Below are 45,999 nucleotides of genomic sequence, written 5' to 3'. Positions count from 1 at the left end.
TCTAAGAAAGAAAATTGCCGCATAAAGGCAATTTTGCACCCAAAATAAAAAAACTTAAAACAAAACAAAATCTAGAAAAATAAAAAAACCGTCTCAATTTAAGTTATGAGACGGCTTCTCTTTTAAATATAAAGTTAATGCTTAGAATGCAGTATTCAATGAAAGTGAGAATCCAGTGCTTTCGGGCACAAAACGACAAACACCACCTACACAAACTAAACCACCGCGTTGGCGTCCGTAACTGAAGGCAATTCGCGTACTTTTTTTACGAAAAGCTGTCCCGAAATTATAGTAGTGCTTTTGTTGTAACTCATCGTCGCTACCGTAGTTATATAAATCCATTACATAGAAGGAAAGCTGCTGATTTACGTTGTATTCGACCGTTGCTGAAGCCCAGTTTTTACGATCGCCATCGGCCCACATATGTTCTAAAAGTACTCGAGTCGACTGCTTAGTCGTAAAACGATAAGTCCCTTCTGCAGCAACGATGTTTGTTCGAACCAAACCTTCCGTCTCTTCAATTAACTTCTTGTTGTAATACTGATTAATGTAGCCAAAAATCCCTTGAAATTTATTGTTAAACTTTTTACTGATTTCGATGTTGTAATCTGAAAAATACTTCTTTCCAAATCCCAGAATGTTAGTATCGTAATCTTTTGGAGGTAAGATAAAAAAATCGCCAGCTAACGCATGCCAGTTCGACATATTTAGAGCAACTTTTGTTCCATATTTACCTCCCAGCAGACTGCCTTTTGAAAATTCGTAGAATAGGTCAATTTGCCCACCAATTTCACCAGCTTTTACCAAAGTTTGGTCCGATAAAATCACATTTGGTTGCGATTGATACACATAAATATTGGCTAAGTTGAAATGGTGCTGCTTCGTTAAACTCGGAATGAAATTTAAAATCCGATCGTTAAATACATTTCCCTTAGCAGCTCGTTCGCTAAAAAAAGAAAAGTTCTCTAGTCTTCTAAAAGTACCGTCGATGCCAAAACCTTTCGAAGCATAACCAAGATTCAACAAGGCAGCCGTTCCTTGTTTTACGAATAAGTTTTGAACCTGTCCACTCGCTTCAACAACGCCATCGGGCGACTTATAATTATATTCTAAACCACCGTAAAACTTTCCAAAGTTAAAATTAGAACGAACACCATAGCCGTTTGTAGTTCTATTAAAATTCGGATTTTCAAAACCCGTTAATTCATCTCTGCCAATGTAAGTTAATCCAAAAGAAAGTCCGGAAGATTCCCATTTCAACAAATCATCGACGGACCATTCTAAATCACCACCAAAAACGGTTCCTTCCGACAATTCAAAACCTGTTCTTTGCCTGCCGTAAATACCTTTTATGGCGAGGGAGTTTACCGGTCTAACCACTACTCGACCCCCCATCAACGCATTATTAATTCCAAGAGCTCGATCTTCCCAAGAGCGGTACAAAAGTCCGCTACCAAACTGCTCATAAAAATAACCTAGCGTTGCGTCAACGAATTTATTTTTGTATTGAACAAAATACGTTGCAACATTTGTTTGGTTGTATTTGGGGTTGAAGTTTAAAAGCGCTTCATTTTCGTATCCTTCTGCTTGAATTCCTGCAGTAAAATTTTTGTATTGATAATTCAATAAAAAATAGTTGTTCGAACGTAACGGATTTTCAGGCTGCGTGACATTTAATTGCTTGTCGTTGATGTAAAATTGCGCATTCGATTCAAACCCACCAGAAATTTTGTGATTAGACTGGCCAACTGCAGCGGCTACAGTGCATACCGCTGCTAAAAAATTACAATATTTAGACACAGTTTAAAGCGTTTTTAGTTTTTCAAATAGCTCCGATTCCGAGCCTGGAACATAGCCATTCTGGATATGAACAATTTGATTGTTTTTCACAACAACTGTGTACGGAATATTTACAATCGTTAAGTTTCTTTTTAAATCCTGATTTGTATCAAGCAATACTTTATAATTCCAACCTTTGCCTTGCACTAAGGGTTTTACTCTTTTTACGGTCCGAGAATCGTCGGTGGAAACTGCAACTACCTCAAAATTCAAATCCGATTTGTAATCATCTTGAATTTCAGAAATGGCATCAAGCTCATTAATACAAGGAGCACACCAAGTTGCCCAAAATGAAAGAATGTAAAATTTATCTTTCTCTGAAAAATCTTTTGTGAGATTGAACTCGGAACTTTCGGTGGTTTTTAATGTTAAATCGGGTAGCTTTTGTTGCGCGTTTGCGAATAATGAAACAAACAGGAGCGCAAATGTTATTTTATTCATCTTTGGTTGGTTATTTGTGGCAAATAAAGAAATATTCTACCAAATCACAACAAAATTTACTTTATTTGCGTAACTAAAATTTTTATCATGAAACGCGTTTCTCTTTTTGTGCTTACGCTACTCAGCACTAGTTTATTCATCGCTTGTAGCGAAACTAATGTTATTGAAAAGCCAATAGTTATCGACGAAACGCCCGATGCTGAACCTGTCTCCGGACAATTCACCAAAAATGTGCTCATTGAAGACTACACCGGAACTTGGTGTGGCAACTGCACACGCGTGTCTTACGGTATCAAACAAGTGTTCGAACAAACCAACCGAGCGGTTGCTGTTGCTATTCACTACGGAAATGATCCATATCACTTTGATGGAATCGATCCCTTGAAAAATTTAATCTCTCCAGATTTTGATCTAGAACTACCCGTTAGCCGATTAAATCGTTTGACGGTATGGTCGTTTCCAGAACCGCAAAATGTGCAACAAGCAGTAAACTTAACAAGCGTGAACTGCGGACTTGGACTCAAAATGAATGCATCTAGAACTGCAACTGGATACAATTTACAAGTTGACGTAAAATTCGTTCAAAACTACGAGGGTCTAAAACTTGTGGTTTATTTGTTGGAAGACGATCTAATTTATTTCCAGAGAAACTACACCCAATTTTATAATGCTGTAAATCCGATTCCAAATTTTGAACACGATCATGTGCTGCGTGCTAGTGTAACAAATATCCTTGGAGATGCTATGGGAAGCAACACCCGATTTGGAGAAACTTTTAGCAAAACTTTTGATATTGCTCTTCCTGCCGATATCGAGAATCCGGAGAAGGTCAACTTCGTTGCATTTGTTGTAGGTGCCGATAATCGCGTGATCAACGTACGCCACTGCAACTTGAACGAAACGCAAGATTTTCAAGAGAATCCATAAAAAAAGAGGGAAGTCGCATAGTACTACTCCCCTCCTACTAACCAATAACCAAAACAATTATGAAAAAACACTATGCTAGCATAGGGATATTGGTCTGTCTTATCATTATATCATTTGCGATTCCAACGCTTCATAATTATTTAATATAAAGTACGGACTTAAAGAAAGGTTTGTTACTTTAACATCAGTTAATTCTTTTATAATTTCGATAGACTATCTTTGTACAAACAAACAACTGATGTCTTTTTTCTCTTCTGATTTCACTCTTGGAATACTCGGTGGCGGACAATTAGGTAAAATGCTACTGACCGAAACCCGCAAATTCGATATTAAAACAGCCGTTCTCGATCCCGACGCCTCAGCGCCCGGGCGACTAGCAACCAACTCTTTTTCGGTTGGAAACTTAATGGATTTTCAAACTGTTGTCGACTTTGGAAGGAAAGCCGATGTGATTACCGTCGAAATTGAGGCCGTAAATACAGAGGCTTTGGCTGCGCTTGAAGCAGAAGGAAAAAAAGTATACCCGCCATCGGCAGCCTTAAAAATCATTCAAAATAAATGTCTGCAAAAAGCACATTATGCTGCTAACAACATTCCTACTTCGCCGTTTACCAATTACGAGTCGCTCAAGGATTTAATGCTCGATGTGGTTTCGGGAACGTTGCGTTTGCCATTTGTATGGAAGAGTGCCGAAGCAGGATACGACGGATTTGGTGTTCAAGTGGTTCGCGAAATAAAAGATTTAGATACACTCAAAGAAGGTGCTTGTCTGGCAGAAGCCTTAGTTGATTTTCAGAATGAAATAGCGGTCATTGTTGCCCGAAACGCTAAGGGAGAAGCTGTAACTTATCCAGTGGTAGAAATGGAGTTTCATCCAACGGCTAATCAAGTTGAATTTGTGTTGTGTCCGGCTCGCATAAACGACCAAATTGCTCAGCATGCGCGAGAATTGGCGCTGCGTGTGGCAGATAGTTTTAAAATTGTTGGTTTGCTGGCCGTTGAACTATTTCTTACAAAAACCGGCGAAGTACTAGTTAACGAGGTGGCACCTAGACCACATAATTCTGGACATTATTCCATAGAAGCCTCTGTTTGCTCGCAGTTCGAAAATCATTTGCGTGCCGTTCTCAATTTACCCTTGGGCGACACGTCAAGCAAAATGGCAGCCGTGATGGTCAATCTTGTTGGAGCCGCCGGATTTCATGGTCAGGTGGAATACGAAAACATCGAAGACATTCTAAAAATTCCTGGCGTAACGCCACATATATATGGCAAACGTGAAACAAGACCGTTCCGAAAAATGGGACACGTGACGATTGTGCATCAAGATATTGAAAAAGCACGCGAAAATGCGGCAATGGTAAAATCAGCAATCTTAGTAAAAAGTACCTAATGAAAACCGCTACTTGGAATATTCGTCTGCTACTGCTTTTTACCGTAGTTCCGATTTTATGCGTTGCACAATCCGAAAAAGCCGACATGTCGGGTTTTATTCAACTCAACAATTTTAAATTTCTGGATTTGCTCGAGGACAACCCGACTATTGAGAAACGATACGTACTCGAAAATGGAGAAACCTACGACCAAAAATTCTTGGATTCTGTTAAGACTTTACCTGAAAACGAAAAATTCGTGCAGCGATTCTTTACCAACAAAGAGAAAACGTTAGTCTACATTCAACTCGCAAAATACACTGCCAAAGACCAAGAAAGAGTCAATGATGAATTTCAGGATAAGATAAAACAAGCCAAAAAGAACAAGAATAAACTTATCGGTGAAAATCTTTCTGAGCTCGTTTTCTCCGACATTACCGGCAATACATATAAAATTGCCGACTTAAAAGGAAAGATCATTTTGATGAATTTCTGGTTTACAAAATGCGGTTCGTGCATTAAAGAAATTCCGGATTTACATAAAATGCAAGAGAAGTTTGAAGGCAAAGACGTTTTGTTTTTTGCAGTTACTTACAACGAAGCGGCGAGAATTCAGAATTTTTTAAAGAAAGTTCCTTTTAACTTTACGCACATTACCGACAGCCAAGCAATCATCGATCAGCTCGGTGTCACGTTCTTTCCGACGAATATTCTAATCGACAAGCAAGGTGAGGTCGTTTTTTTTAGCGATTTCGATGCTTTTATTGGCGGAAAAGAACTTCAAAACATTACCAAACTTATTACTAAGAATTTAAAAAAAGAACTATGACAGACGTAGCGATTGTAATGGGAAGTAAGAGTGATTTACCCGTAATGCAAGCTGCCGCAGATATCTTGGACCAGTTTGGCGTTACGTATGAAATCGATATTGTTTCAGCGCATCGAACGCCCGAAAAACTGTTTGATTTTAGCACAAATGCGCACAAACGCGGTGTCAAAGTAATCATTGCTGGTGCAGGCGGTGCAGCACATTTGCCAGGAATGATCGCTGCTATGAGTCCGCTTCCTGTAATTGGTGTTCCGGTTAAATCTTCAAATTCGATCGACGGTTGGGACTCCGTATTGTCTATTCTACAAATGCCCGGAGGTGTTCCTGTTGCAACGGTAGCACTTAACGGCGGAAAAAATGCAGGTATACTCGCAGCACAAATTATTGGCTCGGCTAATGAAAACATTCAAAGAAAAGTAATAGAATACAAAGTGAGTTTGCGCGAAGAAGTTGAAAAAGCTTCGCAAGCTCTAAAAAAATAAGGACCATCATTGCTGACAGTCCTTAAAACTTGCGTTCTTACTTTGGTTTGGGGCCACAAAGCAAGAACAAAACTTGTTGTGAAAAAAATTAAAATCTGTCACAAATATAAAATTAAAACTTGAACAAAAATACACAGTTGTGTATTTTGTCGTTAAAATACTACAAAATATCTATGTTTTTACATTCATTCGATACACCACACGAGTCCATTCCATTTTCAAAAATCGATCACAACTTGTTTGAATCGTACTTTGACAGCTGTATTGACGCGGCATGGACTGATATACAACGTGTTATAGACAATCCGGAAATTACAAATTTTGAGAACGTGATTCGTGCTCTAGAATTCAGCGGACAAGCACTCGAGCGTTTGAGTGCGTGCTTTTTTAACCTCAACAGTGCCGAAACCTCAGAAACGATTCAAAAAACAGCACAAAAAGTGTCGCCCAAGCTTGCAAAGTTTGGAAATGACGTGGCTTTGAATCCGGTACTTTTCGAAAAGGTTAAATACGTCTTTGAAAATACGGCTGCAAATTCTCTTACCTCTGAGGAACAAATGCTTTTGGAAAAACGCTATAAGAGCTTTGTGCGAAACGGTGCTTTACTTTCCGACAGCGAAAAAGAGCGCTTACGCGAAATCGATGAGCAATTGTCGGCCTTAAAACTCAAATTTGGCGAGAACATCTTAGCTGAAAACAATGCGTACCAATTAGTGGTTACCGATAAAGAACGCTTGCGCGGACTGCCAGAACTGGCACTACAGCAAGCACAAAACTTGGCGCAACAAAAAGGAATAGATGGCTACGTTTTTACACTCGATTTTCCGAGTTATCTACCTTTTGTCACTTACGTGGAAGATCGAGAATTGCGACAAGAAATCGCTATTGCAGCCGGGAAAAAAGCCTTCCAACAAAACGAATTCAACAATGAAAAAAACGTGCAGCAAATTGTCGCTTTACGTCACGAGCGAGCACGCTTACTCGGATACGAATCGCATGCGGCCTTTGTATTAGAAGAACGCATGGCTCAAAATCCCGACCAAGTAAAGCAGTTTCTGAATACGATTTACGACAAAGCCATGGAAAAAGCACGTCGGGAATTTATTGATTTACAGAATTTTGCGCAAGAATCTGACTCGTTGTTGCAGCTTCAAAAATGGGACGGAACTTTTTACAGCGAAAAGCTCAAGCAACGTCTTTTTGCGATCGACGATGAGGCTTTAAAACCCTATTTTCCGCTGAATCAAGTTCTGGAAGGTGCCTTTTCGATTTCGGAAAAATTGTATGGAATTACTTTTAAAGAAAACGATACGATTGAAAAATACCATCCGGATGTAAAAGTGTACGAAGTGTTTTATGAGAGTGGCGAATTTTGTGCGCTCTTGTACACCGATTTTCATCCACGAGCTGGAAAACGTCAGGGCGCATGGATGACTTCTTTTAAGTCGCAATGGAAAACCAACAACGAAAACAGCCGACCACATATTTCGATTGTTTGCAATTTTAGCGAAGGAACTGCCGATACGCCGGCTTTGCTCACGTTCAACGAAACCACTACCTTATTTCACGAATTCGGACATGCGCTTCACGGTATGTTAGCCGACACCGTTTACCCGTCGCTTTCCGGAACATCCGTGTATTGGGATTTTGTGGAATTGCCGAGTCAGATTTTTGAAAACTGGTGTTACGAAACCGAAGCGCTACAAACTTTTGCCAAGCACTGGCAAACGGGCGAAGTTATCCCAGAACATTTCATCAGGAGCATTAAAGCAGCGGCCAATTTTCAAGAAGGTATGGCAACCGTTAGACAGTTGAGTTTCGGATTTTTGGATATGGCGTACCACCACGACAGCCGCGGAACTGTTGATGCCGTGAAACCCTTTGAAGCCGCAGTCTTTGAAAAAACGGCGCTTTACCCCGATGTGGCCGAAAATTGTATGAGTGTTTCGTTCAGTCATATTTTTAACGGCGGCTATTCGTCGGGTTATTACAGCTACAAGTGGGCCGAAGTTTTAGATGCGGACGCCTTTGGTATTTTTAAAGAACACGGCATTTTAAATCGCACAATTGGCGAGCGCTTTAAAAACGAAATATTATCTAAAGGCGGCACCGTGCATCCGATGGAGCTGTACAAAGCTTTCGCTGGAAGAGAACCTCGCGTTGAAGCGCTGTTAGAACGTGCCGGTCTTTTAAACTAACCTTACAATGAGTAAAGCTGTAATTCGCGTTGTTTTGATTTCGTTATTGTCGAACGGCGTGTTGGCAGTAATTAAATTTTTAGCAGGCGTTTACGGCGATAGTTACGCACTTTTGGCTGATGCAACCGAATCGGCGGCCGACTTTTTTGCGTCGTTTGTCTTGTATTTCGGATTTATTTACAGCCACAAGCCTGCCGACAAAAATCATCCGTACGGGCACGGTCGGTTAGAGCCGCTGGTTACATTTATTGTCGTTGCTTTTTTAATTTGTTCGGCATCGCTGATTGTTTATAAAAGTATCGTACACATAATTACGCCGCACAAAACACCGGCACCATTTACGCTACTTGTCTTGGGAGTTTTGATTATTTGGAAAGAAATTTTGTTTCGAATTGTGATGAATCGGGCCAAGAAATCGAATAATACAGCGCTCAAGGCAGAAGCCTGGCATCATCGAAGCGATGCGTTAACTTCGGTTGCGGCATTTATTGGCATTTCGATTGCGCTTTTTTTTGGAAAAGGCTACGAGTCGGCCGATGATTGGGCAGCACTTCTCGCCTCTTTTGTTATTTTTTACAACGCTTGGCACATATTTCGACCTGCGTTGGGCGAAATGATGGACGAGCAAATACACGAAGACTTATCGGAACGCATTCGCATTGAATCGGTAAAGGTTGCAGGAATTATAGCAACAGAAAAGCTGCACATTCGCAAGAGCGGCGCCCGATATTACATCGATTTACATGCGATGGTTAAGGGAGAACTCACCGTAATTGAAAGTCATAAAATTGGACATGATTTGGAAGATCATTTGCTGCGAGAGATTCCGGAGATTGCAGAAGTGCTCGTTCATATCGAACCGGATTCGGTAACGTTGCCCGCGTGAGGGATAGAAACGAAAAGCTTTGTTTGCGGTGGCGTTTAAGCCGCAAACAAACTTGTAGTGTATAGCCCGACGGCGCCAAAAGACTTTTATTCAAAGAACGATCGTTTGCGCCGGCACGCCCAAATTAAAATAACGCAATCCATTTTAAGATTAGATAAAACAGCGGAACGGCTTCGACGAAAACATCGGCAAAGCGGCGATTTCCGGGCTTTGTTTGAATAATAACGAAAAACAGATACGCCGTTAACAGGATGGCGAGTAAACCATCTTCGAGCAGGAATGCTAGTATTGGCGAGCAAACAGCAAGGATTAATTTTAAAAATCGAGGTGCGAACAGTTGCGGAATACTGCGCGTATTGCGGATATCGGTGGGCAAATCGGCTATTTCGAACAATAAAATTTGCAGGCAAAACAAGCTGAAACGCAAAAAAAGATACGGTAAATCGACGGTTGTGTTCGCCAATAAAAGTGGAATAAGTACAGTTGTGAGCGTCCAGACCAGCGCTACAATCCCCACTTTTGAAAACGGATTATTTCGCCATCCGAAATTTGGGTTCCAGTTGTACGTTACCGAAAACACGATTGCCATAAAGAGTGCAATAGTTGAAGAAACGTTTGCTGCAGTGCACAAGAAAAGGCAAATAGTCATTCCCGAAACAGCGGCTATTAGCACGTTTACCGTTTGCGTTTTAATGAACTGATAAGCGGGTATCACACAGATAGTGAGACAACTAAGCGCAAGAATTTGCGAACTTAACTGAAAATGTATTTGTGTGATAAGAAAATTGGCGGCAAAAGCCAGCGCAGTAAGGCTGTTTAAGCTGATGAGTTGTGAACAGATCGATTTTTGCATGCGGTTGCTGGCCTGCGCTTCAAGCTGTTTATAAATTATCAAATTAGTTGATAACAATACTTAATAGCATGTTAGAATGCGCAATAAATTCAGGTGTAAAATAGTATTTTTGCAGCTATAAAATGAATCCCTAAATGAATACTTCTCAATTTGCTTTACGTCATATCGGACCTCGTGAGGAAGAGGTTTCGCAAATGTTGGAAACAATTGGTGTTGAAAGTGTAGATCAATTGATTTACGAAACCGTGCCAAGTGATATTCTACTAAAAACACCCTTGAATTTGCCGCCAGCGATGAGCGAATTTGAGTATTTAGATCACATAACCGAACTGGGAAAACAGAATAAAATTTTCGAATCGTACCTTGGTTTGGGATATCATCAGTGCGTTGTTCCGGCGGTAATTCAGCGTAACATTTTTGAAAATCCGGGCTGGTACACGGCTTACACGCCTTATCAGGCAGAAATTGCACAAGGCCGATTGGAAGCGATTTTGAATTTTCAAACGGTTGCCATAGAATTATCAGGTATGGAAATTGCCAACGCATCGTTGCTAGATGAAGCAACTGCTGGTGCAGAAGCGATGGCGTTGTTGTTCGATGTTCGGAGTCGCGAGCAGAAGAAAAATAACGTGTGTAAATTGTTTGTGAGCGAAGAGATTTTGCCGCAAACTTTATCGGTTTTACAAACACGTGCCACGCCTATTGGTGTTGAAATTGTGGTTGGAAATCACGAAACTTTTGATTTTTCAGACGAATTTTACGCTGCCATTTTACAGTATCCGGGTAAACACGGACAAATTTTCGATTACGCCGATTTTTGTAATAAAGCCAAAGAGAAAGACATCAAAGTAGCAGTTGCGGCTGATATTTTATCGTTAGTGGTGCTTACACCTCCGGGAGAATGGGGTGCTGATGTTGTTTTTGGAACTACGCAACGTTTCGGAATTCCGTTGGGCTATGGAGGTCCGCACGCAGCGTACTTTGCCACTAAAGAAGAGTACAAGCGCAGCATGCCGGGCAGAATTATTGGAGTAACCCAAGACACCAACGGCAACCGCGCCTTACGTATGGCTTTGCAAACCCGCGAGCAACACATTAAACGCGACAAAGCCACCAGTAACATTTGTACAGCTCAGGTATTGTTGGCTGTAATGGCGGGTATGTATGCGGTTTATCACGGACCGAAAGGATTGGCTTTTATTGCTAATCGCGTACATCAATCGGCCGTAACCATCGTAAATGCCTTGAATAAACTGGGCGTTTACCAAACAAATGATGCGTATTTCGACACCATTGTTGTAAAAGCCGCTGCAGACGTTGTTCGCCCGATAGCCGAGTCGAAGAAATGTAATTTCTTGTACATCGATGCGCAAACGATTGGTATTTCGGTAAACGAAACGACTTCCATAAAATCGATCAATAAAATTATTTCCATCTTCGCAGAAGCAGTTGGCAAAGAAGCTTTTGAAGTTTCGTCGTTAGATTCTGAAAGCGCACTACCACAGTCGCTGGCACGAACATCGAAATTTTTGACCTACGACGTATTTAACAGCTACCATTCGGAAAGTGCCTTAATGCGTTACATCAAAAAATTAGAGCGCAAAGATTTGGCTTTGAATCATTCGATGATTTCCTTGGGTTCATGTACCATGAAATTGAATGCTGCTGCAGAAATGTTGCCGCTTTCGATGGCGAAATGGAACAACATTCACCCGTTTGCTCCGGTAGAACAAGCGCAAGGATATCAGACTATGCTCAAGCGTTTGGAAGAGCAATTGAATGTAGTGACCGGATTTGCAGGAACTACTTTGCAACCCAACTCAGGTGCGCAAGGCGAATATGCCGGTTTGATGGTCATTCGTGCTTATCACCACTCGCGAGGCGATTTCCACAGAAATGTATGTTTGATTCCCGCTTCGGCACACGGAACCAACCCTGCTTCGGCGGCGATGGCTGGAATGAAAATTGTGGTTACTAAAACGATGGACAACGGAAACATCGATGTAGCCGATTTGCGCGAAAAAGCAACGCAGTATAAAGATGAGTTGAGCTGTTTGATGGTTACTTACCCGTCGACACACGGCGTTTACGAAAGTGCAATTCGCGAAATTACCGGAATTATTCACGAGAACGGCGGACAGGTTTATATGGATGGCGCCAACATGAATGCACAAGTTGGATTAACGAATCCGGCTACTATTGGTGCCGACGTTTGTCACCTGAATTTACATAAAACCTTTGCGATTCCGCACGGTGGTGGCGGACCGGGCGTTGGGCCAATTTGCGTAGCTGCGCATCTAGTTCCGTTTTTACCGAGCAATCCGGTTATTGAAACCGGCGGTTCTCAGGCAATTACTGCCATTAGTGCAGCTCCTTGGGGATCGGCTTTGGTATGTTTGATTTCTTACGGATACATTTGTATGCTAGGTTCGGAAGGACTTACCGAAGCGACGAAAATTGCCATCTTGAATGCGAATTACATGAAGGCTCGTTTGGAAGCGCACTATCCGATTTTGTACACCGGTGAACGCGGACGTGCAGCTCACGAAATGATTTTAGACTGCCGTGCCTTTAAAGCAAACGGAATTGAAGTTACTGACATTGCAAAACGATTAATGGACTATGGTTTCCATGCACCAACGGTGTCATTCCCTGTTGCTGGAACTTTGATGATCGAACCTACGGAAAGTGAAGATCAAGCTGAATTGGATCGTTTTTGCGATGCCATGATTGCGATTCGTGCGGAAATTGCTGCTTCGAGTGCAGAAGAACCAAACAATCCGTTGAAAAACGCACCGCATACCTTGCCGATGCTTACCAACGATACGTGGTCGTTTCCGTATAGTCGAGAAACGGCTGCATTCCCTTTGCCTTACGTGGTTGAAAACAAGTTTTGGCCATCGGTTCGACGCGTGGATGATGCTTATGGCGACAGAAATTTAGTTTGTTCGTGCGCGCCGATCGAAGCGTATATGGAGTAAAAAAGCAGCAGAAAAATTTACATTTTCTTAACGATTCATTAAGAATTTTGAGATTTCTGTAAATCATCTAAAAAATTGCACAAAAAGGGAATTTTAGCGTTAATTTAGCTGAATTCCCTTTTTTTTAACCATGAATATAGCAATACTAGGAAGCGGATCATTTATTCCGGAGAACATTTTGCGCAATGAAGATTTTGCGAGCACGCAATTTCTCAACGAAGATGGCACTCCACTGCCGGCTACTCCCGAAGTAGTTGTTCGAAAATTCAAAGAAATTACAGGTATAGAAGAGCGCCGATACGCCGATAAAGATGTTACGGCTTCGCAAATGGGTACCATTGCTGCTCAGCGCGCTTTAGCAAAATCGGGTATCGACCCAGAAACACTCGACTACATAATTTTGGCACACAACTTTGGCGATGTGCGCTACGGAGCTATCCAATCGGATATTTTGCCGAGTTTAGCATCGCGGGTGAAGCAAGAATTGCAGATAAAAAATCCGAAGTGTGTGGCATACGACATTTTGTTTGGTTGTCCGGGTTGGTTAGAAGGCGTCATTCAAGCGTACGCGTTTATCAAGGCTGGATTAGCAAAACGCTGTTTGGTTATTGGTACGGAAACCTTGTCGCGCGTGGTCGATCCGTTTGATCGCGATTCGATGATTTATTCCGATGGCGCCGGTGCCACGGTTATTGGTGCGCACGAAGGAGATTCGGCTATTTTAGGTATGGCTTCGGCAACGTATGCGTTAGAGGAAGCGGGTTATTTATTTTTTGGTCCGTCGAACGAAAAAGAGGCGCACCGCGATATTCGGTACATCAAGATGTATGGAAGAAAAATCTATGAATTTGCTTTGAGTAAGGTTCCGCAGGCGATGAAAGACTGCATTGACGCGAGTCCGTACACGGTAACCGACATTAAGAAAATACTCATTCATCAAGCGAATGAAAAGATGGATGAAGCAATTATCCAACGATTTTACAAGCTACACGGACAAACGCCGCCACCGGATATTATGCCTATGAGCATCCACAAATTGGGCAACAGCAGTGTAGCAACTATTCCTACTTTATTCGATTTATTGGTACAGGAAAAAATCGAAAATCACGAGTTAGTTCCGGGCGACATTATCATGTTTGCTTCTGTTGGAGCAGGCATGAATGTGAATTGTATGTTGTATAGGTATTGAGAGATTTCGAGATTGAAAGATTTCGAGATTGAAAGATTGAAAGATTGGCCTTCGACAAGCTCAGGCACCGACGATACGCGGGTTCGGGTGGCAATCCGATACGTGAAGTGGTGAATTTATCAAAGTCTTAATACTCCAATCTTAATACAAAAACGATACGTTAAGTGGTAAACGTCGCAAAGTCTATCCCGATGGCTATCGGGACTAGCCTCTAGCTTCCCCAAAACGATACGTAAAGTGGTGAATTCATCACCCCCAACTACTCTACAACTACTTTTCGAATTGAGGTCTGACCTTGCTCGTTGGTGGCTTTTAGTAGATATATGCCAGAAGCTAAAGAACTGCAATTTAATTGGTGCGAACCTGTTGCTAAACTACCGCTTTGCACTACACTACCGTGAATGTTTCGAAGCTCGTAGCCAAGGTTTTGCGTAGTTCGAAGCAACAATACATCGGTAACTGGATTAGAGCCTATTTCAAACAATTCAGAGCGATCAAAACTTTCTGTCTGTAGCGGACTACAAACTTCCGTGGCCCATTTTGCCAGAAAAAAATCGCTATCACCACCGTAACTGGGCACCGATAGAGAAGTTGTTGGAGTTAGTGTACCTGAGAATTTTCCACCCACCAGCATATCTCCCGAAGCATCAAACGCAATTTTTGTAACCAAACCCGTTGAACCCACCACGGCAGGCATGTGGATAATAGACGTAGCCGCACCTGTGGACTTGTTAAATGTAACAACTGTAGGGCGGGTACCATTACCAGGAGGACCAATTGTTTGCGATAGGCCACTCCAGGTAATATTCTGAAAGCTGTAACCACCCCAAACCACTTCGGTTGGCGTGCTGGTTAAGGCGCCATAACCTGCGGTGTCTCTATTACTCAAACTATGCCAAATAACTTGATCGGCAGTAGGATTGAGTTTCATGATAAAACCCGTTGGTAAACCAGTATTAGAAACACCTAAAAAAGTAGTATTGTTTAAACCAAAAAACCTACCACCCGTATAAATATTATTCTCGCTATCGAACTCCAAACCGTAAAAATTGATATAGGGTCCAGGCGGTGTACCTGTGTCTTGGCGCATCCACTGAAACTGACCCTGCTCGTTAAAGCATGCAATAAACGAAGTATGGCTCATTACCTCACCGCCATAGATTATTGGCGAACTATTCGCGTTATCGTTACCTGTAATGTAATAATACCCGTTGTACGGATTGCGGTAAAAATTACCTCCACCAACATTGTGTACTACGCCTTCTAAAGTGGTAGCACTTAAAAAATTACCTTCGGTATCATATTTAAATACCACGGAAGCCCGAGAATCAGAATTATTTACGAAAGCGCCATCCGCAAAGCTCACACCTGTTCCACACCCCATTAACCAATATAAATTTCCTTGAGAATCAACTTGCAATCCTCCTCTAGAACCATTTTGCCCCAGACTAATTAAAGAACTACTATTCTCTTGCGGGCGTCTAATCCACAAAAAATCGCCGTCACTTGAAAACTTAGCAATAAAATGCGGACTACAAGACGATTGAGTTTGATCAAAAATATAGTCTGTTCCAATGCGTGCAGGTTTCTGATTCAATGGATCGCAACTATTAAAACTACCTGCCACATATACATTACCTGCAACATCAATTACCAATTCGACAAGCCGCTCGAGACCGCTGCCACCAAACACTTTGGTCCAACGCAACTCCCCACTGCAACTAAAGCTGGCTAAAACCACATCGTTTGACGAGGTAACATCATTATAGGTAGTTATCGGAACACCCTCAATTTGCGGTGAAATCCGACCGAGAGAACTCAGCACGTAACTATTTTTTTCAGAATCGCTAACTATCGAAAACACCTCTTCTGTGCGGTAAGAAGGCAAGTTAATTGTTAATTCATTGGTCCCGCCCCCACGTTTGGTCCATTGCCAAGACTGTGCTTGTAAACCCAAACAGCTCAACAGCAGACCAAACATAACAACGCCTAGTGTTTTACTATTTTTTGAACGTGCCATGGTTGGTTGTTGATTAAAGAATGTTGTGGAAAGATACAAAAAGATACGTTAGTTAGTGTAATTTTCGAAACTTTACTTTCGAAAAGCTACCTTCGAAACGCTCAGGCACCAACGACACTCGGGCTCGGGAGGAAAAACGACATTTAAAGTGGTAAACTCATCAAAGTCTTAATACTTAATACTCCAATCTTAATACAAAAACGATGCGTTAAGTGGTAAACTCATCGAGTCTAACTTCTATCCCGATGGCTATCGGGACTAGCCTCTAGCTTCTGAAAATGGAGCACAATGTTTCACAAAGTTTTCCACAAAGTACACAATGTTACTTTCGATCCCCTAAGACAACGACAATTCTCAGGCTTGGGTGGAAAAACGACACGTGAAGTGGTAAACTCATCGAGTCTAACTTCTAACTTCTAACCTCTAGCTTCCCCAAAACGATACGTTAAGTGGTAAACTCATCGAGTCTTAATACTTAATACTCCAATCTTAATACAAAAACGATACGTGAAGTGGTAAACTCATCAAAGTCTTAATACTTAATACTGCAATCTTAATACAAAAACCACACGTAAAGTGGTAAACGTTGCAAAGTCTAGCTTCTCGTGTCTAGCTTCCAGCCTCTAAAAAAACGATACGTTAAGTGGTAAACTCATCACCCCCACTCCGATCACATCTAAAAATCCTCACCTAAAAATTTTCCCCTACTTTTGCCACAAAACTTAAAAACGTGTACGAGCATACGTATCCCAAAAAACGATTCGAAAAAACACTGGCTTTCGTCAAGAAACACTTGCCTGCACACTGCCACATTTTGGATCTTGGCGTAGAAAATCCTTTAGGCGAACTACTCAAAAAAGAGGGCTTTAACGTGCAAAATACCTCCGGCGAAGATCTAGATGTACACCAAGACGGATTACACATAAACGCCGACGCAGTAACAGCTTTCGAAATTTTCGAACATTTACTCAATCCGTTTACCGTACTGCAAAACGTAAAGAGCAACAAACTCGTGGCTTCTGTGCCGTTGCGTCTGTGGTTTTCACCGGCGTATCGTTCTAAAAACGATCCGTGGGACCGACACTTTCACGAATTTGAAGATTGGCAATTCGATTGGCTGCTCGAAAAAGCCGGCTGGAAAATTATCGCCACAGAAAAATGGACACACCCGGTGAATAAAATCGGTATCCGACCGCTGCTGCGCCGAGTTACTCCACGCTATTACATAGTTTACGCGGAACGAATTAACAAATAGCACATGAAAATTGCTGTTGTTGTTCCCGCACATAACGAAGAGCCGTTTATTGGTATTCTAATAAACAGCCTACGCGCGCAAACCCGACAACCCGATCAAGTTGTAGTTGTTTCCGATCACAGCACAGACAATACTGTTGAAGCCGCTCGATACGCCGCCCAAAATCAACCAAATTTTACGGTGATTGAACGTAAATCATCCGCAACTCACGAACCGGGATCTAAAGTTATTCGCGCCTTTCACGAAGGTTTGCAACAGGTTGAACCCGATTTTGATGTCATCGTAAAACTCGATGCCGATTTAGAATTACCACCAAACTATTTCGCGTGGTTGGAATCGGTTTTCGAAAATCCCAAAGTTGGAATTGCCGGCGGCGCTGCAGCTATCGAAGAAAACGGACAATGGAAAATCGAACGACTCACCGACAACGATCACGTTCGAGGAGCTTTTAAAGCATACAGCAAAAACTGTTTCGAAAAAATTGGCGGCTTGAAAGCAGCAATGGGTTGGGATACTGTCGATGAACTTCTGGCAAAATTCTACGGCTTTGATGTTGTCGTCAACGAAAATCTAGTCGTAAAACACCTCAAACCAACGGGTTTTAGCTACAATAAAAAAGCAGCGAAAACCCAAGGCGAAGCGTTTTATAGCCTGGGATACGGATTTTTACTCACAGCAATCGCCTCTCTAAAGCTAGCGCTTCGCAAGAAAAAACCAACCTTAGTTTTCCCATATTTGACTGGCTTTTTAACGGCTTCCCTTTCGGCGAAAGCCAAATTAGTAACCGCCGAACAAGCCCGCTTTATAAAATCGTATCGTTGGAAAAAAATTAAGCAGAAACTATTTGGATGAACAAGACTCAGAGTAGAATCACTACCTTTACTCTAATTGAAATGCTATGATGTTATTGCGCTATCTGACTCAAATGGGTCGGTATTTTTTAATGATCAAAGAGGTTTTCAACAAACCAACCAAATGGTCGGTTATGAAAGGACTCATCCTTAAAGAAGTCGACGATCTGATAATCGACTCGCTGGGAATTGTATGTTTTATTTCGTTCTTCGTTGGTGGCGTGGTTTCGATACAAACGGCTTTAAATCTTACTAATCCGTTAATTCCGAAATACTTAATTGGTTTCGCAACCCGACAATCCATTATTCTCGAATTTGCACCCACATTTATTTCGATTATCATGGCCGGAAAAATGGGTTCGTTCATTACATCCAGCATCGGAACCATGCGCGTTACCGAACAAATCGACGCGCTCGAAGTTATGGGCGTTAATTCACTAAACTACCTAGTTTTTCCAAAAATCATAGCCCTGCTTTTGTATCCGTTTGTGATCGGAATCTCAATGTTTCTCGGCATTTTCGGAGGTTACGTCGCAGCAGTTTATGGCGGTTTTGCGAGCAGTGCCGATTTTATCTTCGGAACTCAAAACGAATTCATCGCTTTTCATATCGCCTACGCCTTCATAAAAACATTCATCTTTGCTATTTTACTCGCAACAATACCGAGTTTTCACGGCTACTATATGAAAGGTGGCGCACTGGAAGTCGGTAAAGCATCGACCGTTTCGTTCGTGTGGACATCGGTTACCATCATTACCATGAATTACATTCTAACTCAAATGCTGCTGACATGATAACAATTACCGATGTTAAAAAGGCATTTAACGGCAGTCAAGTACTCAAAGGAATTTCGACCGTTTTTCGAACCGGTGAAACCAATCTCATCATCGGACAAAGCGGTAGCGGAAAAACCGTTTTGCTGAAAACACTGCTGGGAATTCACAGTCCGGATTCGGGAACTATCGACTTCGACGGCCGCATTTACGCCGATCTTTCTAAAGACGAACGCCGGGAATTGCGTACCGAAATCGGCATGGTATTTCAAGGAAGTGCCTTATTCGACAGTATGACCGTTGCCGAAAACGTAGCCTTTCCGCTACGCATGTTCACCACTAAATCACGAGCTGAAATCAACGAACGTGTCGACGTCGTTTTGCAACGTGTAAACCTTATCGACGCTCATAAAAAATTGCCAAGCGAAATCTCGGGCGGTATGCAAAAACGGGTTGCCATTGCTCGAGCCATTGTAAACAATCCGAAATATTTGTTTTGCGACGAACCCAACTCCGGTCTCGATCCCAATACCGCAATTCTTATCGATAATCTAATTCACGAAATCACCAAAGAATACAATATCACAACCGTAATTAACACTCACGATATGAACTCGGTGATGGAAATTGGTGAAAACATCGTATTCCTAAAAAACGGATTTAAAGAATGGCAAGGCGATAAATCGCAGATTTTCGTAACCGACAACAAAGCCGTAACCGACTTCGTCTATTCGTCGAATTTATTCAAGAAAGTTCGCGAAGCGTATTTGAAAGGCTAAACAACCTAAGTTCGACAACGACGCCCGTTAATTACAAACGCGCAGCTTCGGCACTAATTTCCTTTATCGATTGCTCGTCGGATAACGGATAAATTAAGATCGTATCGTGCGTTTCTACAATCATAAAATTGCTCAAGCCTTTTACTACGATACGTTTGTTCGAAGTCGTGGAAATTACATTTCCATTCGATTCTTTACTCAATAAACGCGCATTAACCACCGCATTATTTTGCGCATCTTTAGGCAACTTTTCGTACAATGCACCCCAAGTTCCCAGATCGTTCCAGTCGAAACTCGCGGGTAAAACAACAACATTTTGCGCCGGTTCCATTACGGCATAATCGATAGAAATATTTGCTGCTTGCGGATAAACTTGCGCTAATGTTGCTTTCGTTTCCTCAGCCGTTTGTACTTCACTAAAAACCGAGAACAATTGCATCATTTCCGGCTGATATTTCTCAAAAGCGCTCAATACCGAACGTGCACTCCACACAAAAATTCCTGCATTCCAATAAAAAGTACCGGCAGCTAAAAACTCCTTGGCTGTATCTAAATCAGGCTTTTCGCGAAATTGCTTGACACGTTTAAATGCGCCTAAATTTTCCCCACTTTCAATGTATCCAAAACCGGTATTCGGAAAGGTCGGAACAATTCCCAATGTAAGCAACACATCTTCGCGCGAAGCATATTCCATTGCCAAATCAACATCAGAAATAAATGCCACTTCGTCTTCAATAAAATGATCGCTCGGTGCCACGATAAAAACAGCATCCGGATTTGCTAGTTTAATTTTTAAAGCTGCAAACAAGATACACGGCGCCGTATTGCGCATGGCGGGTTCGGCTATAATGTTATCGTGATGCACTTTAGGCAACTGCTCTGCCACCAAAGAAACGTATGCCTGATTCGTTAAGACCAAAATTTGCGACTCAGGAACAATGCGTTGCAAGCGATCGAACGTTTGTTGCAATAAACTTTTTCCCGTTCCCAGCATGTCGTGAAACTGTTTCGGGTGCTCGGCTGTACTCACCGGCCAAAAGCGCGAACCCACGCCACCAGCCATAATTACTGCAAATCTGTTGTTATTTTTCATGCGTTATCTGTTTAACTTCTGCGTTTGGTCTAAATTTAAATCGCCGTCCTGTTTGCACTTCCGTACATTCAATCAGTTTTTGAATTAAGCCTACTTTTCGAAATACTCGACCGTCGGGCGTTTGAAAGTAACTGTTGTACGGCAAAGTAAATAAATAATCGTATTCCGTTTGCGGATCGTACTGCTTAAATGCAATCGTTAACGTAACATCGGTTCCATCGCTAGCCGACGGGTTTCGCAAATGACGCGCTAACAATTGCAGTAAATCGGCTGGAAAAACCGACGTATTCAAAACCGGTAACATCAACGTTCGAAACTCGTGTTTCCACTCCAAACCATGCGGTTTTATGCGCCGACCGTATTTTTCAAATGCCGTCAAATGCGCAATTTCATGCACCAGCGTCATCAAAAACCGATACTTATTTTTACCGCCGTTTACCGTAATTCGGTGTTTGCCGTCGGCTTCCTTTCGATAATCACCGTGCTTGGTTTTCCGATCGTTCACAATCTGCAAATGCACACGCCAATGTACAATCAGATCGAAACAGTAGTCGACCGCAGCTTCGGGTACGTATTTCGCTAAAATATCTTTCACAATGGTGAAACGGTTGTGTGCATCAGTTCGATAAAAATAAAATTTTTACGGAGTCGACAACGCCACCGGCAGCACTTTTCCGTTGAAAAAACGATGACCATTTTGCACAAAATCGGCAATAAAACTACCCATTTCTGGCGCAGTTACCGGTGCAACGTAACCCGGAAACGCCTCTGCTAACATTTCGGTTTGCACAGCTCCCAAAGCCAACGAATTAAAATAAATTCCTTGTTCTTTAAACTCTTCTGCCAACAGCTCAAACAACGTAATGAGTGCGCCTTTACTGCTGCTATACGCCGCCAAACCCGAAAATTTGCTGCTTCCTTGAATGCCACCCATCGAACTGATTCCCAAAACATGCGAACCGCGGTGCAAAAACGGCAACAACGCCTGCGTGAGCATTGCCACAGCAAAAACGTTCACCCGATAAACCGATTCAAAATCGGCTAAGGTAAGCGACTCAAATTTCTTGCAAATCAAAGTTCCTGCGTTGTGAACCAAACCATCTATACTACTTATTCCCAATGATTTAAGTGCGCTAGCAATTTTTTCTCCCTCGTTGTCGGCCGATAAATCTGCATTTAACTTAATCAATCGATCCGATTCTAAATTCACTTCGCTAGCGTTTCGACTTACTAAAACCACACGCGCGCCAGCGTCCAACAGTGTTTTTACCGTTTCAAGTCCAATTCCGCGCGAAGCTCCTGTTACTAAAAATGTTTTCATATGTATTTGGGCAGTCCGGCCCTAAAAGCGTTATCAAAAAACGGATGTGCGCCGGGCCGTCGCGCTTTCCGCTGCAATCTTTTGTTCCTTCGCAAAGCTACGTAACAAAAGGATTTTCGCTGCAATCGCTACTGCGAAAATCAAACCATAAAAAAACCGCTCTTTGAAAGCGGTTTTTTTATTTATAATGCATTTTTCAACTTTTCGTGAATTACGCAAGCATGGTAACAGGTTGTTCCAAATACATACGTAAGGTTTGTAAGAACTGTGCTCCAATAGCGCCATCAACCGTACGGTGATCGCAAGCCAAAGTAAGAGTCATTGTATTTCCTACAACAATTTGTCCGTTTTTAACCACCGGCTTTTCTACGATTGCGCCTACCGACAAAATCGCTGAATTAGGCTGGTTGATAATCGAAGTAAATTCGCGAATACCGAACATGCCTAAATTCGAAATGGTAAAGGTACTTCCGTCCATTTCATCAGGCGTGAGTTTTTTGCTCTTCGCACGACCTGCCACATCTTTCACGGCATGCGTGATTTCAGAAAACGACATTTGGTCGGCAAATTTCAACACCGGAACTACCAAGCCGTCTTCCACAGCAACCGCCACACCAATGTGAATGTGTTTGTTGATCAATGTAGCTTCTTCCGTCCAACGTGAATTTACTTTTGGATGCTTGCGCAACGCCATTGCCGAAGCTTTAATTACCATATCGTTGTACGAAACTTTCGTGTCTGGAATGGCATTAATCACGCTACGAGCTGCAATAGCTGCGTCCATATCAACTTCAATTGTCAAGAAGAAATGCGGAGCGGTAAAGCTCGATTCCGACAAACGTTTCGCGATAATTTTACGCATTTGCGAATTCTTCACTTCCTCAACCGATTCGCTTCCAACAGGCTTATACACCGGCGCTGGAGTAGCGGCAGCGGCGGCAACCGGAGCAGCAGCGGCTTGTGGTTTGAAGTTTTCAATATCCGATTTAATGATGCGACCGTTTTCGCCAGAACCTTTCACTTGACGCAAATCGATTCCTTTCTCTTCAGCCATTTTGCGTGCCAAGGGAGAAACAAACAAACGACCGCCGGTGTGAGCTACTTCTTCAACAGCAGCAGCAACGGGTGCAGCTACAGCAGTCTCAGCAGCTTGTGACGCAGCTGGCGCAGGAGCAGCCGAAGCCGCATTAACGCCCGACACATCTGTTCCGGCCGGACCAATAATTGCCAACATGCTATCTACTGGAGCCGATTCGCCAGCTTTCACACCAATTTTAAGAAGCGTTCCGGAATGAAACGATTCGAATTCCATTGTTGCTTTATCTGTTTCGATCTCTGCAAGAATATCACCTTCTTTAATTGTATCTCCTTCGGCTTTAAGCCAAGTAGCAACAGTTCCTTGCGTCATCGTATCGCTCAAGCGCGGCATAGTAACTACTATCACGCCTTTTGGCAACGCACCGCCAGCAGCTGGAGCAGTAGCCTCGGCAACTGGAGCAGCTTCTTGTTTTGGAGCAGCGTCTGCTTTTGGTGCAGCTTCTGCGGCAGCGTCGTATACTTCGCCAGCTTCACCAATAACGGCAAGCAACGAATCTACTGGCGCTGTTCCGCCTTCTGGCACACCAATGTGTAGCAACACACCCGGGTTGAACGATTCAAACTCCATGGTTGCTTTATCTGTTTCGATTTCAGCTAATATATCGCCCTCTTTCACCTGATCTCCGACCTTCTTTAACCATTTAGCAACAGTTCCTTCAGTCATCGTATCACTCAGGCGCGGCATGGTAACTTTTGTAGCCATCTATTTCAGTTTATGAGGTAAAAATGGATAATCTTTTTGTTCGTAAACCACATCGTACAATTGCTGTACTTCTGGGAAATCCGATTCTTCGGCAAATGTGGCACACTCTTCGACTAAATCTTTCACACGCTCATCGATAATTTCTATCTCGGCATCGGTTGCGTATTTGTTCTCTTTAATGATGTCGAGAACTTGTGTAATTGGGTCGATTTTTTTGTACTCTTCTACCTCGTCTTTGGTTCGGTATAATTGTGCATCCGACATCGAGTGACCTCTGTATCGGTACGTTTTCATTTCAAGGAATGTAGGGCCATCTCCGCGTCTTGCACGTTCAATAGCTTCATGCATTGCTTCGGCAACTTTCACGGGATTCATACCATCAACTGGTCCGCATGGCATTTCGTAACCTAAACCAAGTTTCCAAATATCGCCGTGGTTTGCAGTTCTTTCTACGGAAGTACCCATTGCATAGCCGTTGTTCTCAACGATAAATACTACAGGAAGTTTCCACAACATAGCCATGTTAAAAGCTTCGTGCAGGGAACCCTGACGTGCAGCACCATCACCAAAATAAGTTAAGGTTACGCCATCGCGACCAAAATACTTATCTGCGAAAGCGATACCTGCACCTACTGGAATTTGCGCACCCACGATACCGTGACCACCGTAAAAACCGTGCTCTTTCGAGAAAATGTGCATCGAACCACCCATTCCTTTCGAAGTACCGGTAACTTTTCCGAGTAGCTCGGCCATTACTTTTCGTGGATCAACGCCCATTCCGATGGGTTGCACGTGATTTCGGTACGCGGTAATCATTTTATCTTTCGACAAATCCATTACGTGTAGTGCACCAGCTAACACTGCTTCTTGACCATTGTACAAGTGTAAAAATCCGCGAACCTTTTGCTGAATGTAAAGCGCCGCTAGTTTATCTTCGAACTTGCGCCAAAACAGCATATCCTCGTACCACTTCAGGTAAACATCCTTAGTTATTTCTTTCATTTTTTTAAACGATTGTGATTGCTTGACAAATAAAAAACAGTTCTCAAGCGCAAAATAGTTTCCTCACAGCTAGCTTTGCCGGTTTAAACTGTCGGCTGCAAAAATAAAACAATCATTCCGACGAGAAAAATGTAAATATTTTATTTTTAACGAATCAGAGGAAGTTTTTATCAAAAGTGAACGGCAAGAGATCTTTTATCGAGTCGGATTTGAAAATAGCGCCTTCCGCACCCATAAAAAAGAGCTCGATATTATTGTTTGCGAGCATTTCGTATTCTGCAAGCGACTGCCGGCAGGCACCACATGGCGGTATGGGATGCAGATTATCTTTATTTTCGTTACAGGCAGTCACAGCAACTGTTTTTACTGCCACACCTGGATATTTTGCACCGGCATAAAAAACCGCCACTCGCTCGGCACAGAGTCCGCTGGGATAAGCTGCATTTTCTTGGTTAGAACCTGTAACAACCGCGCCGTTTTCGAGTAAAATAGCAGCACCCACTCGAAATTTTGAATAGGGTGCGTAGGCTTGGTCGCGGGCAATAATAGCTTCTTGCATTAACGATGCAACGTTGGCTGGCAATTCAGACAGGCTTTCATAAGTTGTGAACTCAAGATGTACGCTTTGTTTTTTCATAAAGTTCGGAGGAAAAAAAATCCAAATTCTCAATTTTTGAAAATTTGGATTTAGTTGATATAGTTTTTCTTGTTCTAATATTCGTCGTATTGATCACCAAAATTAAACGTGAGTGAGAATCGCAAGGTGTTTTCTAGTGGATTTCGCACGCGACTCGCTGAAAACAGATACGAAACATCTATTTTAACAATGTTGTATTTGAAACCTGCGCCAAGAGAAAAGAACTTACGTGCCCCTTTGGTTTCGTGTTCGTTGAAATATCCCAATCGCATGGCGAAGCTATCTTGATACAAGTATTCTGCCGCTGCTGAATAGGTGAATTCCCGCAATTCTTCCGCAAAACCGTCGGGTGCATCTCCAAAAGATTTGAAGATTCCATCAACCCAACCAACTCTGCGATATTCTTCATTTGTAAGCTGGCGTTCTTCATTGCTAATTTCACCATCTCCATCTAGGTCTTTTGGAATTTGAGGAGTTGGGACCAAGAGCTTTGTTAATTCTAAACTTACCCCTACTTTATTGTAATCGTCGAAGATAAAATCGAAACCGCCGCCCATTCGCAAATTCGATGGTAAGAAGTTTGTGCTCAAATCATCCGAATCATAACTAATTTTTGGACCTAAGTTTTGGAAGTTGAAACCTGCACGCCATCTTCCGTTGAAATCGTTGTATGCTAATTCTTCCGACTGATAGTAACCTGCAATATCCACAGCGAATGATGATGCTGGCGAAGCATCTCCGGTTGCGTCCTGAATTCTCAACATCGAGCGAATGTAACGCCCGGCAACCGACATCGAAAAGCGCTCGCTGAGTTTTAAGGCATATGAGCCATCGACTGCCAACTCGTTCGGAGTGACAACTCTTCCCGGATCGTCGAAAGTTTCCTGAAGAACAATATCTCCGAGTCCAAAATAGCGCAAAGAACCCGCGAAAGCAGCGCGTTCTCCGATGCGATTATAGTATGTAACTTGTGCTAATGCTATATCGTTAACTAAGTCGGTAAGATAAGGAGTATAACTGGTCGAAAAACCTTGCTTATCAATAATGAAAGCATATTTTGCTGGGTTGTATTGCTGCGAAAACGCATCTGGGGAAGTTGCCACACCTTGATCGGCTAAACCTGCTGAGCGTGCATCGGCAGCAACAAGTAAAAAGGGAACTCCGGTCGTTATCACTCGGTTGTCGTCTTGCGCAAATCCTTTGAACATTGCCAACAAACCTAGTAGCCATACTGATTTTCTTTTCATTCTAACGTCTGGAATTATATGAAACAAATATAGTTTTTTTCTAAAGGATAACAAGTTTCTCAATTTTTTCGGCTGTTTTTCCCGCAGTTTTGGATCTTACGGTCAGTTTATAGATATAAGTTCCTTTTCCGATTTTATCTCCAAAATCGTCGCGACCGTCCCATGTAATGCTTCGACTCAGGAAACCTTCGGTGTTAATTGTTTGGCTTTTTGTCCAGACTACTTTTCCCGTTATTGTCATCACCTGCACTTGTACATCCAAATCTTCAAAAGGCCTGTTGTGAGTGAACCAAAACTCGGTATAGTTGACAAAGGGGTTGGGATAATTAAGAACATTTTTTAATGTAAGACTTTCGTCGCCAACAACTACAAACTGAATTTCTGCGGAAATCGGATTGTTGTAAACATCCCAAGCGGTTACCTTGATGGTGTGCAAGCCCGGTGCTAAATTTGAAAACGGAAATCGCAAGCGTCCGCGTGCATAATTATTTTCATCGGCTTCGTAATAATCGTTCATGATAAACGGCTTGCTTTCATCGTTATCGAGAATCGCAATGATATCATGCCCAATACCGCTAGCCGTATTAATACCGTTTTCATCTTCAAAAATTGCCAACAAAAACGGACTATCATTAGTTATTCCGCCATTGACAAAGGTTTCGTCATTCATAAACAAACGCACTTGAGGCGGGGTGTTATCCACCGGAGGGTTTGGATTTATTCCACCTACTCGAATAGACGTATTTACGCCTGTTTGATCAATGGCTTGACCCGTTCTTTTGGCGTAAAAACTAATTCTTCCGTTCCCTACAGGAACTCGTATGTCGCGCGGAACAATAAACTCAACATCAAATTTTCCGCCGCTAACACTTGCATTCCCTCGGAAGATTGTCTCGCCCAGATTCATATAATCTAAAACAATCAATTGCCCACTGCTGTTGGTGGTTCCATCGTTTGCCAAAGTAGATCGTTCTATATCTTTATCGTATACGGTAATACTTGCGTCGCCAATATACGTATTAAGTAAGGTATTGCCGCTTTCATCGCGAACCTCTCCAGATAATTTTACCTTAGAGAGTGCTTGAAAATCTACAATCCCGTTTTGAATCGGTGTATCGTTTACTTGCGTTAAAACGATGGTTGGTTTAGGAATAGCTAATTCTAGCGCCGGATCTCCGATGTAGAAAACCATCAGCGGATTACTCGACGAATCGTTTTTGGAATTTCGAAGTGCTTCTGCAATAGAACTTAAATCGTTAGTTCCGTATCCATAAAGGTTTGAAGCAATTTCTTCATTAATGCGCTGACCTGCATCGATGGTAATCTGGCGTGTGGTGGTGAGCAAAGAAATAGCACCTCCTGCTGGATTCCAATACATAAATTCCCCAGCGGTAGGTCGGCCTGGATTGTCAAACCTAGTAAACTCGCATGTTATCGTTACAAAAAGCGGATACTTATAGCGATTCGTAAGGTTTTGAACATCTGTTTTCTCGAGAATACGCTCGTGTGCAAGTCCATCTTCACCTCCATGTCCAAAATAGTTAAACACAAGAGCACCTTTGCCGAACTCGTTAACAAAATCGGTTCGTGCTTTCGGATATCGATCGCCACCTGCAGAGCTTTCTTGTATATAGCTATCGGTATGAATTTTTGTTACGTTAACAAAAGGTTTTGCTGCTACAATATCTGCCGCTAATTCATCGATGCCCCGCTGCAAACGATCCTCTACAGCTGCATCAACATCATCAGAAATTAGAACAAAATTATTCCGCCATCGGCCATACGACTTTGTGTCGTAATATTCAATCACCTTGTTAACCATTTCGGCTGCTTGGGCGAGCGAGTTTACGGGCATTCTTCCTACTGCTACATCCAAGCCGGTTGCTGCTGCAGGATTCATATTCCCTTCCGATTCATCGAGCAAAACAAAAAAATCGTCGGAAATAAAAGATGAACTCAGCGAAAAGGCATCTACAGCGTGAAAAATAGGAACGAAATTGGTGTTGTTTCGGATTCTATTTAGAGGATCGTAGGAAGCATCCCCGAAAAGACAGAGATACTTGAGTCGGTTTTCGGGCGAGGAAGCGTTGTGATATACATATCTAATAAAGTTACGAATTGCGCCTATGTCTTGCTTTCCGCCACCAAATTCGTTAAAAATAGGCTCTAATTCGACAACCTTAACGTTTAGTCCGTTTTGTAAACGATGAAAATTTGCCAATCGTTCAGCTTCGGATATGAAAATTTTTGGACTTATTATTATGTAATCAATGTCTTTAAAATCGGCTGTACCTGAATTGAATATGGTTCCTTTAAGGTTTTGATTGACAACTCGGGCATTAGAAACACGTTTCGGACTGAGAAAGTTTTGTTCGTCGACAACCAAAAATCTTGGATTATTAGCGGTTTCAAATTTAAAATTAAGGGTGTTTTGAGCCGCTGAATTTGCTATCGTTTTTATGTTATAAATGTCGCTTATATCCCAAATTTGTTCAATACCTGAAGCATTTGCTATAGAAAATTGCGCAACAGGTTGACTTGAAGGTAAGTTATCTATCCAGAATCGATAAGAGGTATTATTCCCGGTAAGACGCGCTTTTGCTCTGATAATGATGTAGTCTAAAAATCCTCTCGAACCGGGCACACCGTTGTTGTCGAACTCAACATCTACAGTCATTGTCTGAGCAGCTGGCGCGGTGAACGTGCTGTTACCGGCAAATCCTTGCAGTGTCGTGCTATTCGCTACAGTCAAAGCATTTAGATTTATGGTAGTCCCCGCTGCGCCATTAACTGTGAAATCAAATTTTGTTGTAGTAAAAGCCGAGGAACATGCTGCGACAGTAATTCGCGCTTCGCTTCCCGAAACCAATTCGGGAAGTTCAAATTCAAAGGAACGCTCGTTTTCTACGGTAAAATCTTCGCCGAACCACCGCCGGCCGAGACGAGCAACATTTACTAAATCTTCTTCATGAAACAAATAAGCATCGTAGCTGTCGTAAATCGTTGCAGGCTCTGCTTCCGGTTCTACGAAAGTGGAAACGCGTTTACCTTGTCCGCCAACCGTTATATAATAGTAAGCTTCTTTACTGTATAAATTATTATGAGTTAAATTCTCTAAATTCCAATTATCAACTCCTTCGCCGTAAAACAAAATGTAATCCGTTGCATCGAATTTCCCGTCTGCTTCACCAGATACATAGATTGCATTTTCTGCCAGATCGATGGGATACTCCACATTGTTTCGCAAGGGAAGCATACGACCTCCATTGCCATAAATTCGAATCTGTCGAGGATCGATTTGATTCACCTTTATACCTAATTGCTGTAAAAATGTGCGCGAAATGCGGTAAAGACCAGACTTTTCAACAGCGATTTTATACCAAGTACCTGAGGACAACACCGAATTTTGGATTCCTACAAAATTAGCGGCGGAACGTTCTTGCAAAATTTGGCGTGCCTTTAGGCTATATGAAAACGACCTTAAACGAACGGGAGTTCCGTTTAAACGAGCTATTGCGTTTACCTTAATTCGGGCTTTTGATTGATTCCTTGCTTGGCTAACAAAAAAGTTTGCTCGAAAACTGTCGGGCAAAACAACCTGACCTAATGTTGCCAGTTGGATAGTAGACAGCGGCTCGGTGACAATATTATCAAGAAAGACTTCATATGAACCCGATGGAACATCCTTTACAATATGAGCATACTCTATTAAATGCGTTTCGGAATCAAAAGAAAAATGTGTCGCATCAAAAGCAAGCGGACTCAAAAGACTACCCGTGGTGGGATCGAAGCGAGGTTCCGTCCATTTAATGGAAATAGAACCATTTGTTTGTGCAAACAAACGGCAAGAAACGACTAGCAACAGAACAAGAAATGTGCGCATTAGTAGGGAAACGTAAACTTTTGGTAAATATTTCGGCGGTAAAAATAAATTTAAAATACAGGGAAAAACAATAAACAGATGCTTAATTCGTTCTAAGGTTGTGCAGATTTAAGAAAGCACTTGCAATTGTTTAAAAATGTGTTGCGATATAAGACTTAATTATTATATTGCGCTCCAAAATTTTATTACCTGCTGAACGTATGAAAATAAACAAATTTCCGGCTGTACGCTTGATTTTGTCGACGGCACTTGTATTAGCTGCTGCTAGTTGTAGCAACAATTCCGGAGGAAAAAACACTTCTTCTGCTACAGGATGGAAGCTAAATGACAAGCGAGGAGGATTTCAAGTAAACACTAAGTACAAGAACCAACAAGCCGCTCCTGGTCTGGTACTCGTTGAAGGTGGAACTTTTACTATGGGTAAAGTTCAAGATGATGTGATGCACGATTGGAACAACAGTCCGAATCAGCAGCACGTTCAGTCATTTTACATGGATGAAACGGAAGTAACCAATTTAATGTATATGGAATACCTAGATTGGTTAAAGAAAGTTTTTCCTCCAACGGAAGACAACTACAAGAACATCTACGAAGGTGCTTTGTTAGATACTCTAGTATGGAGAAATCGTTTGGGCTACAACGAAACAATGACGAATTATTACCTTCGTCATCCTGCCTATTCGAACTATCCAGTAGTAGGTGTAAATTGGATTCAGGCTACTGAATTTGCAAAATGGAGAACTGATCGTGTTAACGAGGCACTTCTTGAAAAAAATGGCTATTTGAAAAAAGATGCTAAGATATTGAATCAGAGCGCAGAAAGCACTTTCAGCACAGATACGTATCTTGCAGCTCCAACGAAAGCATACGGAGGAAATGAAGAAATCGTTCTAAAAGGTAAAAACGGTAAAGCGAAGCCAATCAAAACCAAAGGTTCAAAAGGACAACCGGGTGAAACTAAAGAGCCAACAAATATCTACGCTCAAATTAGCTCTGGTATCATGTCTCCAGAATACCGACTTCCAACCGAAGCGGAATGGGAATATGCAGCAGCCTCAGATGTTGGAAATCGCGAATACAACAATTATAAAGGACAGAAGAAATATCCTTGGAAAGGCACTTACACACGTTCGGGAACAAGAAAATTCCGTGGTGATCAGTTAGCAAACTTCAAACAAGGAAAAGGTGACTACGGTGGAATTGCTGGTTGGTCTGACGACGGAGCAGATATTACAAATGCCGTTAAATCTTACCCACCAAACGATTTTGGTTTATATGATATGGCAGGAAACGTATCTGAATGGGTTGCCGATGTTTACCGTCCGATTGTAGATGATGAAGCGAATGACTTTAACTACTATCGTGGTAACGTTTACACAAAGCAAAAAATTGGTGACGATGGAAAAGTAGAATTAGTTACGCCAGAGAACATTAAATACGATACAATTAGCAATGGAAAAATCCTTGCAAGAAATTTCCCAGGCCAAATCGCTACTGTTCCTGTTGATGATAAAGAAACCTACTTACGTCAGAATTTTGACAAAAGTGACATGAGAAATTACCGCGACGGTGATAAGCAATCTACTCGTTACTTTGACTTCGGAAATTCTGAAGACGACGATAAGAATAAAGATACTAAGCGTATGTACGACTCACCAAAGCACAACGTTACTGTTGACAGCCTTGGACAATTGAGCAGAAAATTTGATAAATCGAGCAAGCGTACCACTCTAGTAAATGATGATGTTCGTGTTTTCAAAGGTGGAAGCTGGAGAGACCGCGCCTATTGGTTGGACCCTGCGCAACGCAGATACTTCCCTCAGGATATGGCTACAGATTATATCGGGTTCCGTTGCGCAATGTCGCGCGTTGGACCAAAATCCGACAAGAAAAAAAGAGCAAGAAACTAATAGTTAAAAGCACTGTTTTAAAGTAGCCGATTTCACAAGAATCGGCTACTTTTTTTTAGTATTTTCACCCATTCAAAGCAAGATCCCTTCCGACATGTCGATTTCAGATTTACATCAAATTTTTCTTGAATCATCAGGTATTTCAACAGATACTCGCAAGATTCAACCTAGCTCCATCTTCTTTGCCTTACGAGGTCCTAATTTTGATGCAAATAAATTTGCTGCTGAAGCACTAGAAACTGGCGCCTCTTATGTCGTTATCGACAATCCAAAATATATATTAGATAACCGAACCCTTTTAGTCGATAATTGTCTAATCGCACTACAACAACTGGCGCACTATCATAGAAATTTTCTTGGTATTCCGATTATTGCACTAACAGGTAGTAATGGAAAAACAACAACTAAAGAACTAATTCACAGCGTTCTAAAAGAGAAGTTCAACACTAAGGCAACAGTTGGTAATTTAAATAATCATATTGGTGTTCCACTAACTCTTTTGTCGTTCGACAGAGAAACTGAAATCGGGATTGTTGAAATGGGCGCTAATCACCAAAAAGAAATTGAGCAACTCTGCCGAATAGCTGAACCTGATTTTGGGTACATCACTAATTTTGGGAAAGCACATTTAGAAGGCTTTGGCGGCATCGAAGGTATCATCAAAGGAAAAACCGAACTATTCAAGCATCTGCTTTCGCGACAAAAAACAGCATTTATTAATGCCGACGACCCTATTCAAGTACAAAAGTCGAACCATATAAAAACTGTTACCTTCGGAATTGAAAACTCTAAAGCCGACATTCAATTCTATAATCTAGCTAACGAAACGGAAGTAGGTGTAAGGTTACGCGATCAGAAAATTGTATCTAAGTTAGTTGGCAGGTACAATATTCCAAACATTTGCGCTGCCATTGCGATTGGTGTATACTTTGAAATTCCCATTGAAAATATAAAAGCAGCCATCGGACAATACACGCCAACAAACAACAGGTCGCAAATTATAAAAATCGGTAAGACGGAGATTATTTCAGACGCCTATAATGCGAACCCCAGCAGTATGGAAGCTGCTTTACGAAATTTATCTGCTTCTAAAGCATCTAGCAAACTCGCTATATTAGGAGATATGTTCGAATTAGGCTCAGAAAGCAGTGATGAACATGCTAAACTTCTTTCATTGGCAGCCCAGCTCGGACTTCCGACGGTGTTCATTGGACCCACTTTCTCGCTGGTAAAAGGTTCCCATGAGAATCAATGGTTTTATTCTAGTTTCGATGATTTTGCCTCACATTTTGATCAAAACGTTGCCGATAAATTAGTGTTGATAAAAGGCTCACGAGCCATGGCATTGGAGCGCGTTGTACCAATTATCGAAAAAATGAATCAAAAAACCAACTAATTTGTTCAATTCATTTAGTAAAGAATAAGCTGCGCAAAGTAAAATTCACTATTTTTACGGTAGCTCGAGAAGTACCCCCAATTATCAAAGCTGTCGCCATGAGGTATGTGCTGCTTTTTTTATTACTAGCTGCTAAAAGCTACAGTCAGCTTACCGCATTCACCGTTGACGTAACGCCGGTTGCAGAAACTTGCCCCTCTAACGGAAGTATTTCTATTGTTGTAAATAATCAAACTGCTGGCAGTAGCATAACTTTTTTTATATACGAACTGCCTAACACAACTAATCCAATAGATCAGTTTACTACTTTACAACGCGGTTCACTAAGTGCTGGAAACTATCGATTAACAGCCGTTCAGACGCTTGGAAACGAGCAAAACTCAGCTAGTGAAGATTTTACTATTGTGGAACAGTTAACCGAACTGGAGTTTTCAATAACACAAAGTGTAAGCAGCTCTTGTAATTCAAATGCAGGCGTTTTAACTGTCGATGTATCTTCCGGCAATCCACCTTACTTGTATGATATTATAAGCGGGCCTATCATATTTCCGCAACAAACTTCAAACGTTTTCTCTGGCTTACCCGCAGGCGAGTTTTTAGTAAGAGTTACCGACTTATGCGGATCCGATGTATTTGAATACACCTTAACACTCCCATTAAACCAGATAACCATTGGTTTGAATTCTTTACCGCTAACGATAAATTCCTGTACTTCGACTACTTCCACCAATGCACTAACGGCTGGAGAAGGAACCACCATAATCTATCCATTAACCGCAACCTACACGATCAACTATCCAACGGGCACTGTGGTTGTTTCAACCGTTATTTCAAACGGACCATCTGATGTTTTGGAAATCAGCCGCGATTTTGAGCTCTTTCCTGGTGTTACTTATACCTATGACCTGCAAATAGTTGACTCTTGTAACACCATATTTAATAGTAACGGAAATGAAATAGCATTTGATCCCTCTGCGGCACTAAGTGGCGAGCCTAACGAATGCTTGCAAGATAATTTGATATTAAATGTCAGCAACATATCTCCGCCCTATTTTGTGAATTTTACAGCTGCTCCACCCACTTTTGTCCCTACCGATTTTGTTGCAACATATCCCGGTCCATTCACCAACACGGGCATTACCTTCGGAGATGAAACAAGCTTGCCTCCTCCCGGAATCTACGAAGTATCTATTTCAGATGCCTGTGGGCGAACTGCAACGGCGCAATACGAAATAATCGAAGAAGAAATTGAACCAGAAACACGAGCATCTAATGGAAATTGCAATACGGGTACAGGAACAGTTAGAATTTCCCTACCACAAGATCGCGAAATTGTACAAGCAATCATGGTCAGTGCTCCTGCTGCGTATCCTAATCCCGTTCCAATTGATGTATCAGGGAATATCATTTCTAGCAGCGGAGATTTAGTTATTACAGGCCTTCCCATTGGAACTTACGATTTTACCTTAGTAGATAATTGTGGAACCGTTTACGATTCTTCCGACGTTACCGACGCCACAATCCAGCCCTATCAACCGCTTGCTCTCAATGCAGCCGTTGCACCTAGCTGCAGCAGTGGCTTCGGAGCGGTAAGAATCCGTTCCGGAAATGGCTCCCTCACAAGTTTACAAATTATAGCTGCTCCTGCTGCCTACCCTTTACCCTTGCCAGCTAATGTTAGTTCATTAATAACGAGCGGAACTGCTTTTTTACCCGAATTACCTGCGGGCGATTATGTATTCGAAGGAGTTGATGTTTGTGGTGTCACGCAAACAATCAATGTTACTGTTGTTGGCTATGTTCGCGGAACTGCTAACTATATCTATGAACAAAACTGCGGTTCTTTTAATCTTACCGTAAACGATACAGGGAGTATTTTAGGTAGTAATTACTGGTGGCAACGATTCAATCCTGCGGAACAAGTCTGGGAACATCCACTTACTGGTGAAAATTATGTCGAAAACACCGACTTAACCGAAAACAATGCCATTGCTTTAACTAACGGAGAAGTTCTTTTAAACCAGTCAATTATAGGGACATTCAGAATCATTAAGGTATTTCAAAGCTTCAATAACGGTGTTTTCTATTGTTTAGAAGTTTTTGATCCTTTTACATTTTCAGGAAATCTTGAAGTAGTTTCAGTTTCAAGTATAGAGTGTATAGAAAATGATCCAAATAAAGACGTTTTGATTCAAGTTAGTGGAGTTCCACCCTATAATTTTAGTATTCAAGCAATTGACGGCGTACCAACTGTCATTGATAACGGAACAAACAACATCTTTCAAAATCTCAGTAATGCTATTTATGATTTTGAAATTGAAGATTCGTGCGGAAGAAGGATTTTTTATTCCGTAAACGTAAATTCTCTCGCGCCCGTTGCCTTAGCAAATACGCCAACCACACCTCAAATCCTAGCATGTACAAACCCAGGAATTACAACTGGAATCGCTTTCGATTTAACAACCTTACAACAAGAAATTTTAGGCAACCAGACAGCCGGATTATATGAAGTTAGCTATTTCGTTGATCCGATTGAAAGAGATAGTAATATTAATAGAATAGAAACACCAAATAACTTTCTAAATACCTCAAATCCACAAACCATTTATGTCCGTGTAGATAATCTAAGTACGGACATTTGTTACGGAACAACAGAGTTATCGGTCAATGCTATAGAAAACCCCATTTTGCTGCAACAACCCGAGCAAACTATCTGTGAAAATGGAACCGATGTTTTTTTGTTTGCTGAAAGTGGTTTCGACGGCTATTTGTGGAGTACGGGCGCAACAACACAGTTCATCCGCGTATCTGAAGCAGGAACCTACACAGTTACCTGTCGTAATAACCTTGGCGATTTATTTTGCGAAAGCAGCGTCGATTTCTTGGTAACAGCATCATCTGCTCCTACGGAACTATCTATAGAAACATCCGACTGGACCGAAAATCAAAATTCTATTACAGCAGTGGCAAGCGGTAGTGGCACTTACGAATACAGTATTAATGGTGGTCCGTTTCAAAGCAGCGGCAGCTTTACGGCGCTTACTCCAGGAGTTTATAGTGTAGTAGCTAACGACATTTTTGGTTGTGGAGATTTACGACGCGACGTGGTACTTCTAAATTACCCGAAATTCTTCACCCCAAATGGCGACGGCTTCAACGATACTTGGCACATAAAAAATGCGATTTTTGAACCGGGAATTGAGATATTCATTTTTGATCGATACGGAAAAATTCTGACTTCACTGCAATCTGATAGCGAAGGTTGGGACGGTACGTACAACGGACAAAATATGTTCTCCGACGACTATTGGTTTCGCGTGGTTCGCGCAGATAAACGAATTCACCTCGGACATTTTACCTTGAAACGCTAAATCTTTTGTAAAGCAGTATAGATAATTGAACTAGACCCAAGAGTAAAAACGCTGCTCCTAAAACCTGCTTCAACGAAAATGTACCGGTAAATGTGCCACTATTTAAATAACTAAGGCAGAAAATAAACGTTAACATGCCCACGGTAGTTCCTATTAAAGTGCCACCCAAATAAAAGCTAAATCGATCAAGCTTTGTGTCGGCGAACTTGGAAGAAACCACGTAAATGTTCCAAGCTACCCAAAACGGCACCTGAAAAAAATTTAAACTACTTAATAGCACTCCTCTTTGAAACGAACCGAAACTTTCGAAAGGATTTGCTGTTGTAGTTTGTGTTTCCACAGAAGAAAACAGCAAGGAACAGCCGATAGCAATTAAAAAGAAATTCGAAAACAACTTCAAAAAAAACTGCAACCGCTGTTGCTTACTCAACGCAGCCGCAAAATAGAACGTGCTCGAAATTACTAGGGCTTCAATGAGTATAACTCCAGCAATAAAGGCAAGTAAATCGGCAATTCCGATTTTTGTATAAATCGAAAATCCTACAAGATTTAAGTATCCAAGCGGAACCGACCCTATAAAAGAGATGACAAATCCGGCCAGTAACGCTCTGAGTACTTTCATCAAAAATTTTGGATGGTATGATTGAGCTTGTTATGCATGCGTAATTCTGCCATGCCTTCGCGAAACGTAAGGTATCGAAAACCGCGTTTGTGATTCATCCTGGAAATACGATACATGTATCTGAAATGTCGGCACAACTCGTTCCAAGCAAAGAAAATCCCGTGCTTCGGATCGTAAATATGTGTCGGTTCACTACCTGCACCATTCACTTCCACAAACATAAAATTTTTCCCCGCTTGTAAATCGGCTTTTGATTTAAACATCACATCAATTCGTCCGAAATAAAAATCGGGCATTTGCTTTACATATTTTTCAATACCCAAACACATTTCAGTTGTAATCCAATCCGAGTAATCGTAAAATTTCGATCCACGAGCGTGATTCCCAAACGGAACAATAATTTTTCTTTCTCCAACTTTTAAAACCTCTTGCAAATTAATCGCACCTTGCCTTTTAATCGCCGAAAGTTGCATCGCAAAACGTAAATTCTTCAGCAATAATTGTTCGATAGTCGATTTCCCATCACCAACCACAGTCATAAATTCTTTACCAACAATTCCGGTAATGCGCCCGTTTTCTTCGCCAGGAAAGCGCACATAAAAGATTCCTACCTCACTGCTGTACGGAATCAGATTTTGTAAAATGTATTTGAAGTCGGCTTGTTGGTGATAATTCAACCATTGTTCCGAATTTTCCAACTTAACAACGGCCGATCCACGCAAACCCATATCGGGCTTGGCAATGCACGGAAACACAATGTTACTGCGCTCTCGTTCGGCATTGCAGCTATCGAAATCTGTCTCCGGCGAAACTAAAATCGTAGTCGGATACGCTTCTTGGGGTAACTGATCGTAAATGTCTTTCTTACTTTCGTTCAAATAACCGCCGTTCTTGATATTCGGATTACAGGCATTAAAGAAGAAAATGTGCCGTTCGCGCAAGGCATAAAATGCCCATTGAAAATAAATGGGAACATAAACCACCTGAAACGGCCAATATTCCCAATTGAATAGTTTATGAAAAAAAATGCGGATTTTAAGCAACGGATATCGGGTTTTCTTTGTTTTCGAGCAAATCAACATACTTCATTTCCAAACCTTTATCGGTTTCTACTAATTGAGTAATGCTTATGGTTTGCAGTTGATTTGCGCGCTTCATTACAATACCGTTTTGAGAATTACCGGCATTTTTCAAGTTGTGGAATTTGAAAATGGTATCGGCATCGGGCTGCGGATTCCTTTCTAAAAACTCAGCAAACCAACTTTCGCGTTCCAAACGGGTTTCGGCATCGTACAAGGTAGCCGAAGAGTAAATATGGTTGTCGTTTCTCGATAAGGGTTTTAGAAACTTCTCGAAACCGTTCCAACGAAATTCGTGTAAACTGCCGTTTTGATAAATGACTAAGGTAAAAGGCTCCACACGATCGAGATCAATCGAATCGATAGCGGAAATAACATCTTCTTGAATCAGTAATTCTAGGACAATCAAACCTCTACTTAGTCGATACGGCGGTTGGTGTTTGTGCTTTTCAAAGGCTCCATTTAATAAAACAATGGCTTTTTGCTGGGTATCGGTAGCAAACCAAGTTCCGCCTGCGGCAGGATCTTTCGGAAAATACACCGATTTCCCTTTCACTTCGTAAAAACGCGGCGTTTCGGCACGACGATAAGTAACCTCGTCGCGGTTCGAAGTGATAATTAATTTATTGTTTTTGGAAACAACTGTTACTGTGCACATTGCTGTCGGTAAGCTATGGTTGAGCGTGCTACGCCAAAACTTTCAGGAATGTCGATATTCTTAATTCCGAGTAGCGCCACTTTAATCAAGGCTTGATGATGTATGCAATGCTCGTAATTGTAGAGCAATTCGCGTTGATAATTCGTAGCGATGTTCAGGTTCTGCCCGTCGACGGTTTGTACCAACGAAAGCAACTTATCTTCTTTTAGAAGACTTACTTTCAGGCCTTTAATTGCCTCGATAGCTGCTGCAACCGAGGTTTGAAGCAATAAGTCGCGTTTGCGATTGTCGTAATGAACCTCGGCCGTGATATAGGCTTGCTCCAAACATTGAAACATCTCGATAATATGGCGGGTATGTTCGCCTATGGTCGCTTCACTTAGAGAAGTATTTCTCGCAGTGTAGGCAACGTTATCGAGCTGTTCCAAAACAAACAGCAAATTATCAAGTCCGGCGTCAACAGCAGAAAACATCATGAGTTACATTTTAGTTTCAATCCTTTTTACGGGATATCTAAATACAAAGAAAGAACAAACAAGAACAATTACCGCCAAAATAAACAAAAATCCGCCGTCGTTTTGCACTTCTAGTCCTAAAACAAATATATGCGAAAAAACCGCGCCAAACATAGTTCCACCTGCAAGTAATGCGCCCCAACGCGAATATTTACCTGAAATTAGCAAAATAGCCGCAATCAATTCAACAATACCTGAACCGATACGTCCGAAGGGTTCAACACCCAACTGTGTGAAAATCCAAACACTTTCTGAGGCACCCGAAAATTTGAAAAACAAGGTTTGCAATAAAATGCCAGCTGCGGCAAATCGGGCAATGTGGTAAACAATTTTACTTTTCATTACTGATTGATTTTACGCCAATTTGCATCAGCTTTGGTTTTCAAATTCTTTTCATCCTTATTCCAACTTTTTAAGGTATTATTGAAGTACGCATTGTAAAACAAATACAATTTCCCGTCTAAAATCTTAAACGTCTTTACATCAACCTCAACCTTTTCGCCAGTAGCGCCCATCGCATACGCACACCAGCCGCCGTATTGTGGAACGTACTTTTTTGCATCGGCTAGAAACAATTTTTGGTTTGCTTCCGACTTAAAGTAATACGTTACCCCGCGAAAAGACGCTTTAAATTTAGCATCGCCTTTCTGCGGACCGCCGTTCGAGAAATACGAAACCGGATCGTAGCCTTCCAGCGCCAAGCCTTTTTCAACATTGTAATTCGAAATTTTGTCAGCGCTTTGCTGAGCGTAGCTAACAGCCATCCCGGCTACCAACCACAATAGTACCATACGTAATTTCATTTTGTTAGGTTTTAAAGTTGAAGCAAAGTTGCGGCAACTCACAAAATGAAAATGTCGGTTAGCCGACACTTGCCACTAATTTCTTAAAATTAGCGTAATTCGGAAAAGTAATTTCTTTGCGGTTATAGGTAATAACGCCCGTATTTTCAAGCTCCGACAGCAATTGAACGGCAGTTTGCCGCGACGAGCAAATAATTTGAGAAATATCGGCCTGTGTCAGGAAATTCTCCAAGGTAACCGCCGCACCTGTTTGTACGCCGTCTTTTTCCGACCAATCGTTTAAGAAGTATAACAAGCGTGATTTGGCATCTTTTCGCATCAAATTTTGATAGCTGTTACGAATCCGACGCATTTTAAAGCCAACGAATTTGGTGTAACTGAGCGCTAATTCGGGGTATTTGAGCAATAAGTTCTCGAAATCGGCTACGGTAAAGCTGCAAATGAGCACTTCGTCGGAAAGCACTTTCGCTTCTGAGGTATAGGTGGTATCGGGTTCCAGCGTGACGGCGCCAAACAAATCGCCGCGTTCGAGCAAATCTTCAACCGATTCGTTGCCCGCTTCGTCGGTTACGGTAAGTTTTATACGTCCTTTTTTAAGTAGGAAAATCCGCGGTTCTTCGATTTCAGATAGGCGGATAATTTCGTTGTGCTTTGCTTTTTTAAAACCCGTGATGATACAGAGTTGTTTGATTTGCTCGTTTTTAAGCACTTGAAACAACTTATGGTCGCGCAGGTACCAATATTTTAGTGTATCACTCATGTGCTAAAATTACAAGTTTTGTTGAATTGAAAGAAAGAATTTTTAACAACTGTTTTTTATTTTTTTGGGCGTTCCGGCGCCTCAGTACTGGAAAGACGTTTCAGGCGCCGTCGGGTCTTTCGCTGCAATTGGTTTTTTGCCCGACGCGGATCAAAAAACAAGATTTCCGCTACAACCCCTAACGCGGGGAATGTGCGCAAAAAGCGATCGTACGAAAAAAGTACCTTTACAATCAAAAATCGAACATGATATACCGAAGTTGGAGATGCTGGCGGTTTTCAGCGAACACAGCTTAAAAATTGTTTTCTAAAAAATTCCGTAACGCGATTTCAATTTTGGGGCGTTTGTCAAACTAGTCATAAAGTTGGAGAGTGTGCGGAACGAGGAAGCTGCCAGTTATCATTTTATCGTGTAACTTACGCTACGTCCATTTCCTTGCTTTTCAATCAGCTCTTTTTTAAGCAACTCGGACAAGATTCTTTTTACAGTTGGAGCTGGAATCGCCAACTTTTCGGAAATTTCTCCAGATTGTATGTGCGGCCGATTTTGAATAACAGTATAAATAGATTTTTCTCTGGACGAAAGTTGTGTTTCCAAACCGCTTTTTTGCAGTTTTATCATTAGTTGCGATTGTATATTCGACAAGCAATTCAAGAAAAATAGTATCCAATCTGTCACATCTTCATTTGGGCGTTGAGCCTGACAACTTCTAAGCGTTTGGTAGTATTCGTTTTTTCGACTTTCAATTTCGTGTTCAAGACTAACGTATTGTATCCACTTATATCCGTTTTTGAGTAGCAAAAGTGTTGAAATCAAACGGCTTATTCTGCCGTTTCCGTCTTGAAAAGGGTGAACGCTCAGGAAATCATATACAAAAGTTGCTACCTTGATTAAAGTGGGAACTTCCATTTCATAATTATACCAATCAACTAAATTCCTGATGGCATCTTCGGTAGCAAATCCCGCTTCAGTGGTTTGGAAAATGATTTGTCTTGTACCGTCAGGATATGAGGCTTCAACTGCGTTACTATGCATCTTATAATAGCCTTTATGCCATTGGTCTTTGGCACTGTATCTCATCAAACTATTGTGTAAACTTTTGAGATGATTTTCTGTTACGTTGATGCTTGCATGCGATTCCGAAATCAGATCCAATACTTCAAAATATCCGACTACTTCCTGAGAATCTCTATCCGTAAGTTTGCTAATATCAATTTCTTGAAGTAGTGCATCAACTTCTTCATCACTCATCTTGTTGCCTTCAATACGGTTTGAAGCCCCAACGCTACGAACGGTTGCAATGCTTTTCAGTTCTTTGAGACTCCCACCTTCTCTACGTTCAACAGCAGTCCAATTTGCATCAAAACGGTCAATTTCACTGATCAAGTTAATCAGTTTCCAGTCAATATTCAATTTAAAGTTATAGACTCTGCTGCTCATTTCGATACGATTTGATACGCAAAAATACGATTATGATTCGAAACGGCAATTAAAAATCGATACGATTTGATACGTTTATATTTGATAACGAGACGAAAGAAGTACTTATACTCACTCATAACTTTTTTTGGGCGTTCCGGAGCCTCAGTGCTAGAAAGCTGTTTCAGGCGCCGTCGGGTCTTCCACTGCAATTGGTTTTTTGCCCGACGCGGATCAACAAGATTTCCGCTGCAACCCTTAACGCGGGGAATGTGCGGAGCGCTATCTACTAAAAGACCACGACCATACTATCTCTTATTCAACCTGCGAAGTTTATGGATGTTATACTTTTTACCGAGAAGTTCCTCATTACTTTCTTTACGCTGCTGCGAATCCCTTTGATCGCGCTTTTTTATGAATGATTTTCTGAAACCAGCTGCAAAAAAGAACAGGATTATCCCTAAGCAAATTGTGCCCGTACCGTTTAAAGTACCCGCTACCAGCCCACCTTGTTTATTAAAAAACCAGCCCGAATCTTCCACCGAAAATACTTGTATCACCACTCCTAAAAACAAAAGTACAAGTGCAGTGGCAAGCGTTAACTTATATAGAACTTTTGTTGTTTGCATCGGAGCAGTTGTAAAATTGTATTGAAAAAAAAATCAGAAGGCACTCTAATTTACAAATTGCAAATTAGCCAATTCGCGCCCCACTTCATTTAGGCCATTTAATATGCGCGTCGTTTGCTTGCTCGAAGGTTTTTTATGGCCGTTAACATAGTGCGAGAATAACGTGGGATTCATGCCAATTCGCTCGGCTAAATATTTGGAGTTTATGACGCGATAAAATTGAAAAAACTGTTTGAAATCGATTTCTAGTTCGATGTTATCGCTACTCAAGTTGTGAGAATCTGCTTCAAAGGCAAGCTCCAAGGCTTCGAGTAGGTTGTTTTGAAGCTCGGTCATGGTTTTTCCCGTTGTAAAAACAGGCAAATCGTTTGAGAATGCCGAAAATCCGGTTGCTGTTTTCTCAACAATAAATTTGTATCTCTTTTTCCGTTTCATGACTATTTCTTTCGAAATTAATTAATACCTGCTTCCTTAAGAATTCGTTTTTCCAAGCCTTTAGCAATTTCATTACTAACGCTATTTGGCATATACAGGAATTACAAAGTAAATAAAAATTTACCTGAAAATTACATTAAAGTAAATAAAAATATACTTTTTGTTGTTTAGGATGTTTGATGCAGCGCATGAAAAATATAAGAACACTGTGCTTGGAGGATTGTTCTCTGCTTTTGTGGAATAATCATCTGCAAACTACTGTTATTGGCCAAATATCCGAAGGGATTTAAGCTCAATTTTTCTAACGAACTCATGTTATAAATACATCTGGCACTCATACTTTTTAGATTAATTTCAGAAAGTTTTTGTCGATTTCCTGAAGCTTCGTTTCATGTAATATTCATAGCCCCAATTACCGAATAATCCGATCCCTGCAATAAGTAAAATAGCGATTCTAATTTCAGAATTTTCGATATACTCTTTTGCGAAGAGATAAACCAACAACAGTACACCGCTAAGCGTGTTTATGGTATTTACCAGCCAAAGTCTTTGCCCGTATATGGAGTAGTTGAGCCAATTTTTGAAGCTGTCGTTTTTGGGATCACTTTTTGTAAGATACTTATAAATAGGAGTGGATGTTTTATAGTCTCTGAGACGGTACGAAGCCATACCTTTAAAATGCAAAATTCCGTTATACCACTGATCTTTAAGTTCCTCGGCATTAAATCTAATAAGCTCACTGTCGATAAGATTTAGATTTTTGGTTGCAAAGTCAACCGTCTCATTAAACCGATCTTTTTGATAAACTGCATTTAAGTACTGCCAAACTATTTCGATGAAAAGTCGAAGATCTTCTTTGTCTTTAAATGTCTTGATGTTATTAAGCGTGAGACTGTTTTTGGAATAAAAGTCGATGGTGTGTTCCGGTGCGCTTTCAAAGTTGAGCTTTAGATCGTTGTATATTTTCTCGATATTATTTGTCATAATCGTATGTAAATCTATAACAATTTATATCGACTCTGCGCTAAGATACGTGAGAGATTGCGGAGTGACAATGACACCAACTACAAAAGTACCCTTTGCTTTTTAAACTCAAGACGATATTCCGGAATAAAAATGCTGGCGGTTTTCTACGAACGCGACTTTTTATCGTTTTCACTACTAAAATCCGTGATTTGATTTCAAGTTTAGGATGGTCTAAAACTAGCCTTGAAGTCGGGAGGTTTGGGGAGTAGCTTCAAAGTCGGGAGGGTTTGTGATGCAGGGGTAACCTGTCTTGTAATTAATCTTACCCGAAGATACATTTTTCCACTAAACTTTATAACGTATTTCCCAGCCCCGGTTGCAGCGGCAGCCCGGAGAAAAAGACGCTTGTTGGAACCGCAACTGTGGTGGCGACGGCAGAAGCCCGCCGCAGTGCGTGTGAAAACAGCGTGTTTTTTGAGGACTATAGCGGAAAACGGGAGTAGCTGCCCAATTATAATCTAGAAACGAATGTTGCGTTTTCTACTCCTTTTTGAGAATGGTTATGAAGGCCGATTCGTTTTTCTTTATGGAAGAAAGTAATTCGAAAGTGCGGCCGTCGTCGTATAATACGATTTTTGCAGTATTTGGTGTTATTGTGCCTTCGTTCACGGCGGTAATCTTAAATTCGTTTGGAATCGAAAGGTCTAAAGGCATTGAAATTGTCTTCTTTTCAAGCTTAACTTTATAATTTTCAAGTATTAATTTTCCGTTGTGGT

39 protein-coding genes (1 of these 39 cut by a window edge) are annotated in these 45,999 nt (G+C 41.5%); 15 read left to right on the top strand and 24 right to left on the bottom strand.

The genetic code is table 11. The features are described from left to right. Positions 1-141 precede the first annotated feature (141 nt). Both Q0064_RS08240 and Q0064_RS08235 read right to left on the bottom strand, forming a co-directional pair. Positions 142-1,800 carry a DUF6029 family protein gene (locus tag Q0064_RS08240; RefSeq protein WP_298147017.1) on the bottom strand — a complete coding sequence of 553 codons (1,659 nt, stop codon included), beginning with the start codon at positions 1,798-1,800 and terminating at the stop codon, positions 142-144. Positions 1,801-1,803: 3 nt separating this feature from the next. Further along, positions 1,804-2,280: a TlpA disulfide reductase family protein gene (locus tag Q0064_RS08235; RefSeq protein WP_298147015.1), complete on the bottom strand. Its 477-nt coding sequence runs from the start codon at positions 2,278-2,280 to the stop codon at positions 1,804-1,806. Between the two features lie 87 nt (positions 2,281-2,367). On the opposite strand from Q0064_RS08235, the gene Q0064_RS08230 reads away from it, so the two are divergent. The 6 genes from Q0064_RS08230 (at position 2,368) to Q0064_RS08205 (ending at position 8,975) form a co-directional block, all read left to right on the top strand. Then, positions 2,368-3,207: an Omp28-related outer membrane protein gene (locus Q0064_RS08230; RefSeq protein ID WP_298147013.1), complete on the top strand. Its 840-nt coding sequence runs from the start codon at positions 2,368-2,370 to the stop codon at positions 3,205-3,207. 235 nt (positions 3,208-3,442) lie between these two features. Beyond that, the gene (locus Q0064_RS08225; RefSeq protein ID WP_298147021.1) at positions 3,443-4,600 is read left to right on the top strand and encodes a 5-(carboxyamino)imidazole ribonucleotide synthase; all 1,158 of its coding nucleotides are present in this window, start codon (positions 3,443-3,445) and stop codon (positions 4,598-4,600) included. Beyond that, positions 4,600-5,409 carry a TlpA disulfide reductase family protein gene (locus tag Q0064_RS08220; RefSeq protein WP_298147010.1) on the top strand — a complete coding sequence of 270 codons (810 nt, stop codon included), beginning with the start codon at positions 4,600-4,602 and terminating at the stop codon, positions 5,407-5,409. Before Q0064_RS08225 ends, Q0064_RS08220 begins: the two co-directional genes overlap by 1 nt. Beyond that, the gene (purE, locus tag Q0064_RS08215; RefSeq protein ID WP_298147007.1) at positions 5,406-5,891 is read left to right on the top strand and encodes a 5-(carboxyamino)imidazole ribonucleotide mutase; all 486 of its coding nucleotides are present in this window, start codon (positions 5,406-5,408) and stop codon (positions 5,889-5,891) included. The genes Q0064_RS08220 and purE overlap by 4 nt, the downstream gene beginning before the upstream one ends. 173 nt (positions 5,892-6,064) lie before the next feature. Continuing rightward, positions 6,065-8,089: a M3 family metallopeptidase gene (locus Q0064_RS08210; protein ID WP_298147004.1), complete on the top strand. Its 2,025-nt coding sequence runs from the start codon at positions 6,065-6,067 to the stop codon at positions 8,087-8,089. Positions 8,090-8,096: 7 nt separating this feature from the next. After that, entirely contained in the window at positions 8,097-8,975 is an 879-nt protein-coding gene (locus Q0064_RS08205; protein WP_298147001.1) for a cation diffusion facilitator family transporter, read from the top strand. A gap of 124 nt (positions 8,976-9,099) precedes the next feature. On the opposite strand, the gene Q0064_RS08200 is transcribed toward Q0064_RS08205, so the two are convergent. Then, on the bottom strand, positions 9,100-9,828 hold the full coding sequence (locus Q0064_RS08200; protein WP_298146998.1) for a hypothetical protein: 729 nt from the start codon (positions 9,826-9,828) through the stop codon (positions 9,100-9,102). Positions 9,829-9,962: 134 nt separating this feature from the next. On the opposite strand from Q0064_RS08200, the gene gcvP reads away from it, so the two are divergent. Continuing rightward, positions 9,963-12,809: an aminomethyl-transferring glycine dehydrogenase gene (gcvP, locus tag Q0064_RS08195; protein WP_298146995.1), complete on the top strand. Its 2,847-nt coding sequence runs from the start codon at positions 9,963-9,965 to the stop codon at positions 12,807-12,809. Positions 12,810-12,939: 130 nt separating this feature from the next. Further along, the gene (locus Q0064_RS08190) at positions 12,940-13,998 is read left to right on the top strand and encodes a ketoacyl-ACP synthase III (protein WP_298146992.1); all 1,059 of its coding nucleotides are present in this window, start codon (positions 12,940-12,942) and stop codon (positions 13,996-13,998) included. A 259-nt stretch (positions 13,999-14,257) separates the two neighbouring features. Here Q0064_RS08190 and Q0064_RS08185 read toward each other — a convergent pair whose 3' ends face one another. Further along, complete coding sequence (locus Q0064_RS08185) at positions 14,258-16,018, bottom strand: T9SS type A sorting domain-containing protein (protein WP_298146989.1); 1,761 nt, start codon at positions 16,016-16,018, stop codon at positions 14,258-14,260. Between the two features lie 730 nt (positions 16,019-16,748). Here Q0064_RS08185 and Q0064_RS08180 point away from each other — a divergent pair. The 4 genes from Q0064_RS08180 to Q0064_RS08165 are packed head-to-tail and all read left to right on the top strand — an operon-like array spanning position 16,749 to position 19,676. Beyond that, a complete protein-coding gene (locus tag Q0064_RS08180; protein WP_298146986.1) occupies positions 16,749-17,273 on the top strand; it encodes a methyltransferase in 525 nt (174 codons plus the stop codon). A 3-nt stretch (positions 17,274-17,276) separates the two neighbouring features. Further along, positions 17,277-18,125 carry a glycosyltransferase family A protein gene (locus Q0064_RS08175; RefSeq protein ID WP_298146983.1) on the top strand — a complete coding sequence of 283 codons (849 nt, stop codon included), beginning with the start codon at positions 17,277-17,279 and terminating at the stop codon, positions 18,123-18,125. A gap of 46 nt (positions 18,126-18,171) precedes the next feature. Further along, entirely contained in the window at positions 18,172-18,918 is a 747-nt protein-coding gene (locus Q0064_RS08170; RefSeq protein ID WP_298146981.1) for an ABC transporter permease, read from the top strand. After that, positions 18,915-19,676, top strand: coding sequence for an ATP-binding cassette domain-containing protein (locus tag Q0064_RS08165; RefSeq protein WP_298146977.1), 762 nt, complete (start codon positions 18,915-18,917; stop codon positions 19,674-19,676). Before Q0064_RS08170 ends, Q0064_RS08165 begins: the two co-directional genes overlap by 4 nt. Positions 19,677-19,707: 31 nt before the next feature. Here the strand turns inward: Q0064_RS08165 and Q0064_RS08160 are convergent, their stop codons facing one another. The 8 genes from Q0064_RS08160 to porU all read right to left on the bottom strand — a co-directional run bounded on the left by Q0064_RS08160 (position 19,708) and on the right by porU (position 30,660). Further along, positions 19,708-20,769 (bottom strand): mannose-1-phosphate guanylyltransferase, encoded by a 1,062-nt coding sequence (locus Q0064_RS08160; protein ID WP_298146974.1) that lies wholly within the window; start codon positions 20,767-20,769, stop codon positions 19,708-19,710. Next, positions 20,759-21,364 carry a SprT-like domain-containing protein gene (locus Q0064_RS08155; RefSeq protein WP_298146971.1) on the bottom strand — a complete coding sequence of 202 codons (606 nt, stop codon included), beginning with the start codon at positions 21,362-21,364 and terminating at the stop codon, positions 20,759-20,761. Before Q0064_RS08155 ends, Q0064_RS08160 begins: the two co-directional genes overlap by 11 nt. A 45-nt stretch (positions 21,365-21,409) precedes the next feature. Further along, complete coding sequence (locus Q0064_RS08150; protein ID WP_298146968.1) at positions 21,410-22,090, bottom strand: SDR family oxidoreductase; 681 nt, start codon at positions 22,088-22,090, stop codon at positions 21,410-21,412. 211 nt (positions 22,091-22,301) lie between these two features. Next, positions 22,302-23,891, bottom strand: a complete 1,590-nt coding sequence (locus tag Q0064_RS08145; protein ID WP_298146965.1) for a pyruvate dehydrogenase complex dihydrolipoamide acetyltransferase — start codon at positions 23,889-23,891, stop codon at positions 22,302-22,304. Continuing rightward, complete coding sequence (pdhA, locus tag Q0064_RS08140) at positions 23,892-24,893, bottom strand: pyruvate dehydrogenase (acetyl-transferring) E1 component subunit alpha (RefSeq protein WP_094486151.1); 1,002 nt, start codon at positions 24,891-24,893, stop codon at positions 23,892-23,894. Between the two features lie 154 nt (positions 24,894-25,047). Beyond that, a complete protein-coding gene (gene cdd / locus Q0064_RS08135; protein ID WP_298146959.1) occupies positions 25,048-25,530 on the bottom strand; it encodes a cytidine deaminase in 483 nt (160 codons plus the stop codon). Between the two features lie 74 nt (positions 25,531-25,604). Further along, entirely contained in the window at positions 25,605-26,777 is a 1,173-nt protein-coding gene (porV, locus tag Q0064_RS08130) for a type IX secretion system outer membrane channel protein PorV (protein WP_298146957.1), read from the bottom strand. A gap of 40 nt (positions 26,778-26,817) precedes the next feature. Next, complete coding sequence (gene porU, locus Q0064_RS08125; RefSeq protein WP_298146954.1) at positions 26,818-30,660, bottom strand: type IX secretion system sortase PorU; 3,843 nt, start codon at positions 30,658-30,660, stop codon at positions 26,818-26,820. Positions 30,661-30,860: 200 nt separating this feature from the next. Here porU and gldJ point away from each other — a divergent pair, with 200 nt between their 5' ends. The 3 genes from gldJ to Q0064_RS08110 all read left to right on the top strand — a co-directional run bounded on the left by gldJ (position 30,861) and on the right by Q0064_RS08110 (position 37,337). Beyond that, positions 30,861-32,570 (top strand): gliding motility lipoprotein GldJ, encoded by a 1,710-nt coding sequence (gene gldJ / locus Q0064_RS08120; protein WP_298146951.1) that lies wholly within the window; start codon positions 30,861-30,863, stop codon positions 32,568-32,570. 94 nt (positions 32,571-32,664) lie between these two features. Then, entirely contained in the window at positions 32,665-33,966 is a 1,302-nt protein-coding gene (murF, locus tag Q0064_RS08115; protein ID WP_298146948.1) for a UDP-N-acetylmuramoyl-tripeptide--D-alanyl-D-alanine ligase, read from the top strand. A gap of 98 nt (positions 33,967-34,064) precedes the next feature. Continuing rightward, positions 34,065-37,337 carry a T9SS type B sorting domain-containing protein gene (locus Q0064_RS08110; protein ID WP_298146945.1) on the top strand — a complete coding sequence of 1,091 codons (3,273 nt, stop codon included), beginning with the start codon at positions 34,065-34,067 and terminating at the stop codon, positions 37,335-37,337. Here Q0064_RS08110 and Q0064_RS08105 read toward each other — a convergent pair. The 12 genes from Q0064_RS08105 to Q0064_RS08050 all read right to left on the bottom strand — a co-directional run. Continuing rightward, complete coding sequence (locus Q0064_RS08105) at positions 37,321-37,959, bottom strand: hypothetical protein (protein WP_298146942.1); 639 nt, start codon at positions 37,957-37,959, stop codon at positions 37,321-37,323. The two genes, Q0064_RS08110 and Q0064_RS08105, sit on opposite strands and share 17 nt — an antisense overlap. Next, entirely contained in the window at positions 37,959-39,002 is a 1,044-nt protein-coding gene (locus tag Q0064_RS08100) for a D-alanine--D-alanine ligase (protein WP_366094982.1), read from the bottom strand. Before Q0064_RS08100 ends, Q0064_RS08105 begins: the two co-directional genes overlap by 1 nt. Next, entirely contained in the window at positions 38,995-39,696 is a 702-nt protein-coding gene (locus Q0064_RS08095) for an NRDE family protein (RefSeq protein ID WP_298146939.1), read from the bottom strand. The genes Q0064_RS08100 and Q0064_RS08095 overlap by 8 nt, the downstream gene beginning before the upstream one ends. After that, a complete protein-coding gene (locus Q0064_RS08090) occupies positions 39,684-40,172 on the bottom strand; it encodes a DinB family protein (RefSeq protein ID WP_298146936.1) in 489 nt (162 codons plus the stop codon). The genes Q0064_RS08095 and Q0064_RS08090 overlap by 13 nt, the downstream gene beginning before the upstream one ends. Positions 40,173-40,175: 3 nt before the next feature. Further along, positions 40,176-40,553 (bottom strand): DoxX family membrane protein, encoded by a 378-nt coding sequence (locus Q0064_RS08085; protein WP_298146932.1) that lies wholly within the window; start codon positions 40,551-40,553, stop codon positions 40,176-40,178. After that, positions 40,553-41,014: a YHS domain-containing (seleno)protein gene (locus Q0064_RS08080; RefSeq protein ID WP_298146929.1), complete on the bottom strand. Its 462-nt coding sequence runs from the start codon at positions 41,012-41,014 to the stop codon at positions 40,553-40,555. The genes Q0064_RS08085 and Q0064_RS08080 overlap by 1 nt, the downstream gene beginning before the upstream one ends. A gap of 58 nt (positions 41,015-41,072) precedes the next feature. Further along, entirely contained in the window at positions 41,073-41,774 is a 702-nt protein-coding gene (locus tag Q0064_RS08075) for a Crp/Fnr family transcriptional regulator (RefSeq protein ID WP_298146926.1), read from the bottom strand. Positions 41,775-42,173: 399 nt separating this feature from the next. Beyond that, positions 42,174-43,214 (bottom strand): Fic family protein, encoded by a 1,041-nt coding sequence (locus tag Q0064_RS08070; protein WP_298146923.1) that lies wholly within the window; start codon positions 43,212-43,214, stop codon positions 42,174-42,176. 287 nt (positions 43,215-43,501) lie between these two features. Next, positions 43,502-43,822: a hypothetical protein gene (locus Q0064_RS08065; RefSeq protein ID WP_298146920.1), complete on the bottom strand. Its 321-nt coding sequence runs from the start codon at positions 43,820-43,822 to the stop codon at positions 43,502-43,504. 45 nt (positions 43,823-43,867) lie between these two features. Then, complete coding sequence (locus Q0064_RS08060; RefSeq protein ID WP_298146917.1) at positions 43,868-44,257, bottom strand: XRE family transcriptional regulator; 390 nt, start codon at positions 44,255-44,257, stop codon at positions 43,868-43,870. A gap of 354 nt (positions 44,258-44,611) precedes the next feature. Continuing rightward, positions 44,612-45,241, bottom strand: a complete 630-nt coding sequence (locus Q0064_RS08055) for a hypothetical protein (RefSeq protein ID WP_298146914.1) — start codon at positions 45,239-45,241, stop codon at positions 44,612-44,614. 522 nt (positions 45,242-45,763) lie between these two features. Beyond that, on the bottom strand, positions 45,764-45,999 hold the end of the coding sequence (locus Q0064_RS08050) for a hypothetical protein (RefSeq protein WP_298146911.1). The gene runs 652 nt beyond the window's last position; 236 of the gene's 888 nt are visible here — the last part of the coding sequence; the start codon falls outside the window, past its right edge — the gene reads right to left on this strand; the stop codon is at positions 45,764-45,766.

Origin of the sequence: Flavobacterium sp. (genome assembly GCF_027490375.1) — a bacterium.
GTDB lineage: Bacteria > Bacteroidota > Bacteroidia > Flavobacteriales > Flavobacteriaceae > Flavobacterium.
This window is presented reverse-complemented; position numbering and strand designations above follow the sequence as displayed.

Coding starts and splice junctions, on each gene's coding strand:
- murF (WP_298146948.1), top strand. CDS start 32,665: ATGTCGATTTCAGATTTACATCAAATTTTTCTTGAATCATCAGGTATT.
- Q0064_RS08185 (WP_298146989.1), bottom strand. CDS start 16,018: ATGGCACGTTCAAAAAATAGTAAAACACTAGGCGTTGTTATGTTTGGT.
- Q0064_RS08070 (WP_298146923.1), bottom strand. CDS start 43,214: ATGAGCAGCAGAGTCTATAACTTTAAATTGAATATTGACTGGAAACTG.
- Q0064_RS08095 (WP_298146939.1), bottom strand. CDS start 39,696: ATGTGCACAGTAACAGTTGTTTCCAAAAACAATAAATTAATTATCACT.
- Q0064_RS08105 (WP_298146942.1), bottom strand. CDS start 37,959: ATGAAAGTACTCAGAGCGTTACTGGCCGGATTTGTCATCTCTTTTATA.
- Q0064_RS08060 (WP_298146917.1), bottom strand. CDS start 44,257: ATGAAACGGAAAAAGAGATACAAATTTATTGTTGAGAAAACAGCAACC.
- Q0064_RS08075 (WP_298146926.1), bottom strand. CDS start 41,774: ATGAGTGATACACTAAAATATTGGTACCTGCGCGACCATAAGTTGTTT.
- gcvP (WP_298146995.1), top strand. CDS start 9,963: ATGAATACTTCTCAATTTGCTTTACGTCATATCGGACCTCGTGAGGAA.
- Q0064_RS08235 (WP_298147015.1), bottom strand. CDS start 2,280: ATGAATAAAATAACATTTGCGCTCCTGTTTGTTTCATTATTCGCAAAC.
- Q0064_RS08065 (WP_298146920.1), bottom strand. CDS start 43,822: ATGCAAACAACAAAAGTTCTATATAAGTTAACGCTTGCCACTGCACTT.
- porV (WP_298146957.1), bottom strand. CDS start 26,777: ATGAAAAGAAAATCAGTATGGCTACTAGGTTTGTTGGCAATGTTCAAA.
- Q0064_RS08110 (WP_298146945.1), top strand. CDS start 34,065: ATGAGGTATGTGCTGCTTTTTTTATTACTAGCTGCTAAAAGCTACAGT.
- Q0064_RS08175 (WP_298146983.1), top strand. CDS start 17,277: ATGAAAATTGCTGTTGTTGTTCCCGCACATAACGAAGAGCCGTTTATT.
- Q0064_RS08210 (WP_298147004.1), top strand. CDS start 6,065: ATGTTTTTACATTCATTCGATACACCACACGAGTCCATTCCATTTTCA.
- Q0064_RS08080 (WP_298146929.1), bottom strand. CDS start 41,014: ATGAAATTACGTATGGTACTATTGTGGTTGGTAGCCGGGATGGCTGTT.
- Q0064_RS08220 (WP_298147010.1), top strand. CDS start 4,600: ATGAAAACCGCTACTTGGAATATTCGTCTGCTACTGCTTTTTACCGTA.
- Q0064_RS08160 (WP_298146974.1), bottom strand. CDS start 20,769: ATGAAAAATAACAACAGATTTGCAGTAATTATGGCTGGTGGCGTGGGT.
- Q0064_RS08090 (WP_298146936.1), bottom strand. CDS start 40,172: ATGATGTTTTCTGCTGTTGACGCCGGACTTGATAATTTGCTGTTTGTT.
- purE (WP_298147007.1), top strand. CDS start 5,406: ATGACAGACGTAGCGATTGTAATGGGAAGTAAGAGTGATTTACCCGTA.
- Q0064_RS08085 (WP_298146932.1), bottom strand. CDS start 40,553: ATGAAAAGTAAAATTGTTTACCACATTGCCCGATTTGCCGCAGCTGGC.
- porU (WP_298146954.1), bottom strand. CDS start 30,660: ATGCGCACATTTCTTGTTCTGTTGCTAGTCGTTTCTTGCCGTTTGTTT.
- Q0064_RS08165 (WP_298146977.1), top strand. CDS start 18,915: ATGATAACAATTACCGATGTTAAAAAGGCATTTAACGGCAGTCAAGTA.
- Q0064_RS08190 (WP_298146992.1), top strand. CDS start 12,940: ATGAATATAGCAATACTAGGAAGCGGATCATTTATTCCGGAGAACATT.
- Q0064_RS08055 (WP_298146914.1), bottom strand. CDS start 45,241: ATGACAAATAATATCGAGAAAATATACAACGATCTAAAGCTCAACTTT.
- Q0064_RS08145 (WP_298146965.1), bottom strand. CDS start 23,891: ATGGCTACAAAAGTTACCATGCCGCGCCTGAGTGATACGATGACTGAA.
- pdhA (WP_094486151.1), bottom strand. CDS start 24,893: ATGAAAGAAATAACTAAGGATGTTTACCTGAAGTGGTACGAGGATATG.
- Q0064_RS08170 (WP_298146981.1), top strand. CDS start 18,172: ATGATGTTATTGCGCTATCTGACTCAAATGGGTCGGTATTTTTTAATG.
- gldJ (WP_298146951.1), top strand. CDS start 30,861: ATGAAAATAAACAAATTTCCGGCTGTACGCTTGATTTTGTCGACGGCA.
- Q0064_RS08230 (WP_298147013.1), top strand. CDS start 2,368: ATGAAACGCGTTTCTCTTTTTGTGCTTACGCTACTCAGCACTAGTTTA.
- Q0064_RS08200 (WP_298146998.1), bottom strand. CDS start 9,828: ATGCAAAAATCGATCTGTTCACAACTCATCAGCTTAAACAGCCTTACT.
- cdd (WP_298146959.1), bottom strand. CDS start 25,530: ATGAAAAAACAAAGCGTACATCTTGAGTTCACAACTTATGAAAGCCTG.
- Q0064_RS08205 (WP_298147001.1), top strand. CDS start 8,097: ATGAGTAAAGCTGTAATTCGCGTTGTTTTGATTTCGTTATTGTCGAAC.
- Q0064_RS08150 (WP_298146968.1), bottom strand. CDS start 22,090: ATGAAAACATTTTTAGTAACAGGAGCTTCGCGCGGAATTGGACTTGAA.